The organism is Thermogymnomonas acidicola JCM 13583, from assembly GCF_001316105.1.
Lineage (GTDB): Archaea > Thermoplasmatota > Thermoplasmata > Thermoplasmatales > Thermoplasmataceae > Thermogymnomonas > Thermogymnomonas acidicola.
The window spans coordinates 112,218-166,222 of record NZ_BBCP01000003.1; the positions used below are offsets into that span (position 1 = coordinate 112,218).

Sequence of the window (54,005 nt, forward strand, 5' to 3'; positions counted from 1 at the left end):
CAACGGCTTCAGGGTGCTGCGCCTCCCGCCCCCCCACGTGGCGCCGTACCACGCAGCTGTCTTCCCCCCCTCCAGAAGAAGGGGGCTTGAGGAGAGGTCGAGGCAGCTTTTCGAATCACTGCAGGCGAAGGACCCTTACATATACTACGACGAGAGCGGCTCCATTGGGAAGAGGTACGCCAGGCAGGACGAGATAGGTACGCCTTTCTGCATAACTGTGGACTACCAGACGCTGGAGGACGACAGCGTGACTGTGAGGTTCAGGGACACCGCGGAGCAGGTGAGGGTGCAGGCAAAGGACTTGCTTGAGAGCAGCGACCTCCTATCTTTCCTTGAAGGGCTTTGGAAGAGCAGGGAGGCAGTCTAGGCCTGCCCCCCCTCCCTCTCGACACTTATGATGCCCGCCGGGCAGGACTTGCTGGCTTCCATGACACAGCCCAGTTCGCTCTCCTGCACGACTTCCCTGCTCACCGCCGCCTTGCCCTCGTCGTCCATGTAGAAGAACTGCGGGCATATCGCGGTGCATATGGCATCAGACATGCACTTCTCCCTGTCGATCCTTATCCTGTACTTGACCATTCAGCCTTTCCTCCTCCTGATTATCTTCTGGAGGGCATTGTAGGCCAGGAGGGCACACTTCTCCCTGTTTGGCCCAAGGGAAACGCCGAGGTTTCTTAAAATATCTTCCTCAGTGATCCTTGATATTTCTGACACTGTCTTCCCCCCCTTCACTGTATCCGTGAGTATGGACGCGGAGGCCTGGCTTATGGAACAGCCGCGGCCCACGAACTTTATATCTGAGAGAACGTCACCCTGGAACCTGACCGTCAGCCTCACCGCATCTCCGCACACCGGGTTGTACTCAAGTATCTGGTCATCCGGGCTCTCGATCTCCCCCCCGTAGTTGTGCGGGGAGCGGTAGTGGTCCAGTATTATCTCGATGGCCTCATCCTCATCCCTCATCCGTACACCTCCATTGCCCTCTCTATGGCCTCGAAGAGGGCATCCACGTCACTCCTGTCATTGTATATATAGAATGACGCCCTTGATGCCGCCACAAGACCAAGGCGGTGTATCAGGGGGCATCGCGCAGTGGTGGCCCGACCTGACCGCGACGTTATGCCTGTCCAGGGATGACGCGACGTCATGGGGGTGTATCGCCTTTCCCAACGCTATCTCCTTGCCTGAGTCCAGAGGCGGGATCTCCCCCCCAAGGTTGAATGTGTAAACCCCCCCTCCCCCCTGCGCTCCACATCCCTCGGGCCGTAGGAAACCAGCGACGCCAGGCCGAGGTCCCCCCCTTCCCTTTCCAGCACATACCTCATGAGGCCCCCCCTTTCGTGTTCCCTCACGTTAGCCATCCCTATCCTTTCAAGGTAGTCCACTGCGGCGCCCAGGCCTATTGCAGCCTCCACGTCGGGCGTGCCAGCCTCGAACCTCAGGGGAGGGTCAAGGAACGTTGATTGCTCAGTGCTGACGGTCTGTATCATCTCGCCTCCGCCCAGGAATGGAGGGAGAGACCTCAGCATCTCGTACTTCCCGTAAAGCACACCTGAACCGTTGGGCCCGAGCATCTTGTGGCCAGAGAAGGCCATGAAGTCGCAGTCGATCCTCGAGACGTCCACGGGCATGTGTGGCACACCCTGGCACCGTCCACTATGAATACTGAACCGTTCTCGTGCGCCATCTTTGATATCTCCTGAAGGTCGTTTATAGTGCCCAGGACGTTGGACACATGCGTGACGCTCACCACCTTTGTCCTCCTGTTCAGCTTGCTCTTGAGGTCCTCCATGTCCAGGAGGCCATGCCCGTCTATATCCACATACCTTATCCTGAACCTACCGCCGGATACGAGCTGCCACGGCACTATGTTGGAGTGGTGTTCCATCACAGTCAGGAGGATCTCGTCCCCGGGAGAGAGCGAGCGAGAAAGGGTATAGGCCAGGAGGTTCAGGGATTCCGTCGCGTTCCTCGTGAAGACGATCTCGTTCTCCTCAGCCCCTATGAAGCGGGCCACCTTTTCCCTTGCGCCCATGAACTCTTCCGTGGCCCTCTCACTGAGCCTGTATATGCCGCGGTGGACGTTACTGCAGTAGTTCTCGTAAAATTCCCTGACCGCATTTATTACCTGCCTTGGTTTCTGTGTGGTTGCTGCGCTGTCCAGGTATACGAGGTTCGGGTTGTTCTGAAAAATCGGGAAGTCCTGCTTGATCCTTGCGACATCAAGCATTTATATCCAGTTCCTTCACGAACCTCTCCACTGCGCTCCTGAACCTGGGGTGGCTTGCCCTGTCGGCCACTGAGGCTATGAAGCCCTCAGCCACCATGCTCTTGGCCTCCCCCCCCGCAGGTATGCCCCCCCTGGACCTCAGGTAGAAGACCTGCTCCTCGTCAAGGCTGCTGATGGCAGAGGCATGCTTGGACCTGGTGTCGTTGTTCTTTATCATGAGGCCTGGCTTGGAGTTTGCATAGCCCTCCTTGGAGAGGAGGAGTATCTTGGAGTCGTAGAAACCCGAGGACTTCTTTGCCACCTCCTCCAGGTCAACGTTCCCCCTGTGTATTGTCACGCTCTGCCCTGAAACTACGCCCCTCACCTGTATGTCAGATGTGGACCCTATACCGAGCTGGAAACTGCTGTCCCTGATGTCCATCTTCTGGGTGCCTGCGCTGAAGCTTATCCCGTTGACCCTGAAGTCGCTGTAGTCGCCTGCCTGCTGGGACTCGTTGCTGAAGAGCACCTTGGCTGAACCGTAGTTGATGTGGTAGATATTGAAGGCAGAGTACCTGTCCTGGAACGACTTCACGTATGTGATGTCCGTTGTCGTCTTCTCCTTCTCTTGGAGGTAGTTGAACTCCACCTTGGAGCCCTGCCCCCCCATTATGAAGTATATGGTCTTGCCGTGTACACCGTCGCCCTGGCCTGTGCTCATGTCATGCTCAAAGAGCCTCAGGTTCGCGTCCCTGCCCACTATGACCACATTCTTCAGTGCATACGAGATGCGTGAGTCCCATTCGACGTGTATGTCGACCTGCGCAGTGGCGCCGTCGGCCACCTCTATGAAGTAGCCGTTCTGCCAGGCAGAGTTGATCAGGAACTCGATCTTGTCGTCCCCCCCGAACTTGTCAAAGACCTTTGCCCTCAGCGTCTCCAGGTGCTCCTCCATGGCACCGCGCATGTCCGTTATGATGACCCCCCCGGGCTGCACCTTCCCCACTGAGAAGTTCAGGCCGTACAGGGCCGCGTCCTCACCGTCCTCACGGGTCGCAGTGGATAGCTGGGACGATGAGGCGTCCTGGTAGACCAGTGCCTCGACCTCCCTCTTCCCTATCTCAACGTAGTCCTTTACCGTCGGGCTCTCCTTGTAGTCCCTCACCGGGGGGGCCCTGAGGAAGGCCAGGAAGGCATCCCTCCTGTACTCATATGCACTGTCGTTGAGCCTTGTCTTCAGTGTGTCCAGGTAGTTATCCATGTCTCATCCCACTGCGCCCAGCTTGTTCATCTCCAGCTTTATGAGCCTGTTCATCTCCACAGCAAACTCCATGGGTATTTCCTTCATGACGTCGTCAAGGAAGCCCAGCACTATCATGGAGCTTGCCTCGTCCTCGCTGAGGCCCCCCCTGGACCTCAGGTAGGTGAGCTCCTCCGTGCCTATCCTGCCCACCGTGGCCTCGTGCGCAAATGTAGCCGTTGGCTCGTAGATCTCATCGTGCGGGAAGGTGTAGGAAGTGCTCTCGTCGTTTATCAGGAGCGCATCGCACTGCACGTGTGCCTTGGAGTAGACAGCACCCTTGTTCATCCTCAGCAGGCCCCTGTATATGGCCTTACCGTCCTCTATGCTTATGCTCTTGGCCACTATCCTCGAACTGGTGTATGGGGCCAGGTGGAGGGCCTTCGCGCCCGTGTCCTTCACGGTGCCAGGGCCTGCAAGGGAGATGTTGAGGTTGTGCGTGCTTGAGTACGGGCCCCCTCAGGTACGATGACGGGTATATCATTGTGACTTTGGAGCCAAGGGAGCCGCCGACCCACTCCATCTGTGCGCCCTCGTCGACCCATGCCCTCTTCGTAGGCATGTTGTAGACGCTCTTGGACCAGTTCTGGACGCTCGTGTACCTCACCTTCGAGTACTTCTTTGCGTATATCTCAACTATGGCGCTGTGTAGCGAGTTCCTCTCGTACCTGGGTGCAGTGCACCCCTCTATGTAGTGAGCGGAGGCGCCCTCGTCCACGATAACAATCGTGTGCTCGAACTGGCCCGTGGACTCGCCGTTCATCCTGAAGTAAGTCTGGAGTGGCAGGTCTATGTGCACACCCTTGGGAACGTAGAGGAATGAGCCACCGGACCAGACTGCACCGTTCAGTGCGGCGAACTTGTTGTCCGTGAACGGGACAGCCTTGCAGAAGTAGTCCTTCACAAGGTCAGGGTACTTCTTCACGGCCGAGTCTAGGTCCATGAAGACGACGCCCTTCTCCTCCCAGGTCTTCTTCAGGTGGTGGTAGACGCCCTCACTGTCGTACTGTGCCACTGAGCCCGCCAGGTACTTCTGCTCCATCTCCGGTATACCGAGCTTCCTGAACGTCTCCTTTATCTGCTCTGGCACCTCGTCCCAGTTGTTCACCTTCCTGTCATCCGGCTTCGAATAGTACTCTATGTTGTCCCAGTCGATGCCCGAGAGGTCTGGACCCCCCCAGGTGGGCACGGGCTTGGACTGGAAGATTTCAAAGGCCTTCAGCCTGAGCCTCCTCATCCAGTCCGGCTCCTTCTTTATCTCCGATATCTCCTCTACCACCTTCCTTGTCAGGCCCCCCCTGCCCGTAGAGTAAACAGGCTTCACGGGATCGCTGAACTCCCAGTCAGCGCCCTTTATGCTCTTCAGTTCCTCCAGCAGCCTCTCGATCTGCTCCTCCTTTGACACTTCAACTTCCATTTACGCCACACTCCTCAACCAGTCATAACCCTCTTCCTCGATCTTGAGGGAGAGCTCTTTATCGCCATCCTTCACGATCCTTCCATCTATAAGCACGTGAACGAACTCAGGTTCGATGTTCTTCAGTATCCTCTGGTAGTGAGTGATGATCAGGAAGCCCACGTCCTGGCTGTAGTACTCCCTTATCTCATCGGCCACCAGCTTGAGGGCATCAACGTCCAGGCCCGAGTCGATCTCGTCAAGCACCACTATCTTGGGCCTCAGTATTATCATCTGCAATATCTCGAACCTCTTCCTCTCGCCTCCGGAGAAGCCGTCGTTCACGGCCCTTGAGAGGAAGCTCTCGTCTAGGCCGACCTTCTTCAGGTGTTTCTTCACGTTGTCAAAGAACTCGTTCACACCGGTCTTGTCCTCTGGGTGCAGCTGCTTGAATGCGGTCCTAAGGAACGTTGATATCTTGACGCCCGGAATCGATATGGGGTTCTGGAATGCCAGGAAGAGGCCTGCCCTTGCCCTCTCCTCGGGCGTTGCGTAAGTTATGTCCTTCCCGTCCAGCAGTATCTGCCCCCCCCAGTCACCTGGTAGCTCGGGTGACCGATCAGCACGCTGCCGAGGGTGGTCTTGCCGGCCCCCCCGTTGGCCCCCCCATGAGTGCGTGTATCTCGCCACCCCCCCTCACTGTCAGGTTAACTCCCTTGAGGATCTCTTTGTTTTCCACGGTCGCCCTGAGATCCCTGATGATCAGTTCGCTCATCTTGATAGCACCAAATAGAGCATCAGTTAACATATTTAAACACTTTGAAATGTCTAAAGTGACCAAAGTATAAATACAAAGTTTGTATACATTCCATGTAAATGGACAACCAGGGATTCGAGGATTCGCTAACTACGCTGTTCGGCCTGTGAAGGCCGAGATACTGAGGGAGCTGAGCACCTCAGAGAGGAGCGCAGGCTCCCTATCGGAACTCCTGGGAATAAACAAGACAGCAGTGAAGGAACACCTGGAGACGCTTGAGAAGAAAGGCTACATAAGGTCCTACTTCAAACACCAGAGCTCCGGAAGGCCAGGCAAGTTCTATGAATTAACAGAGAAGGGAATGGAGCTCTTCCCCAAGAGGTATGCTGAGTTTTCTGCGCTCCTGCTCCAGGAGGTCGAGAGGGAGCTGGGGGGGCAGGAAAGGCTCAACGCCATACTCTCAAGGATGGCGGACAGGCTTGTTGAGAGCGTCGGGTGGAGCGGCAACCTGGATGAGGGGGGGACGACCAGGGAGGGCAAGATCAGAAAACTCGGAGAGTTCGTCTCGATGCTCAACAGGCTTGGCTACTACGCCAGGCTGGAGATAGGCGAGGACTGCGTCAGGATAGTGAGGCACAACTGCATCTTTTACGAACTGGCGAAGGCGAGCAACAGGTTCATATGCAGTTCCCTAGAGAGGGAGGTAATATCCAAGGGCCTGAGCAGCAAGGCGAGGATAAGCGAGACCTTCTCTGACGGCGGAAAGAGGTGCGTTGTCGAGATCGACCTATGAGCAGCCCATTACTTCAGGACCTGTAAGAGTATAAGCGCATCTATCATGTACTGTATGGCGAAACCCGCCACAAGGAGTCCGAATATCCTGGTTATCGCCTTAATGAGCCTCGGGCCCATCATGGTGGCTATCCGCACAGAGTAGTGGAAAAACAGGTAGACGAGTGCGAACAGTATGACGATGGAAACCAGGGTGAAGGCCTTGGTCACCACAGAGCCCTTCATGAGGATTATGACGAGGGAGATGGCACCAGGGCCAGCAAGCATGGGCGTGGCCAGTGGTACTATACCGACGTCCTCCACTGAGCTGCCGCCAGCCGATGGCGGTTTGTCTCCCTCCCTCACCATCTCTATCCCCATTATCAGTAGTATCAGGCCGCCAGAGATCTCAAGTGCTGCTATTGATATGCCGAAGAAGTAGATTATGTACACCCACAAGCGCGAAGAACACGAGGATGGCGGCACCGTAGAGTGAGGCCTCACGGCTCACGCTCTCCTTCTTTTCCGCGCTCAGTGTACCTGTCACGGCTACAAATATGACGAGACTCCCGAACGTCGATAACGACGAACAGCGGTATGAACACCTTCAGGAACTCTATGGTGGGGGATGCCATGTCCGGGAGTTATCGCTGGTTAGGATTAAATGTTCCCAGATAATCGCAAAAACTTATGTACCTAAAGGTTTAGAGATAAAACATTTTAAATTAGTAATGAATGGAGTTTCATCATGAACGTCCTGATACTCGGTGTTGACGGTTACATAGGCTGGCCCCCCCTCGCACTGAGGCTCCTGAAAAGGGGGGCACATGGTATACGGTGTGGACAGTTTCTTTACCAGGAGGCGTGTGAAGGAGGTACATTCAGATTCCGTGCTGCCGATTGAGCCTTCAGCATAAGGAACAAGAAGCTGCACGCCAGGATGCAGAAGCAGGTCACATTCTTCAGGGGGGGTGACGTGAGCGATGCCAAGTTCATGTACGACGTTGTTGAGGCCAGCAGGCCAGATGTCATCGTGCACCTTGCGGAGCAGAGGTCTGCACCGTACTCCATGATTGGCCTCAAGCAGGCGACCGAGACCATGGTGAAGAACATCGTGAGCACCCTGAACCTGATATACGCGGTGAAGGACATCGTGCCTGAGGCCCACATACTGAAGATGGGGGGGACAATGGGTGAATACGGCACCCCCAACATAGACATACCTGAGGGTTTCTTCGAGGTTGAATACAATGGAAGGAGGGACTACCTGCCGTTCCCCAAGTTCGCCAGTTCCTGGTACCACTGGACAAAAGTGCACGACTCTAACAACCTCATGTTCGCGAGCAAGGTGTGGAACCTCTCAGTGACCGATGTGATGCAGGGGGGGTCGTATACGGCACGAGGACGCCAGAGATTGTCGAAACTGGCCTCTACACAAGGTTTGATGTGGACGAGGTGTTCGGCACCGCCCTCAACAGGTTCTGCGCGCAGGCAATTGCAAACCTGCCTATAACGCCCTACGGCAAAGGCGGGCAGACCAGAGGGTTCATATCCCTTGAAGACAGCGTGCAGTGCCTGACCCTCCTAGCGGAGAACCCCCCCCGGACAGGGGGGGAGAGTACAGGGTGTTCAACCAGTTTGACGAGCACTACTCCGTCCTCAAGCTCGCCACAATCGTGAAGGAAGTTTATGAGGAGGAGTTCGGAGGCATTGCGGAAATAAAGCACGTCGAGAACCCCAGGGTGGAGAAGGAGGAGCACTACTACAACCCTATCCATGAGAACCTGAAGAAGCTGGGCTTCAGGAGGACGAAGGAGCTGAGGGATGAGGTTGAGCTCATGCTCCAGGACCTATCACAGTTCAGGGACAAGATACTCTCGATGAGGGAGGTCATAGAGCCCAGGACGTTCTGGAAGGAGAGCAGGGGGGGCCTGGTTCAGGGGGGGGAGAAGGTGGTGGAGGAATCGTAGCTCCTCCTGAGCACATCAAGGTAGCTCTCCTTTGTGCCAACACTTGCCCAGTCCTCCCTTTCCACTCTGACGTATGTGCAAGCCAGGCCCCCGCGTATGGCCTCGTCAATTGCAGGGGGGGTGAGCTCCTGCCTTCCCGCAAGCTTCGACCTTATTGATGTGGGCAGGACATAGACAGCGCACATGGCCAGTTTGCTCTTTGGGGGGGTGTGCGGCTTTTCCTCCACACCCGTCACCCTTTCGCCATCCACAACCGCAACCCCGTACCTCCTCGGGTCGTCCACCTCCATGAGGCACAGGGCCATGTCAGCCCTTGAGCCTGCCTCCATCAGTGATGCCAGGGATCTAGTTTTCAGGAGGATGCCGTCGCCCGCGTTCAGGAGGAACTTGCTTCCCTTCACCCTGGAGAGGCCTATCCTGACAGCCTCCCCGTAACCTGTCTTTTCCCTCTGGAACACTATTTCGCACTCGGGGGGGAAGTTCCTGCTCACGTAGCTCTCTGTGCACGTATCGTTGGGATCGAGGACGCAGACAACGTGCTCACAACCCACCTGGAGCATCCTCGTTATGACGCAGTCGATCATGGGCCTGAGGACGAGCCTGCCATCCCTCCTGTCGTACACCGGGAGGAGTTCCTTCCTGAGCTTACCGTCAAGGCCAGAGCGTGTCCCGAGGCCAGCCGCGGTCACCAGGCCGTACATGCTTCCCGTCATGGGGGGGCACGACCTAAAAATAGCATGTGCCTGGCGGCATTGGAGAAGCACTTTCCCTGGCACCAAGTGGATGGGAGGTTTTGCGGAGGCCATTTCACTATGATAGGTGGTGCCCCATGTGGCTATCTTTATAATCGAACCGTGAGATCAAGGTAGCATGGAAGGTTACGATGGCCAGTTCCTCACCATGGACGACTACGAGTTCGATGGCAGGCGGGTATACGTCAGGCTGGACATTAACTCACCCATCAACCCCCATAACCGGCGAGATCATAGGTTCCTCGAGGTTCCGCTCCCATGTGGAGACTGTAAACCTCCTAAGGCACTCCAAGGTTGTCCTTGTAGGCACCAGAGCAGACCTGGGAAGGAGGACTTCACCTCGCTGAGGCAGCATGCCATGGAGATGCAGAGGGTTCTCGGCCGGAGGGTACAGTTCATCGACGAGCTATTCGGAGAGAGGGTGAGCAGGGAAGTCCTCTCTATGTCCGACGGAGACATAATCATGCTCGAGAACACCAGGTTCTATTCGGAGGAGGCCAACCTTGATACAGAGGATATCGAGGTCATGGAGAGGACCCATATCGTGCAGAACCTCTCGAAGCTCTTCGACTATTATGTGATAGACGCCTTTCCGGCCATACACAGGGCACAGACCTCGCTTGTTGGCTTCAGGAGGATCAGGCCAAACGTTGCGGGGAGGCTGATCCAGAGGGAGGTGTCCATGCTCGACAGGTTCCTGAGGAGCAGGGACAGGCCAAAGTACGCCATACTGGCAGGCGCGAAGATCGACGATTCCATAAAGGTGGCGAGGTCGTTCCTCAGGTCAGGCCTCGTTGACAGGGTCATCACCGGCGGCGTGGTCGCAAACGCTTTCCTCTGGGCGGCCGGCAGGCACATAGGGAAGAAGAACATGGAGTTCATAAAGAAAAACAACAAGAACTATGAGGAGCTCCTCGAGACCTGCCGCTCGCTCCTTAGGGACTACGGCGACAGGATCGTGATGCCCGTGGACGGTGTCCTGAGCCCCTCAGGGAAGAGGCACATACTGACGGAACCGGTGCCCGATGACCAGATCCTGGCAGACATAGGCGTGGATACAATAGTGCAGTACTCCGAGATGGTTGCATCCGCAAGGGGGGGCATCTTCATGAACGGCCCCCATGGGAATGTACGAGATAGAGGAGTACTCCGCCGGCACCTTCGAGGTCTTCAGGGCTGTTGCCTCCAGCGACGGCATAACCGTGGCAGGTGGTGGGCACACACTGAGCGCTCTGGAAAAGCTGGGCGCAATCAACAGGATAACACATGCGTCCACGGGTGGTGGCGCACTGATAAGCTATTTATCCGGTGAGAAAATGCCAGTACTGGAAGCGCTCAAGGAGAGCCGTGCAATTTTCAAGGGTAGGTGAACATGGCCGGGGAAGAGCAAGTCGATGTGGCAGAGCAGATACAGTACATCAAGGGCCTCATAGACACAACGGAGGCACAGATACAGGTACTCAGCAGGGCGCTGGAAGACATGATCAGGGCAAGGTCGATCCTTGAGGATGCCAGCCTCAGGTCATCGAAGAGCCTGCGCGTATCCATAGGTGCCGGGATATATGTGGACGCTAAGCTCAACCTTGAGGAAAAGGTCATGGTGCCCATAGGCTCTGACACGTACATACAGGAGAGCGCAGAGGACGCCGTGAAGAGGCTGAAAAGCAACGAGGAGGAGGTAAAGGACAGCCTGGGCAGCTTTACGCCCAGAGGGATGAGCTCACGATAAGGTACAACAACCTCCTGGCCCTTGTGCAGGCATCCGCTCAGGGTAGATAGAGATGTTTGATGGCCTCAGGAAGAAGTTTGCAGCACTCTTCGGCCGGGGCGGTGGCAGCGAGGAGGTAGTCAAGAGGGCAGAGGTGGAGGAGAAGATCCTGGAGATCCTCCTCGAGGCAGACGTCTCTCTGGAGACGGCGGAGAAGATCGTGAAGAGGATGGAGGAAAGGGTCAGGGCCATGGGCCGCAAGGTCGGCATGAACGACCTCAGGGAGGCCCTGCGTTCCGTCGTTGTCGAGATGCTCCAGGGCGCCAGGCCACCGGTGGACATAATGGAGCAGGCCAAGAAGCCATACGTGATCCTCTTCCTAGGCATAAACGGCACAGGGAAGACAACGACCATAGGCAAGATGGCGCACCTCATCAAGAAGAGCGGCAGGAGGGTCGTGATAGCCGCAGGGGACACGTTCAGGGCAGGTGCCATAGAGCAGATAGCGATACTGGGGGGGAGCAGGTGGGCGTCAGCGTCATAAAGCACAGCTCTGGCGGTGACCCGGCTGCGGTGGCCTACGACGCAATAGAGCACGCTGCTTCCAGGGGGCATAGACTTCGTGCTCATAGATTCTGCAGGGAGGATGCAGACCAACAGGAACCTGATGGACGAGATGAAGAAGATAAAGAGGGTGGCAAAGCCAGACCTCACCCTCCTGGTCATAGACGCCGTCGTTGGCCAGGACGCAGTGAACCAGGCCAGGGCCTTCGCAGAGGCTGTGGGATTCGACGGCGTGATACTGACCAAGCTGGATACAGACGCACGCGGCGGTGCTGTCATAACGGTCGCAGAGGAGGTCGGCAAGCCCATATACTATCTAGGCGTGGGACAGGGCATGGACGACCTCATGCCCTTTGACCCTGTGTGGTACGCGAACAGGATAGTGCCGTCACCTGAGTGACGACATTATCTGCGACACTGTCTTGACGTCCAGGTCTGTGTTGAGAAGGGGGGGTATGTTCTCTATGTTGGCCAGCTTTATTGCCAGTTCGTCCACCCTGTCAGGCTGGATGTAGACAACCGCTGCGGCTTGAGTGGGTGCACCCTTATGGCAATCATTGGGCTCCTCCCCCCCATCTTGACGCCTGTGAAGAATATGATCCTCTGGCTTGACCAGCCGTATATTTTTGAGTATTCCGAGTATGAGAAGGAGAGTATGGCCTTGACCCCCCCGTCCAGGATCGTGTATCCCCCCCTGATGTACCTGTTGAGGCCCACGGAGGAGCAGTTGGTTCCGCTTATGAGCCTCATGACCCTCTCCAGGCTTATGTCATGGTTGTAGTCCTTTATGTCTATCAGGGCGTCGGAGGGCACTCCTGTGCTGTACCGCCTTATCACCGGGCCTCCCCCCCTGGCCTTGTCTATCTCTATGAGGGCGTTAACTATCTTCCTGATGGATGCGACACCCGGCGACTTCCTCCTGCCCTTCTCATAGTCGCTTATCACCGATGGCGTGATCTTGAGGTATTCCGAAAGCTCCAGCTGCGAGATCCTGAACTCTTCCCTCCACTTCTTTATGGTCTTGCCCGGGTTGTCGGACATCGTTATTTCTCCGGCTATTTTCTCCTCGAGCTCCACGGATCGCTAAGAGCTTTATTATTTAAAAATTTGCCGTATGCAGAATCGTCTTTTGACGATTCCAACACGCAGGCCATGGAAATGGCTGGACCCAACTGGAGGTCTATGGGAGGCCGCACCTCAGTGTGTCGGCTTCCTGCGGCCCGTTTATCGCAATGCCTGACGGTATCTTGGGGTAGAAGTAGGTGGACTTCTGCGGGAGCAGGTGGCCTGACGATACGACGGCCATGAACTGCTCCTTGTTCCATGGTGGCATTATGATTGAGAAGGAGGCCCTCTTGCTGTCCACGCTTGATATTGCTGCCGAGAGGTCATGGGTGTAGCGCACAGCCCCCCCGGGCTGCCTTTCCTCATCTATGGAGAGCACCCTCTTCATTATCACCTGGCTCAGCAGCTCAATGGGAGTTGCCTGCTCCCCCCCAGGGATTCGATTATCTGCAGGGCTGCCGGTGTAGGCTCAAGTGAGTGGAACTGGCCGTCATAAACGTACATTATGTCCTGCCTCTGCACGCTACCCTCCGTGCCCATCCTGAAGAAGTCCGACATCCTCTTCCTGTACTGCGAAAACGGCCCTGCGTCAACTATGACCCTGTGTATGCCCGATATGAGGAGGCCCCCCCTGTCATATATTGTGGTCACGTAGGCCATCACCCTTGACCAGAAAGACCCGCAGCCTGTGCCGGCCCTGGCCGCGAGCCTGCGTGTGGCCTCCAGCCTGTGGTGCCCGTCTGCGACCACAGCCCTGTCATGTTTCAGCGTCTCCTGGATCTCCCTGATCATGTCAGCATCGGTCACGAAGTGGACTGAATTCATAACCCCCCCAATGGGTTCCTCGAACTCCCTTGGGTCAGACGCCTGCATTGCCCTGCGCAGCACCCTCTCAAGGTTCCTGTTCTGGACGGTGAGGAATATGGGTTCCAGATGGCTCCCAGTGGCCTCCATTACCCTGAGCCTCTCCTGTACTGCCCATTCGAATGTCCTCTCATGCGGTATTATGTCGCCCCTGTCCGGGAAGACCTCAACGTTGCATATCACGCCCGTCCTGGATATCCTTTCGTGGCCCATCCTGAAGGACTGCTGCAGCACAATGACGGCATCGCTGGCCATCCTTACAAGTACGCCCTCCCTTATCCACTCCCTCAGGAGCCTCGCAGACTCCCCGGGCCGTCAGGGCCAGGAAGCGTGAGGTGAGATATGTTGTGGGGGGGATTTGATTTCAGCTGCCTCTCCTGCTCCGGAGAGATCGTGTCGAATGGTGGCGATGTGACCGCACTGCCGATGTCCCTGAAGACCAGGGGGGGCCTGAAAGGCTCAATCCTCATTCCGGATCACTGAGCACGCCCTGTATGGCCTCAATATCCATCCCGTATCCTTCCTCCCCCCCAGTGGCGTCTCCAGGATCATGGGTATGTCGGAGAACCTCCTGTCGTTCACGAAGTTCGATATCCCCCCCTCGAGGCCAAGTGTTCCCTGGCCTATCTGCTCATGCCTATCGACCCTGCTCCCGCGCCCCCCCTGCTTCGAGTCGTTCAGGTGGAAGCCCATGAGCCTCTGGAGGCCCACTTCGCTCTTGAACTGGTCCATGGTCTCCATGTAGCCCTCCCTGCTCCTTATATCGTAACCTGCTGCCCACACGTGGCAGGTGTCGAAGCATATGCCCAGTACCTCCTTCCTGGAGGAACTGTCGATTATCTGGGCCAGCTGCTCAAACGTGTGGCCCACTGAATTTCCCTGGCCTGCAGATGTCTCTATGAGGATGTGGGCACTGAAGCCCTCTGGCACGCTGGCGTCGATGGCCTCCGCGATGAGGCCTATGGCCTTCTCCACAGACGTGCCCCCCCTGGATGAGCCCGGATGGAATGTAAGGAACTCCGCACCTATCTGGGCCACCCGCCTGCACTCATCTGCAAATGAATCCAGGACCTTGGCCCTGAGGTCCGGATCTGGGGGGGAGCCAAGGTTCAGGAGGTAGGAAGCGTGGACCATGACGCCCTTCATGCCCATGCTCCTCACGCCCTCTCTGAAGGCAGAGACGTCGCTATCTTCAAGGGGGGCTTGCTCTTCCACTGCCTCTGGTTCTTCGAGAAGATCTGGAAAGTCCTGAACGAGAACCTCGAGGCCCTCTCCGGGGGGGCAGTGCTTAGCCCCCCTGCCGTGGAGACGTGCCCGCCGAGGAGGATCGAATCGGTCACACTGCGAGCCACGTCAATCTGAATGCGGTGTTTTATAAAAAGTTGAGCAGGGGGGCACACCTCAGGATACACCGTCCCGCATCATCATCGTTATGAACTGGTAGACGTGCAGGGCCAGGGCTGGGTTGTCGGTGTAGCCACAGGCATCGAGGTCCGCCCCGGCCAGGAGCGCCCTGGTCTTGTCACTCACTATATCTGTGGCTATGAGCCCTTCCTTCCTGTATACTGTTATGTTCGGGGGGCACCCTCTTGTTCGGAGGGGTAACAAATATCAGCTTTACCCCCCCCTCTTGATGGCATTCTCTATCTCCTTCCTCATCTCAGTCCTTATCTCCTTCACCTTAGGTGTGCATATGAATATCTCCGATTCTGTGAGGTTTATCATCTCCCCCCCTATCTTCATCATGACGTTCTGCCTTCCGTAGATCGTGTAGACCAGCTGCGGCTGGCCCTTGGAAGGCTGCAGCGCCCTCACCTGCCTGAGGTCCTCGAACAGTGACCTGACCTTGCTGGAGATCTCGTCCTCGAGCTTGTTCAGGTCCTCTGGCTTGAACATCTTGGGCCTCCCCCCCTCTGTCTCCCTGACAAAGCCCTTCTTCACCAGGGATTCCATGACCTTGTAGGCGGAGGTGCGCGGGATCTGGGCAGTGTCCGCCACAGTGTCCGCGTTGGCCACACCGTGGTAGACCAGTGCTATGAACCCCCCCTGGGCTTCATAGGCGGACAACCCTAACATCTTGAGGTTTTCCTGGATCCTGGACACCTGTTCCGGGTCAAGGGGGGGCATGTTTGGAAAGATAGTGTATGTGCTTAAATCATTTTTCCAGGGCAGTGGGGGGGAAAACCTGCACCGTTTAACGGGCCCTCCACCGCATGAGGGGCCATCAACAGCATCTGGCAGTTGGCCCGGTGCAACCTGGCAGCCACCATCTGAACAGGAATGCCTGTGACTTGGTGGGCGGCCTGCCATTCATGATTGCATGGCTGTGCTAAAGTTAAGTGCACGAAGCCATGTCCCATAACATATGATCGATGTGGAAATGGCGCAGGCCATAGTGGATAATGACGCTTACCTTTCCAGGTTCGGCATAAGCGTTACCGCGCTGGAGAAGGGGGGGTACGTCTCCCTCAAAGTCGAACTTGGCGATGGCCTGAAGAGGTTCGGTGGCATGATGAACGGCGGGGGGGCCGTGTGCTCCCTGATGGACGCTGCGGGCGGAATATCCGCAATGTGTGATGATGGCGTGGTCAATGAGTTCACCGTCAACCTGAACGTTAACTTTCTGAGGCCGGTTTCCACTGGCCCGGTTTCCGTTGAATCGAGAGTGCTGAGGAGCGGGAAGAACGTGGCCTTCTGCGACATCAGGCTGGTAGACGGCGATGGGAAACTCTGCGCAACTGGAACCGGTGTCTGGTTCCTGGTGAGGGAAGATGGGGGGGGTAGATGAGCCGGCCCCCGAGGAGAGGCATCAACACAGGGTGCCTGGAGGGCAGGAGGATTCTCGTTGCCACCGGGGGGGGTAGCATATCCATATACCGCGTCCCCGACATAATAAGGGAGATGAGGAGGGAGGGGGGGGCCAAAGTGAAGGTAGCCATGGGGGGGAAGGCGTCGCAGGCCCTCATCTCCCACGAGGTCTTCAGGTGGGCATCTGGAAACGATGTGATAACCGAGGTTTCTGGGAGGCTTGAACACATCTCTGATGTGGAGGGCTCTGACGCCCTGGTGCTCATGCCAGCCTCCTTTGACACCATAGGGAAGTGTGCCAACGGGATAGCGGACGAGGTGCAGCCACTCATGTTCAGTAACGCAGTGGGGAGTGGTGTGCCCGTGCTGTTCGTCCCGGCAATGCACCAGGGCATGTTCAGGTCTCCGGCACTGCGCAGGAACACAGACATACTCCGCTCGATGGGTGCACTGTTCGTTGAGCCTGTGGTTGAGGAGGGCAAGGCCAAGCTGGCCGGGCCTGCAGAGGTCATAGACGCTGTCGCCAGGGCGCTGGCGGGCCAGAGGGGGGGCGGGAGGTACCTCGTTGTGTCCGGCAGGGGGGGAGAGGAAGTCATCGACCAGTGAGGGTTGTTACCAACAGGTCAACTGGTCTCATGGGGGTACTGGATATCCAGGTGGCTCTACAGGCTCGGTGCTGGTGCGATCGAATACGTTGGCAACTGCTCCAGGCAGCTGCATCATACGTGAATTTCAGGCCAGCCCACACGGCCGAGGAGTTTGAGGAGGGGGTGTCAGAGGCGATGAGATCGGCCCAGTTCGACGGCGTGTTCCTGTGCGCGGCCCTGCCCGATTTCACACTGGACAGGCACCATTCAAAGATACCGAGCTCTTCAGAGGTAACACTGAAACTCACCCCCCCAGGAGGAAGATGGTCGAGGCCCTGAGGCCCTTGCAGGCCAGGAACCTTGTAGCCTTCAGGCTGACAGATTCAGGCGACAGCGACGTCTGGGGGCCATTTCGCAGGGTACGAGCCGGATGTTGTCGTGTCCAACTACTATGACGCACAGGACGGTGCCTTCGGTGATGTCAGTAACAGGTACGTGATACACACAAGGCATGGTTCCTTCGACCTGGGCGTCATGCCAAAGGAGCTGGCAGCCAGGCGGATAGTCGAGCATGTCATGGGTGTGATTCCATGAGGGCCAGCATTGTCCAGGCACCTCTCATGGACATGGAGAGGGCCATGGGGGGGTTCCTTGAGGAGAACGAAGAGAGGATATTCAGCGGTGCTGACCTGGTGGTCTTCCCGGAGAAGTGGATAACTGACAGGATGGACCAGGATGGCCCGGAGATGTCCTCACTCCTCAGGTTCTATGGGGGGGATATGAGCGCAAGGCACAGGGTACTGCTCTGCCCCGGCAGCCTGAGTGTCTACAGGGATGGGAGGCTCTTCAACAGCTCACCGCTGATCGATATGGGCAAGCTCATAGGATGGCAGGACAAGGTCTCACTGTTCAGGTCCGAGAAGAAGAGCTACACGCCGGGGAGCGAAGTGAAGGTCTTCGACACGCACCTGTGCAGGATAGGTGTGTGCATATGCTATGATGTGGACTTCCCGTACTACTGCAAGATGCAGGCCGGAATGGGTGCCAGGCTGATACTGAATCCGTCCCTCATAGATAGGGACTTCAGGGACATGTGGCACATATACGTCAGGGCCAGGTCGCTGGAGAACAGGCTGCCCTTCATATCGGTCAACTCCAGCTCTGAGATGTTCGGCTCCGGGTCCATGGTTACATGGATGGAGAGGGCAGGGAAAGGGGGGGTGCTGCTAAGGGAACTGCAGGCAGGCGATGTGTTCACTCTGGTTGAGCTGAGCACGGATGTGGCCGACCTGGTGGACACCAGGGCGGAGGAGGACCCGGGCCACTACTCCCTGAGGACGAAGTGATTCACAAGGGCCGCAACCACCTGGGGGGGAGACGAGTGGTGCGGCGTGTGGCCGGCACCATGTATTTCCGAGAACTGTGCCCTGGGCAGGCAGGAAGCCATCCTCCTCCCGTAGTCTATTGGAATCACATCGTCCTCGGTGCCCCCCCATATAACGAGCACTGGCACACCTATTCTCCCAAGGTCCTCGCATGTGAGCTTCCTCTCCCTGGTGGCGTTCCAGAAGACGTACTTCCTCATGGTCTCCTCGTCGTTCCTCCTGTCGATCGAGACGAGTCTCCTGACAAACCTCTCCCCCCCCTCCTCCCTGCCGAGTTCTGCCACAGTTGGTTCGTCCCAGCACTGTCCTCGAGCACCATCTTTTCGGGGGAGCACATAGCCGAGGGCCAGGCGCAGCGCAACCCAGCCACCGTACGAGTTGCCCATGATGGAAAAGTGATCGATGCCGACCCCCCCTGGATGAACTCCTGCAGTATCCTGCACTGGACATCGATTGATGGTTCGGGGACATCCCTTGTGGAGTAACCGTGCCCGGCCATATCTACCATGTAAAGAGCCAGGTCCGTGTCCAGGAACGGTTCCATCCGCATCCAGTTGTTCCCCCCCGACCCGCCGAGGCCGTGAAGCAGGATGAGCGGGTGCCTGCCAGCCCTGTAGAGGTATGATACGGTCCCATAGGAACTGCTGAAAGAGCGCCTCTCCATAATGGGTGATGGCAATGGCCGTGATATCGCTTGTGCAGCATGTGGTTAGATAGGGCCTTGGGCCCAGGCCTGCAGGTCGATGGGCAGGCAAAATCCCAAGGCAGACTTCACAAAAAACGATAACCTGCATCGCATTAGAGGTCGCATGGTGTTTGAGGACCTCCGTGAGTTCGTGGAGTACGCAGAGCGGTCATCCAGGCTGGCCAGAATCAGGGAGCAGGTTGACCCGGACCTGGAGCTCACCCACATAATGAGCGAGGAGCTCAGGATAGGGAAGAGGAGGACGCTGCTCTTCGAGAACGTGAAGGCTCGGAGGTGCCTGCCCTTGGAAACATATTCACCTCACCGGATGTCATGAGGGAGATCCTCGGTGGAGACCCAATGGATATAGGCATGCACCTGCGCTCCATAGTGAAGCCTCCGGATGACACTGAGAGCCTCATCGGTAGGGGCCTGTCCATGCTCAGGGAGCTGGGCGGCCTGAGGCCGAAGGTCGTTGATGGCTTCGGTTCATCCCACAGGGTGCTGGAGGAGGTCGACCTATACAGGTACCCGATATGCAGGACGTGGCCACAGGACGCGGGGCCATTCATAACCTTACCTCTCGTGATAACCAGGAACCCGGAGACGGGCCAGAGGAACGTCGGCATGTACAGGATGCAGGTCTACGATTCAGAGACCACGGGCATGCACTGGCACATCCACAAGGGGGGGGCGCAGAGAACATGGGTGCCACAAGGAAGGAGATGGATGTGGCAGTGGTCATAGGGAGCGACCCGCTGACCATATTCAGCGCAGTGGCACCTTTGCCAAACGGCATAGATGAGTTCTCCTTCAGGGGGCCTCCTGGCCAGGAGGCGCTTCGAGCTCGTGAGGGGGGGCAGACAGTCGCTCTTGAGTACCCTAGGAACGCAGAGATAGTACTTGAAGGCTATGTGGACCCATCAGAGACCAGGGTCGAGGGCCCGTTCGGCGACCACACTGGCTACTATTCACTGGAAGACCAGTTCCCGGTGTTCCACGTGAGGAGGGTCATTGAGAGGAAGAACCTGTATATCCAACCACCATCGTTGGAAAACCTTGGCACGAGGACGTGGTGATCGGGAAGGCCATAGAGCGCATGTTCCTGCCGATCATACAGGTGCAGGTGCCGGAGATAGTGGACATGAACACCATGGAAGAGGGGGGGGCCTTCCACAACATGGTCGTTGTGTCCATCAGGAAGCGCTACCCGGGGGGGCAGGCCAAGAAGGTGATGTTTGCGCTCTGGTCCATGGGCCAGCTCATGTTCTCGAAGATAGTGGTTGTTGTGGATGCGGACGTGGACGTGCACGACAGGTTCCAGGTCCTCTGGGCAATGTCAACGAGGATCGACCCGCAGAGGGATGTGGTGATAATACCGGGCACAGTAACCGATACGCTTGACCACGCTTCAGTCCTGCCGAACTACGGTTCAAAGATGGGCATTGATGCCACCAGGAAGGGGGGGCCTGAGGAGGGGGGGTACCAGAGGAGGTGGCCTGACGTGCTTGAGATGAGGAGGGACATAGAGGAGAAAGTTAGAGAAAAGTGGAAGTCATACGGGCTGTAGGGCATGAAAGCCAAGGACATAGTGGACTACATAAAGCTGGAGCACACAGTCTTCGACCTGCCGTTCGTCTTTGCTGGCACCGTCATAGCATCTGGCCCCCATGTCTACCCAGTCAAGATACTCCTTGTACTTGTGGCGACCACGTTCGCCAGGGCCACAGGAATGTCAGTGAACAGGATACTGGGGAGGCGCTACGATGCGATCAACCCCCCCAGGAAGAGGGACTGGGCCCTGGTCTCAGGGAAGATAAGCATGCGCGGGGGGGCAATAGCTCTCACCGTGGCGTTCGCCCTGATCTTCGAGCTGGCCACCCTGGCGCTCAACCGCCTCGTGCTCCTCCTCTCCCCTGCAGTCCTGGCGCTGTTCATAGCGGACCCAATAATGAAGAGGATCACGGCCTGGAGGCACTACTTCATGGGCTCCACCATAGGCGTTGGTGTCCTGGGCGGATACCTGGCAGTGAGGCCTGTATTTCCAGCGGACCCAGTGCTGTACCTCACCTTCATAGCGTCCTCTCTCTGGATAGCCGGGTTCGACATAATCTACGTGATCCCTGACAGGGAGTTTGACATAAGGAACGGCCTGAAGACACTGGTCACAAAGTACGGTGTGCGAAAGGCGCTGAGGATCTCCGAGATCACGCACGCTGTGACCTTCCTGGACCTTGTGGCAATAGCCTTCTACTACCCTACATGGGCATACGTTGCAGTCCTCGTGCCAATACTCTTCCTTATAGTGTTCCAGCACGTGAGCCTTGACCCAGGGGGGGACCCAAGGAGCGTCAGGCGCTCCTTCCTCGGTGCGAACTCGTTCATAGGCATACTCTTCTTCATCGGGCTGGTAGTATCGACATGGCTACTGAACCTTGTAGCCATATGATGGGCTTGATAAACGGTCCCTCCTGAGCAGCATTGCCCGGAAGGCCGTGAAGAGTAGCACGGATGTTAGGGCGAAGATGTCCACGCCCACCCACACCAGTGGCCTCTCGAAGGAGAAGATGAAGAGGAGGAAGGAGCCGACGGATGGCCCGAGGGCCCTGCCTGTGGAGTTCATCATGCCCAGGAAGCCCATGTACCTCCCGACCCTGTCCGGTGGCGCTATCCTTGATACTATTGTGTTCATGATGGGCGATGTCATGTCCTCGCCAACGGTGATTATGGCCATATCGAGCATGAGCTGGTAGAATGAGCCCGAGAACCCCCCCACAAGCAGATAGCCCAAGGCGTAGGCAGCTGCCCCTGCCATCATGGTGGTTACGTCATCGAACCTCTTCATCAGCGAGGTGATGGGCATCTGCCCAGGACAACAACCGTGCCGTTGACCGCATAGACCAGCCCCCCCAGCCTGAGGCCAGTGATGCCTCATAAACAGACGAGTAGACAGGCAGTGTCACGGAAAACTGTGAAGTCACGATGGTCAGGAAGAACGTCCCGAGGGAGAAGGTGAGGAGGTACCTGTCAAACACGAGATATCCGGACCGCTTCTTGGCCGTGTTCTGCCTCGCCTTCACATTCCTCACGAAGAACACGATTGTGAGGAACTGCATGAGCGAGGTCACCGAGACCATCATGAATATGAGGGAGAAGTGGTACTCGTACAGGACTCCGCCGGCTATGGGGGGGCCGATGGCCCAGCCCAGGTTGGACATGATCCTGTATATGACGTAACCGTCCGTCCTCTCGTCCTCTGTGGTCACGTCTGCCACCAGTGCTGATGCAGAGGGAAAGACGAGCGCCCCCCCTGAGATGGCGGAGAGTATGAAGAGGGCAACAATGGAGGCTGCCTGCCTGGGCCCGATCAGGTCAGCGAATATGGCAGCATATATGAGGACGCCTGATAAGGAGCCTGTGAGCAGTGTCCCCCCCTTCCTGCCTATCCTGTCCGAGAGGGCGCCGCCGACGATGCTGAACACTATGGAAGTCGCCGAGTTCAGGGTGAAGATTATACCCACCAGGTAAACCGGGATGTGCAGGCCTTCCTCGAAGAATATGGCCGCGAATGGCCAGGTGGCGCCGAAGCCAATGGACCTGAATGCAGATGCAAGGCTGACTGCCCAGAGGTTCCTGTTATGCAGCAGGAAGCGAGAACCTATCCGCGTAATGGATCACACCTTCACAGGGTCATATGCCTGAAACCCTGATTTTCCCTGTGATGCTCCTCTTTATGATAACGTTTCTCCTCCCTTTCCTTATCTCCTCCGCCACCTCAGGCGTCAGGCTGAGTTGCACCCCCCCATCCACTTCGAGGTTGACGAGCCCCCTGGCCCCGGCTGTGGAGGCGGTGCACACCGCCCTCCTAATAGGCTGGCATGTACCGTCCCTGCACGGGCCTGGAGAATAGGCGAATCTCAGTACCATGGGCGTTCCTGACAGTGACCTGTCAACCAGGATGCTGCCAGGGCTAAGGGAGAGAACGGCGTACCTGCCTTCACTCATCCTCTCCGAACTTCTCCTTATACATCTTTATCGATCTCTCGATCTCTGCCAGGGCCCTGTCCCTGTCCTCCCAGCCCTTCACCTCGGTCTTCTTGTTTTCCAGGATCTTGTAAGTTTCGAAGAAGTTTGCAATCTCCTTCAGCCTGTGTTCGTTGACCTCCCTGTAGGACCTGAGGTTCCTGTGCACCGGGTCGCCCTTGGCCACAGCGAGCACCTTGTCGTCAACGTCGCCCTGGTCCACCATCTTCATCAGGCCTATGGGCCTGGCCTCAACGATTGTACCGGGAAACAGCGGTTCGCTTGTGAGGAGCAGCACATCAATGGGGGGGTCACCGTCAAGGTAGTAGGTCTGCGGTATCATGCCGTAGTCCACGGGATACATGACAGAGGAGTGCAGGACCCTGTCCAGTACTATGCCAGCATGGTCCTTTGCCACCTCGTACTTGTTCTTGCTCCCCCCCCGTGGCGTCTCTATGACCACATAGATCTCCTCAGGAGGCTTAGGTCCAGGTGGTAGCATGTGCCAGTAGCTGCCGTTCTTCACCATACCTGCTTATCCCATACAGTTTATTTAGAATTGTGCATCTATGAGTGATAATGTTTTGCACTGTTTCTATTACTGTAGATAATATTTTCTCAACGCCAGGCATTTATGGGGGGGACCTGCTAAGAAGGTTTAATATTTAACCTCCAATAGTCGCTGGAAAGCTATGGAGAGAAACATCACGGTTGAAAAGATAAACCAGACAAAGACATCTGCAAGGGAAGTCGAGATCGTTGAGAGGAAGGGCATCGGGCATCCTGACAGTGTAGCCGATGGAATTGCTGAGGCCGTCAGCAGGGCGCTCAGCAAGTACTACATCGAGCACTATGGGAGGATACTGCACCACAACACCGACCAGGTGGAGGTGGTTGGTGGCCAGGCAGCACCCAAGTTCGGAGGCGGAATGGTGCTTGAGCCACATACATCCTGCTCTCAGGCAGGGCAACAACAAAGGTCAATGAGGACAGGATACCGTACAAGTCCATAGCAACGAAGGCCACGAAGGAGTACTTGAGGAGCAACTTCAAGCACCTCGACATGGACGCCGACGTGATGATAGACTGCAGGATCGGGCAGGGCTCTGTGGACCTGAGGGCCGTCTACGACACACAGAGGCTTAAGGCCAACGACACCTCCTTCGGTGTGGGATTCGCGCCCTTCACGGATACCGAAAACCTTGTGCTCGCCACTGAGAAGTTCATAAACGGCCCGGCTGTGAAGAGCAAGCTGCCAGCAATAGGCTACGACGTGAAAGTCATGGGCTTCAGGCAGAGGGACGTCATAAACCTGACCATAGCGGCGGCCTTTGTGGACAAGTATGTGAGGGACAGCAGCGAGTACTTCTCGATAAAGGAAGAACTGAAGACCATGGTGGAGGACAACGCGTCAAAGATAACTGACAAGGAGGTCAGGGTGTATATCAATACAGCGGACAAGGACGAGACTGGAATTGTGAGCCACTACCTCACCGTGACAGGCCTATCCATGGAGAACGGTGACGACGGCTCCGTGGGAAGGGGCAACAGGGTCACGGGCCTGATCACGCCTTACAGGCCCATGAGCATGGAGGCGGCAGCGGGCAAGAACCCTGTCACGCATGTTGGCAAGCTCTACAATGTCCTCGCGAACCTCATCGCCCAGGACATAATCAAGGAACACGGTGGGGACGTTGAGGAAGTGCTGGTCAGGATCGTGTCGCAGATAGGCAGGAGGGTGGATGACCCGCACGTGGCTAACATACAGGTCATATACGACGACAACGTAGATCCGTCCAAGCACAAGAACGACATAAGGAACATAGCGGACCAGAGGCTTGAGAGGATTGGCGACCTCACGCAGATGTTCGTTGAGGGCAAGATAAGTGTCTTCTGAGGGTGTACTGGCCCTCTCTTTTTCACTCAAGTATTTTCCACATCACGTACGCATCTGATGCGTCGCTGTAGTAGGACTTCAGGGTTGATGTTATCGAAAAGCCATAGCGCCTGTAGAATGAAATCGCCTTCTCGTTGTCCGTCCTGACCTCGAGCCTCACGCTCCTGATGCCGCAATCCCTGCAGAGCCTGAGGAAAGAGTCCATGAGCGCTGACCCGCACCCCCCCTGGTTCCTGTAGCGCGCATCCACGGCGAGGAGGAGTATCCTTGCGTCAATGTCTGACTGCCTTGAGCCGACAATGAAACCCACAATCTCGGAGCCCACACAGTAAACCATGAAGGATTCTGGCCATGACCTGTAGAGGTCCATTATCAGGCTTGGTGTGTAATACTCCGTGAGGGAGGAGTTCCCTATATCTACGACCCTGTCCAGATCCTGCTTCCTGAAGTTCCTCACGTACCTCACAGGTACAGTGTGAAGCGCCATTTAACGCTCATATTGAGGTTCTGCGTATTACCGTTTCGGTTCCGGCAGGCATGTTGCATAACTTCCCTGTACAGTGATACCAAGTAGTGCCTTTAACTGTCAATGATTGCGCTTGCAATTCATCTAAAGTGCTGTATCTCTGGTGTTCTAGACTCCTTTATATCCCACTTCAAGGCCCATGGTGCCACTCTTTCCTTCAAGCATGGAGAGCTTGGTAGGATGTGTTGGGCCTGCGGGTTCAGGTAGATCACACCTCCTGAATTCATGAGGACGGGCACGGGCGGCAAGGGGGCTTCCACATTTTCCCGGATCAGTCAGGCCGACAGTGTCACGGGTTCAGTGTAAGGCGTTCGTGCAGTGGCCATAGGGTTGGCCATGCGGCGCCACCGGGAGACCAGGATGGCCAGGAACCCTGGGTGTGTCAGGCCAGAGCGCTTGTGAATGGATGTGGGTGCATGACATCAGTAGCAGATGGGGGGGTCGCTTGGCCCCCAGGGAGGTGTGATTTCTTGGGAAGATAAGGAAAGATGGCAGACGACACAGCGGGCGAGGCTAACAACAGATCCTATGGACAGATAGTTCAGGTGGCCCTGGCCGGACAGAACCTGTTCTTGAATGGCGGTGCGCCTGGTCACATGGTTCTGGATGCACTCAGGGTGCGGCATCACAGCACTCTGAGGGAGGGCACATGCCCCCCCGTTGGATAGTGCAAGGCACTCCCTGCACTGTATCAGGCCTCTAACCCTCGCCCTGCATCAGTTCATGCTTGATGCGCCTTATCTCCCTGTTGTACGCCTCTGCAATGTCTGGGAGCCCGATGATGCCCTTTACCGTTGTGTTGTCCTCATCGATCACCGCCAGGATGCCACGGTCTGAACGTATAAGCCTGTCAAGGGCCTCGTGAATATTCGCATCGTACCTTATGGTGGGTACATCTGTGCTCATCACGTCAGATACCTTGAGTGAGTTCACATCCATGCCAGACTTTATCATGTCCAGTGAAAGTATCCCCCCCTTAAGGCTGTGGCCATTCATAACGAGGAGATTCTTGGTCCTTGTTTCCCTCAACTTCGGGAGCGCACTGCGCAGGTCGTCATCCGGGGTGACGTAGTTGAACTCCGTCCTCATCGCCTTGTAAACCGGGACCTGGTCCATTATTGGCCTCTCGTACTCCGCAGCATGCGCTGGTGAATGTGCCTGTCCAGCACCTGGGCCCTGTAGATTGAGGTGTTCACTCCTGACGCGAAGTATGAGAGCGTCGTGCTGAGCATGAGGGGGGGCAGGAAGAGTGCGAAGCTGCCGGTCATTTCCGTCCCCCATTATGAGAACCGAAATCGGTGCCTTCGACACCCCCGCCGAAGAAGGAGATCATGCCCACTATGGTGAACTCCACAATGTTTAGGTAGGGGGGGAACAGGGGGGGTGCAGTATGATGCCCATGGCTGCGCCGAAGAAGGAGCCTATCACTATTCCTGGCGCGAACACTCCACCTGAGCCGCCTGAGCCTATTGTCAGCGACGTGGCCACGATCTTCACGAAGATCAGGATGATTAGGATGTAGAGTGGCATCAGGTAGAGGTTCTCGTTGAGGAGTAGCTGCACCCAGCCGTACCCCCCCAGGCCGAGAACCTGGGGGAACTTTATGGCTATCAGGCCCACAAGAAGGCCGCCGATGGCCGGCTTTGCAAACCTAGTTATGTTCCACTTCCTGAACAGGCCCTGGATGCCGTAGAACACATTTACATAGACCTTGCCAAGCAGGCCTGCCAGGATGCCCACAAGGGCGTACGCGAGCAAAGATTCCGGCCTCTCGAAGAAGAGGAATGAGGGGTCAGTGTAGAAGATTGGCCTGTACTGAAAGAGGTAACCGAAGATGGAGTAGCCGACCACTGACGCTATTATTGAAGGTATGAGGGCCTCCACCTCGAAGTCGCGCCTGTAGAGTATCTCGGTGCTGAGAAGGCCCCCCCACCCAGGGGTGCCATGAATATGCTGCCTATGCCCGCGCCGATCCCAGCTGCCTCTGCGATCCTCCTGTCGTGGTCGTTGAGACTGAAGACATCTGCTACGAATGAGCCGAAGCCAGCCGCTATCTGTGCTGTCGGGCCCTCCCTGCCGGCGCTGCCACCTGAGCCTATGGTTATTGCAGAGGCCACCAGCTTTACTATTGGCACCCGCTCCTTATCTTTCCGTTATTGTTATGGAAAGCGCTTATTGCCGCATCCGTGCCGTGCCCCTCGGCCTCAGGAGCCAGGTTGTAGACTATCAGCCCGCTCAGGATGCCTCCTGCGGCCAGTGAAATTGGAAGCAGGTACCACCTGTAGTGGCCAAGGGTGTATGCCAGGCTCCCACCTTCGCCCAGGGGGGGCTCCGGTGGCACGAACCCCCCCGTTATGCCGGTCAGCATGAGTCCAGTCATCAGCTTGATCAGGAAGTAAAAGGCTATAGAGCCCACGCCGGCAACGATCCCTATCAGGATACCCAGAAAGACCCACTTTGTCACATCGTTCCTGAGTATCCACTGCAGGCCTTTACGGGATGCAGCTCGTGCCGGCTCAACCATACGTTATGCACTTTCCAGCGTTTAAGCATATCGATTGATCATTCTTAAATCTCTGCTCGCCAGGAATGCTCCTGTGCTGCGGGGCCATGGCCACCGTCCATATGAAAAATGCACCTGCGACGTTTCTGGGATCATTGATCCCAGGGAATGGCATTACCAGCAGATGCGCCTCCGGTGCCTGACCATGGGCTGCGCTGCATAACCATCATGGGAAAGCAGGTGGATCCTGGCAACCTTTCAGCAACCGGTTCCCTGACTGTACATTGGCCGCAGGCCCTCGGCAAGGCAGGCGAGGGGGGGCCGCGTGCACCAGTCACCCTTCATGCGAAAAGCCAGGGACGGGCTGGGTGGTGAATGCGCCTGCATTCTACAGATTGCCTAGTTCCTGGACATCGTGAAGAAGGCCTCTGCATCCCTCACTGGGTCCAGGCTCTCCCTCATGTCAGGTATGTACTTCCTGAACATGCTCGCCCTCCTGTCCAGTATCACGGCCATCCCAACGTCGTCCTCCCTCCTTATGAGCCTGCCTATCTCCTGCTTCAGCTTGATCACCGTCGGGAAGACGACTGCGTATTCCCACCCGCGACCGTACTTGCGCTCATAGTACTCCTGGAGTGCCCTCTGCTGTGCCGTGGGCTTTGGAAAAGGAAGGCCTGCTATGATGACCATCTCCAATTCGGAACCGGGGAAGTCCATCCCCCCCTCTGCGATCCTACCCCCCCTGTGACCGCGAAGAGTGGCAGCCCCCCCCTTTTCTGAACCTGTTCACCAGGTCCATGACCTCGATCTGGCTCATATCCCTCTCCTCGTTCAGGTAGCGCATACCATCGAGGTATCCGCAGACCTTCTGCTTGACGTTGTATGAGGGGGGAAGAAGACAAGCGTGTTCCTTGCCACCGTCGATATGAGGTCCCTTATCATCCGGGCCATCCTCTCTGCAGTCTCCTCGTTGAACTCACTGAACCTCGTGCTCAGGCCGCTATAGTACACGATCGACCTGTTCTCGCGCGGGAACATGTATGGTACTGAGAGGAAATTCATATCCTCGAAGCCTGTTAGATCCCGGTAGACATCAAATGGGGGGCCAGAGTGCCCGACATGTGTATTGTCTTCGATACCTTCAGCGGCGTGAGGAGCGAGGAGGGGGGGTCAAGGCACGCCGCTATCAGCTTTCCGCCCCCTTCAGAGGAGGCAACAGCAACGTACCTATCCTCATCCACGTTTTCCCATGCGGACAGGACGTTGTAGAGGTGCAGTATCCTGCTCCTCGGCACCTTCCCCCCCGACTTTTCCTTCTGCTCGGCCACGAACTCGCCCATTATCTCCAGGTAGCGGAGCAGGTCATCGTATGTCTCGCCTGAGATGTGGTTGCCCACCATGATGTACTCCCTGAGGTCTGAAAACGGTATCCTGACCTCCTCGCTCTCTCCGACCTTGTCCCTGACTATGTCGTATATGGCGTTCCTCACCATCTCGCACAGATCGGAGGTCCTGTAGCCAGGCATGAGCTCGAAGTCGCCGTACTCCTGGGCCTCGCGCTCTGAGGCGTTCACTGAACCGACAGCAATCTCGAATGAGGCCAGCTCTCTTGCTATTGTGGGAATGTTGTGCGCCTCATCCAGCACAACCACAAGGTCCTCCCTCTCCACACCCCCCCAGCTGTACAGGAGCCTCTGCGCCGTCACGGGGTTCAAGTAGAGTGCATAGGGCACTATGACGATTTCAGCGTCCCTCAGTGCCCACTTGAGGGCCTCGTACGGGCACACCACGTTGTCCAGGCCGTAGTTGTAAATGGAGTCCACATCCGGGACTGTGCTGTATATGTACGAGGAGACCTCGGGCGAACTGACCTTCTCGTTGTAGTAAATGCACGCGCTCTGGTCACCGTTCAGCACCTTTTTCTTCCTGAGGGAGCAGAACCTTGAGAGGGATTCCGAGGTGAAGTCCCTGGACTCCTCGATCTCGCCGTAAAGCAGGCAAAGGTTGGCCCGTCCCTGGAATGGCACTGCCTGATCTCCTCGCCCCCCCTTTTCAGGAGGCGGAGCTCCTTTATCACCTGCTCCTGCTGGCTGTTTGTCCTGGTTACATAGAGGACCTTCTTCCCCCCCTTCCTCCTTGCGAACTCGATGGCGGCGACCAGTGCAGTTATCGTCTTGCCGGTGCCGGTTGGGGACTCAAAGGCAACGCTGCTGCCACCCTCAAGCTTCGCGTGTATGAAGCGTATGATCTCTTCCTGATAGGTTCTGAGCGTGTATGGCAGGTTCAAACTGTCTACACCTGCTTCTCCGATAAGCTCTCGTATTTATCCCTGAGTTCCTTTGAGTCCGGGTATGCCCTGATGCCTTCCTCTAGCACCTCTATGGCACTCTCCCTCATACCTGCCTTTATGAAGAGGTCCGCAGCGTCCACGTAGTATGCAGGCACCCCCCGGGCGTCAGCTTTATGATCTCCAGCATGTCGCGGGCCGCTTCCCCGTACTTTCCCATGTATGCGAGGAGCTCGTGCCTGCGGTAGAGAAATATTGGGTCCTGTGAGTTGAGCTGCACTGCCTTCGTGTAGTCGGCCAGAGCGTCCTGGAACCTCTGCATCTTCCAGTAGACGTTTCCCCTGTTGTAATAGTAGTCTGGCACGTCGCCCTCCAGTTCAATTGCCCTGTTGAATGCCTTCAGTGCTTCCTCAAGGTTCCCCCCCATGTCCTCGTAAACGGAGCCAAGTGCATTGTGGTAGTCCGCGTGCTCCGGGTATAACTCTATAGCCTTCTTGTAGTCCTTGACGGCCTGTTCCAGCATCTTCATCGAGTAATATGCCAGGCCCCCCCTGTTGTAGTAAAAGTCCGGCTCGTTGTCCAGGATCTTTATGGCCTTCGTGAATTCCTTTATTGCCTCAGGGTACTTCTGTATGTTGAAGTATGATATCCCCCCCTCTCATTGTAATCGTCCGCAAGTTCGGATCGGTCCAGAGGTTTGAAGTTGCTTGACACGATATCCACATGTCTAGCTAGTGTTAAACGTTTCCCCCCCACCTTCTCCAGATCCATAGGGGGGGTGGTCGTTTGGCCACGAAAAATGGTGAGGGTTACCTGTCACCCTAAGAGATCAGATGGAGGCCTTGATGGCCCTCTCCAGGGCCTCAACACCCATGTCTGCCTGCTCCTCCGTTATTATGAGTGGAGGTATTATCCTTATGGCGCTCTGGCCTGTGGAGAGGAGTATCAGGCCGTTCTCGAATGCCTTGTATTCCACCCTGTCCCTCAGCTCCCTGGCCGGCTCCTTTGTCTTCCTGTCCCTCACGAAGTCTATGGCCAGCATCAGGCCGATGCCCCCCCTCACATCGCCTATGCACTCGTACCTCTCTGACAGCTCCTGGAGCCTCTTCTTCAGGTATGGCCCCCCCACCCTGTTCACATTGTCAAGGACCTTCTCCTCCTTCATGACCCTGATGGTCTCTATGCAGGCGACAGAGGCCAGCACGTTGCCACCGAACGTGTTGGAGTGCAACCCCGACTCTGGGAAGTCCAGCCTCTCGTGCACTATTGCGGCTCCCATGGGTATGCCCGATGCGATTGCCTTGGCCACTGTAAGCACCTCAGGCTCTATGCCAAAGTGCTCTGATGCGAAGAACTTCCCTGTCCTCCCGAACCCGGTCTGGACCTCGTCCACCATGAGGAGGATCCCGTTTTCGTCCGCCAGCTTCTTCAGTGACCTTAGGAAGCCCTTCGGCGGAACAACGTATCCCCCCTCTCCCTGTATGGGCTCCACCAGGAACCCCGCCACGTTTTCCGGCGGCAGGTAGGTCTTGAGGACGAAGCGGTCGATGTAATCGATCGTCCTGTTCACCAGCTCTTCTGGCTCCTCGTACCCGTCTATGCCGAACGGGTTCCTGTATGGGTCAGGGAAAGGCACGTGCTCCACTCCAGGCATGGAGGGGGGGAAGAAGCCCTTCTTCTGGATGGGCTTCGATGCAGTGAACGACAGCGAGCCCTGGGTCCTGCCATGGAACCCGCCTATGAAGCCTATAAACTGCTGCTTCCCTGTGGCGGCCTTGGCGATCTTGATGGCAGCCTCATTGCTCTCCGTCCCGCTGTTGGTGAAGAAGACCTTCTTCCTGAAGCTCCCTGGCGTCACTGACACCAGTTCCTCTGCGGCCAGTACCTGTTCCTCGTAGTAGAAGTCCGTGCCGGCAAAATGCCATAGCTTCCTGAGCTGCTCCTCCACCCTTGCGGTGACCCTGGGGGGGTGCACGTGGCCCAGGTTGGTGACGCTGATCCCGCTCGCCATGTCAAGGTAAACGTTTCCGTCGACATCCTCCACAAAGACGCCCCCCCTTGCCCTCCTCGCGACTATTGGGAGTGACTTTGTGCTCTTTGCCAGCACATCATGGTCTCTCTTCACTATCTTCTTGGCCTCCGGCCCTGGCGGAGTTACCCTGATCTGTATCCTGTTGAGCTCGGCGGATGCCTTTGATTCCTTCATCATGTGTATCGGAAAAATTATACAAACTAATAATATATATTTTATTCAAACATAATCGTATGGTTATTACGAGATTCGTAATGCCAGGGGGGGTAAGGGTGGCTTTACAGGAATGATAAACTTTGAGGAAAGTTTTAACCACAGCACAGGCATAGTAAAGGGATGAAGGGTCAGGCCACCGCCGCTTACGAGGAGTTCTACAGAGACGAGATAACGGACATGGAGTTCTACAGGAAACTCTCTGGAACCATGAAGGGCACCGACCTTGGAGACAGCCTCGCCAGGCTCTCCGATGTCGAGAGGGAACACTCCGACTTCTGGAGGAAGGCAATAGAGAGTAGCGGGGGGGAGAGCGTATCGCACATAAGGCCCAGGTATGGCAAGATCTCGCTCCTACTCTTTCTGAGGCGAATACTGGGAACGGTGCTTACGGTTAGGATGCTGGAGCACGGGAGATATCAACTGTGAAGATGTACAGGGAATACGCTGACAGCCTGCCGGACGGTGACCCGATGAGGCAGGGCCTGGAGAAGATAATAAGGGAAGAGGTGAGCCACGAGGAGATATTCCAGAACAGTATAGAGAGGACGAGGAAGGATGTCCAGAGGAGCAGGGACATAATCTACGGCATGAGCGACGGCCTTGTGGAGGTCCTGGCCGCACTGGCCGGGCTCTCCGCCATAATAGTCGATCACTTCATAATCGCTCTGGGTGGACTGGTGGTTGGAATAGGTGGCACGATAAGCATGACTGTGGGCGCGTACCTGTCACAGAGCACAGAGAGCCAGTACAGGATAAACGAGGAGATGAAGAAGAGCCTGTTCAGGATGGACGGCAGGGCCGAGAGTAAGATAGCGAGCATAGAGGGTGAGAGTGCAGAGTCGGCCCTAACCGTGGCCTACTCCTATATCATAGGCGCACTGGTGCCAATAGTTCCATTCCTTTTGCTGCCCAGGATACCTGCCCTCGCAGTGTCAGTGGTACTGGTTGCGGTGGCAGAGGCTCTCTCAAACTCAATAGTCTCGCTCTCTATGGGGGGGCTGAGCATAGGCAGGAATGCCATAAAGGCCACAGCGCTCTCGCTCATAGCCTCAGCTGCCACATACACGGTTGGTGAACTCTTTCATATCTTCCTGCACATTACTGTCCTATGACTGAAGACAGGCACCTTCCGCCCTTCATACTCTCGAACCCGCTCCGGTACTGGAGCCATCACCGCTGAGGATCGTTGCACAGTACCTCCCTGAGTCCGGCGTGATCTGCGACTTGGGCTCTGGCCCTGGCTACTTCACGGAAAAGATCGCGAAGATGAGGCCAAAAGCCAAGGTCATTGCAATCGACCCTGACAGCAGGGCGGTTGACGTGCTCAGGCGGAAGGTGGAGGCCAGAGGTTGAAGAACGTGGAGGCCCATCTCTCAAGGGCCTCGGAGCTGGGCTTCATTCCCGACGGTTCTGTGGACTTCATATTCTCTCACCTCATGCTCTGCTGCGCGGTCGACCACAGGGGGGGAGCGGTGGCTGAGGCCCTCAGGATACTCAGGGGGGGTGGTGGCATGATCTTCATGAGTGTCACTGGCAGCGGGAGGAAGAGCCGGGACGTCAGGGACGTGGATAGTGAGGAGTGGGAGGGCATAATGCACCTCTTCAATGCCTTTGCCTCCGGCAGGTCGGTGGCCTACAGGTGGTTCCTGGGCAGGAAGGGTGCTGGAAAGGATTATTGACCTTTCACCCATGCCTGGATATGGAGGGCCAGCACAAGTTCGACTACGCCAGGATATCGGAGATGCGCTCAAGGTACGTCCCGGACGCTGCCGTCCTCTCCGCTGTGCTGCCAGGGCCATCAGACACGATAATAGATGTGGGGGGGTCAGGTGACGGTTACTACTCGATCCTGTTCTCAAGGTTTGCGTCCAAGGTATACGCTGTCGAGAGGGACAGGGACGCAGCCAGGTACATTGAGGACAGAGTGAAGGGAGGTGGCGTGAAGAACGTGGATGTGTGGAACACGGACATATGCGAGGTCTTTCCCGAGGTGCAGTTCAACAAGGTGTTCTTCAGCAACAGCTTCCACGACCTCAGGTGCCGTGAGGGCCTGATCGATGTCCTCCTGAACAGGTCACGCCCGGGCCTCCAGGTCACCTTTGTAGAGTTCAAGAAGGTGGAGAGCATAGGGCCGCCCCCCCTTGAGGTCAGGATAGCGGATAACGAACTGGCAACGCTCATGACCGGTAGGGGGGGATTCAGGCTTGTCAGGAAGGCTTACCTGGAGATACACTACATCCACACATATGAATTGCAGGGCCACGGAGACAACAAGAAAACATTATAAGACCCGTTTAAATAAACCCACCGATTGTGATGGTCCATGACTGATCCAAGGAAAGTGCCGCCAGACGCATTACTATCTGCATTGGCAGAGAAGCTGAAGCTTGATGACAGGATAAAGGAACCAGAGTGGACAAAGTACCTGAAGGCAGGGATACACAGGGAGAGGCCTTGGCAGAACGATGACTGGTATTATGTGAGGCTCGCCTCCACGCTCAGGAAGGTTTACCTGAACGGGCCTGTGGGCATATCCAGACTCAGCGAGGAGTATGGGGGGGAAGGTGGACAGGGGGGGGTCGAAGAGGTACCACCCGGCAAAGGGGGGGAGCAGGTTCATAGTCAGGCACATGCTCCAGACCCTTGAATCGCTGGGGTATGTGAGGAAAGACGGTACAAAGGGAAGGGTGATATCACCACAGGGCCAGTCCCTGATAGACAAGGTGTCAAGGGAGGTGCTGCAGAAGCTCGCTGAAAAGGAGCCATCGCTTGCCAAGTACATCTGAAGTGGTAGAGATGGATGATGATGAGGAACTGGAGGCGCTGAGGCGCCGTAAGCTTGAGGAGATGCAGAGGAGCCTGGCCGAGCAGCAGATAGTGCAGGAAAGGCAGAGGCAGATAGAGGCTGAGAGGGCCAGGAGACAGCAGATCCTCCGCCAGATCCTTGATCCTGAAGCCAGGGAGAGACTGGCAAACGTGAGGCTCGTGAGGCCGGACCTGGCAGACAGCGTTGAGAACCAGCTGATCCAGCTTGCGTCAATGGGCAGGATCAACAGGGTCCTGACTGATGCAGACATAAGGCAGCTGCTCGAGAGGCTGAGCGAGAACAAGAGGGAAACGCACATTGAGAGGAGGAGTAAGTAATGAGCAGGAATAAGGGACTCGGAAGAAAGATCAGGCTTCTGAAGAAGGTGAAGCAGAACAGCAGGGTACCAGCCTGGGTAATGATGAGGACGAACAGGAAGGTAATACAGAACACCAAGAGGAGGAACTGGAGGAGGTCCTCGCTGAAGCTGTGAGGTGGATGGCATGGTGGAGACACAGCAGGCCACTGACGAGATTGTGCTGAACGTCCCCCTTAGGGATGCCAGGGTCGTTTCAAGGACGAGAAAGGCTGATACCGCAATAGAGGAACTCAGGCGCTTCATAGCAAGGCACACTAGGACCGAGAGGGGTAAGATCTGGATCGACAACAAGGTGAACGAGAAGGTCTGGGAGAGGGGCAAAAAGAAGGTCCCTGGGAAGCTCACGGTGAAGGTCGTGAAGCTCCAGGACGGCACAGTCGAGGTAATAATGCCTTGAGCATGATAAAGAAGATATCCATTCTCAAGAACAATTTTATAGGCCTCTACGCAGGGTGTGGGAGGACATTGCATTCTTGCCTTTGGGCGTTGAGCAGGAGACTGTAAGGGAGTTCGAGGAGAGCATGGGTGTCAGGGTCGAAAGGGTTCTGATCAACCAGAGCTACCTCATAGGATCGCTAATGGTCATGAACTCCAACGGCATAATTGTGGCCAGGAACGGAACAGACGAGAGGCTTCCAGAGGACCTCAACGGCAGGAACGTCCTCTTCCTGAAGGACAAGATCAACGCCGTCGGCAACGACATCATAGCCAATGACCGAGGGGGGGCCATAATACACAGGGGGGGTTTCAGCGCGTCCTCAAAGAAGAAGATAGAGGACACGCTCGGCGTTGAGGTGATCAAGGGCACCATAGGGAAGATAAAGACCGTGGGAAGCGCTGCCGTGATCTCCAAGAGAGGGATGCTCGTGACGCCCGAGGCGGATGAAGATGAGATGAAGTTCCTGTCAGAGTTCTTTGGTGTGCCAGTGAAGTCGGGCACAGCGAACTTCGGTAACATATACGTCGGTTCCTCCGTGCTGGCCAACAGCAGGGCAGTCTTTGTGGGGGAAGGAGACCACACCGATAGAGATAGGAAGGATAGACGACGTCCTCTCGTGACAGTGGCGCCATGATTAAGTATTTATAAGGAACACAATGGCAGTCATGTGAGTGGCATCGGTGCTCCTGCTGTCCAGATCCCACCATCTTTTCTCCCAATAGTCCTCATTCTGGTAGTCTGGCTTGTTTACAGGCTCTACAGGGGGGCTCCACGGCTCAAGGTTCAGTGTATCGAGAATCGTCGTCAGGACGGTGATATACGTCCTGCTATTCCTTACCGTTGTCGATGCCGGGATATTGAGTGTACCTTTCCTGATAGTTGCCCTGATCGCCGGCCTTGTTGCGGGCCTTGTCTACGGAAGGGGCGTTTCCTTCAGCCTTGTGGAGGGGAGGCAGTACTACAGGCGTTCCACCGTGGTCATGGCTATCTGGCTGGTGGGCTACATCTTCAGGCTTATGGCCCTGTTGCTCTACCCCCCCACCTCCAGGGTCGCACTACTGGCCTCTGACCTCACGCTCACCGCAGTGACCGGTCTTGTCATAGGTGAAGCGATGGCCATAATTGCCAGGTACAGGGAATCAAAGGGGCTTCCCGAGGATATCTGAGCTACCCTTTGCCCCCCCCAGGAAGTCCCTGGCCTTTACAAGGCTTATGAGCTCCACGCCGTTGTTGCACAGGAGCTGGCTGCCACCCTCTTCCCTGTCCACCACGCACACTACCCTCCTTACCGTTGCCCCCCTCCTCTCTGAGCATGTTGACGGCGCGCATGACAGAGTTACCGGTTGTCACAACATCCTCCAGGACTGTGACCTCTGCGCCCCGCTCCACGTTGCCAACTATGAGCTTCTTCGTTCCGTGGTTCCTCTCCTTCCTTATTATTATGTACCTGAGGCCCAGGGAAAGGGATGTGGATACGACGAGGGGGGGACTGCGCCAAGCTCAACGCCGGCCACAGCGACCCCCCCTCTAACGTGCGGCTTCATCCCCTCAGTTATCTCCCTGAGCACGGAAGGGTCTGTGCAGGCGTCCTTTATGTCAACGTAGTAATTTGATCTCTTCCCAGAGGTGAGGACAAAGTCCCCCGAACTTTATGGCACCGGCCTGATGAGAACGTCTGAGAGCATCCATGAGGTATAGGCAGACAGTATAATACAGTTCCCGGTGGCTGTTGCAGACTGTGCGCGCATGACTCAATACAAGGCTTTCGCCGATCTGCCTGAGGCTGATGCCACACGCCATGCATGCGATCCCTTGGCAGTGTAAATGCACCTGGATCCCTTTATCTCTACCTCACCGATCAGAAGGCGTGAAGCTGGTAGGAGTAACTGCCCCCCCGACGACAGGATCAGGAAAGACCACGGTAACCCTGGCACTGCTGCACGGCCTTGGAAGGGCGCTCCCGGTGAAGATCGGGCCAGACTACATAGACCCCCCCATGCTCCACACGGAAATCTCCGGCATCAGGGCGGTCAACATGGACCGGTGGCTTCAGGGAAGGGCATACAGGAAAGCCATATGCAGGCAGGGAGAGGTTGCGGACTATGCGGTGCTCGAAGGCGTCATGGGCCTTTATGATTCCGGCTCCCCCCCGATCAACGCGAGCACAGATTTCTACTTTCGGGCCCTCGGCGTTAAGTACCTTCTTGTTGTGGACGTCTCAAGGGTGGCCGAATCTGCATATTACATATCCAGAGGCTTCATGGGAAAGAGGTGCCTGGGTGTCATAATAAACAACTACAGGTCCCAGAAACACCTGGAGATGGTTGAAAGGCCTTTCAGGGAGCATTCCATCAGGATCTGGGGGGAGATACCGTACAGCGAGAGCCTGAAGATCCCGGAGAGGCACCTGGCCTCTACACGCCCTCGGAAATCAGCAGGCTCCACGAGATAGCCAGGGAGGCTTCAAGGTACATAGACTTCTCGTTCACCGACCTGCTTGAGGATAGCCGCTGCACCGGCGTGGAATCAAGGCCAGCGGGCGGTGGCAGGAAGGTATACGTTGCAATGGACGAGGCGTTCTCGTTCTACTACGCCTCAAGCCTAGACTTCCTCTCCACGCTGGGCACAGTTGCCTACTTCTCCCCCCCCTGAGGAACGAGGCGCCGGATGACGCCTCAATGGTGTACATCGGCGGCGGGTATCCCGAGCTGCACTACGCCGAGCTCTCCAGCAGATAGGACCAGGAGGTGCCTCAGGGACCTTTCTGAGGCCGGCGTGCCCATAATGGCCGAGTGCGGGGGGGGACTGATGTACCTTGAGGATCACGCCTGGGACGGGAAGACGAAGTACGGCCTTGTTGGCATCTTCGGGGGGGGAGGTCACCTTCAGCAACAGGCTGACACTGGCCTACACCGAGCTCCTGTGCACAAGGGACAACTTCCTCTTCAGGAAGGGTGAGAGAGTGAGGGGGGGCACGAGTTCCATTACAGCTCGGTCTCGGATGCAGGGGGGGAGAAGGTGTTCAGGAACCTCATCGGAAAGGGCATAGACGGCAGCGACGGCCTTGTCAAGGGTAACACCATAGCGTCCTACTCGCACATAGACCTATCGAGGTACGGTAGGAGGCTTGCCAGGGCGATCGGTCACTGATCCTGGCCGTCCGGGTCATACTTCACTTCCAGGGTGACAGGCTTCCTGGAGAGGAGGTCATCAATCGTTGCCGTCAGCCTGTACACAAACGTCGTCCTCCCACGCCCAGGCCTGGCCTTCACTGCCATCCTCTGCACCACAGCCAGGCGCATCAGGCCGTGCACTGCGCTCGTTGCCCTGGACTGGGTTATACCGAGGAGCCCGACTATCTCCGCCATTGAAGCGCTATTGACCTGCTCGAGAAGTGCAAGGATCTTTGCCTGGTTCTTCGTGTAGTTTGCACGCCTCAGCATCTCATAAACCGTGTTCGCCCTTCCCACGTCCACGCCTGTATAATTGAGTAAAAACTACTTAACCATGTCGTATATCTTTTACATATTATTTTTCCTCATGAACCTCCATCCATGCACAGCCATGCCCCACCCCCATGCGCACCCCTGGCCCGGGTATGATGGTATCGGAGTTCTGACCTCTTCACACCACGAAGGGCGAGGGCTCTCATTCTCCTGTCAGGCCCTGGTACCATGGTTTGCTGAGCGGTGCCCGCACGTCTCCCGGAAAACGTGTGCAGTAGTGGTGATTTATACCACCTGAACATAGGGAATCAATGAAGTTCGAGCACGTCAGGGGGGGTTTCCGCGACCAGTACCCGGAGGACTACGAGCCAAGGGAAGTGATATTTAGGACTGCATCCAAGGCTGCGAGGCTCTTCGGTTACAGGCATGTTGATGTCCCGAGCGTCGAGTACCTTGACCTATATAGGGTGAAGTCTGGTGATGAACTGGTATCGCAGACCTTCGCCTTCAAGGACAGGGGGGGAGGCAGGGAGGTAACGCTGATACCTGAGGTCACGCCATCCGTTGTAAGGATGATAGCATCGAGGAAGGATCTGCCAAGGCCTGTGAGGTGGTTCAGCTTCCCCAAGGTGTGGAGGTACGAGGAGCCCCAGTCGGGTAGGCTCAGGGAGCACTTCCAGTTCAACGCAGACCTTTTCGGGGGGCAAAGGGGGGGCCAGCGGCGGACGCTGAGGTCATAGGCCTGGCAGCACACATCCTTGACCGCCTCGGCCTTGAGGGTCAGTACGAGGTGAGGGTCAACAACAGGAAGCTCATGGACAGCTTCCTGACCGGTGTGGGCGTGAAGGACATTGCTGGAGCATTCTCGGTGATAGACCGGTTCAGGAAGACCAGCAGGGAGGAGTTCCTGGACGGCCTGGAGGCCACAGGTGTGGACAGGTCCACGGCAGTGTCCATTGCTGAGGTGCTCTCGCAGAGGATCAGCTTCGATGACGTGGAGGAGAGGGTCTCCTCAATCATGGGGGGGAGAAGCGAAACTGTGACGGAGATAGTGAGGGAACTGAGGGAAATGAGGAAGCTCATCTCATGCTTCACACGCAGCCCTGTTGTGATGGACCTCTCCATAGTGAGGGGGGCTTGTCTTACTACACAGGCACGGTATTCGAGGCCTTTGACACTGCTGGGGGGGAACTGAGGGCAATACTGGGCGGTGGCCGCTACGATTCGCTCGGGGGGGAACTCCTTGCCGGGATCGACCTGCCTGCGGTGGGATTCGGCATGGGCGATGTCGTCATAGAGATACTGATGAGGAGGGTAGGTGCCTGGCGGGTTGAGAAGAAGGAGCCAAAGTTCTATGTCTGCATTGCCTCGAGCATGTTCCAGGAAGAGGCATTCTCCGTCGCTGCGGAGATAAGGAAGAGCGGTGGCTCTGCTGTGTGTGAAGTGAGCGAGCGCTCGCTTTCCGCCCAGCTGAAGAGCGCCTCTTCTGAGGGCTGCGACTTTGCTGTGATCCTGGGAGAGAGGGAAATCGAGGCGGGAGGCGTAACCATTAGGGATCTGGCCTCAGGGGGGGAGCAGGTGTCAGTAATGAGGGTCGATCTCCCAAGGTACGTGGCTGAAAGGGCCGCATCTCTGCATGGCCGTGGGCAGGGCAAAATTTATTAATGCTCTGCTCTATTACTTGACGGGATAACTTTGTCCATAGCGTTTGTGCTGGTGAGTACTGCTCCCGGTAAGGAACACGAGGTATACAATAAGATATCCAAGATCAACTACGTTGTCGAGATACACCCGCTGTTCGGAGAGTACGACCTGATCGTGAAGATAGACGCGAAGGACTACAGTGAACTTGGCAAAATTGTAATTGAGCAAATTCGTACGATCGAAGGAGTTATAGATACTAAGACGCTCACCGGTATAAAGCTGTGAGGTGCATAAGTTCATGAGCGTCGTCAACCCGTGGGATCCGTGGAACTGGGATATTTTCCTGCTCGTGATCCTGGCCCTGCTGGCACTATCCCTGATCATCCTGGGGGGGATACTGACCACATACTTCGGCAGCGGGAAGAGCAGGACTGTGGGCGTAGTGTTGCTCGTGGTAGGCATAGTTGTCGGTGTTCTCGACATATACACCGCGCACCCGTACTTCGGTGTTTCCTGGGTCCAGGAGGTCCTCATAGGTACCGTCTACTACGTTGTAGCGGCGATCATAGGTGCCGTGATAGGCCTCCTGATATTCCTCGGTGCAATAATGAAGACCTAAATGCAACACTATTTTTTACAAGGTGCGCATAAACCTTTAAGTGTTTTTCATGATCTCACCACAGAAGTTCATAGAGGAAGCGGTAGAGAACATAAGGTCGAACCTGAGCGGCAGGGGGGGCATACTGGCGTGTTCCGGTGGGCAGGACAGTTCACTCCTTGCCGTCCTGGCGAACATGGCCGTCGGTGACAGGGTATTGAGCGTCTTCGTGGACACAGGCCTCATAAGGGAAGGGGGGGAGAAAGAGAGGGTTGAGGCGTTTTTCAGGGAGCACAGAATAAACTACAGGATCATCGATGCATCCCGCCTCTTCCTCGATAGGCTGAGGGGTGTGACAGACCCGGAGCAGAAGAGGAAGGTGATAGGGAAGACATTCATCGATGTCCTGGAGGGGGCTGCCAGGGAATTCGGCGCTGACACACTCCTGCAGGGCACCATCGCACCGGACTGGATCGAGAGCGGAGGGAGCGTCAGGGACACCATCAAGAGCCACCACAACGTGGGCGGCCTCCCGGAGAAGATGAACCTCAGGCTGCTTGAGCCGCTCCGTGACCTGTACAAGGACGAGGTGCGCTCCATGTCCAGGCACCTGGGGGGGCCTGCCCCCACCAGGTACAACCATTCCCCGGCCCGGGGGGGCTTGCTGTCAGGGTCATAGGGGGGGAGGTCACGGAGGAGAGGCTGTCCATCCTGAGAAAGGCCACACAGATAGTGGAGAGAGAGGTTGAGAGCAGGCTTCCCGAGGGGGGGCAGAGGCCATGGCAGTACTTTGCTGTCCTCCTGCCTGTCAGGACAACTGGCGTCAAGGGCGACCGCAGGACCTATGGGTACACGGTTGCGGTGAGGATGGTCGATTCCATAGACGCGATGACCGGGACCTTCTCCAGGGTGGAGTGGGATCTTCTAGCTTCCATAGCCAGGGAGATAACGAACAGCATCCCCCGAGGTCAACAGGGTAGTCTACGACATAACGGACAAGCCGCCTGCCACCATAGAATGGGAGTGACAACCTTTATTTATGGGCCGATAATTAGGTGCAAGAATTCCGGCGCTGCCCTGGGGGGGCAGTCGCTATCGCGTGTAAAGGTGGTCTTGGTTATGCCAGAAGAGGTCACAGAGGAGCTCCTGATACCGGAGGACGAGTACCAGAAGTCAGGGGGGGTGCATATAGGGACACAGGTCAAGTCAAAGGACATGCAGAGGTTCATATTCAAGATAAGGAACGACGGCCTGTACATACTGGACATAAGGAAGACGAACCATGCCCTGATAACTGCAGGCAAAATGCTCAGCAGGTACGAGCCACAGGAGATCATGGTTGTTGCACAGAGGCAGTACGCCTTCAGGCCCGTGAACAAGTTCTCCGAGGTGGTGGGGGGGGCAAGGGCGATAATCGGCCGGTTCATCCCTGGCACGCTGACGAACCCGCAGCTGCCCACGTACCAGGAGGCGAAGGTCATAGTGGTAACGGACCCCCCCCTGGCCGATACACAGGCCATGAATGAGGCCAGCAAGATAGGTATCCCTATAATAGCCCTGTGCGACGCAAACAACAAGACCGACTTCGTTGACCTTGTAATACCGACAAACAACAAGGGAAGGAGGTCGCTGGCAGTTATATACTGGCTCCTGGCCAGGGAGATACTGAAGAACAGGGGGGGCATGATAAGCAGCTATGAGGACTTTAAGTATACCATAGACGACTTCGAGGCCCAGATCTGATATCTCTCAGCATTTCTTCCCTATTGAATGGGGGCAGCCTTTCTAACTGTCCTCGGGCCTGCGGGCATCGCATGACCTGATTCCAGGAACCCCCCCCAGCATTTATGGCATTCTTCTCTTTATTGCACGCTCTCAGGGCCCTGCTGTGCTGAAGTAGCTGCCTATGTCCCTGAGCCTCATCAGCTTCATGTAACTTATCTTCCCTGGCCTCACGTAAGCGAAGAGCATCTCCTTCCTGACAGCGTGGGCCACGCGGACAGCCCTGCTGATCCTGTAGAACTCGTCCCTATCCCCCCCAGTCATGTGTATGAGGTAGTCCGCGTGCTCCTCTATGCTGCTCCTATATGCCCTGAAGCTGGCACCGTACTTGAAGCCGGACTTCACTATCATGCCCCCCCTCTCCACAAGGTCCCTGAAGACCAGGTCCTGATCCTTTGTGCACTTCCCTGAAACGAAGGCACTCTCCTCCTCGTTGAGGAGCTTGAGCCCACCCACGGGCTCGCCGAACCATGGGGGCACGCTCCCTGGATCACAGAGCAGGCGGCCATCAAAGAGCTCAGTGCAACCTCCGGCGTCGGTGCTGAAACTGTTCGAACCGGCCGGTTCCTCCACTGATGATGAGAAGAAGGTTATGTCCCCCCCATCACCGTCTATGGCAGCCACTATGCACGGCGAGTGCTCGATCAGGAAATGCATGTCAACGGTGGAGCTCTCCTTCTGGACGACCACCTCTGTGCTCCCGACCCTCAGGACAGGGCCGTCCCTCCTGACCCTCAGGCCACGTTCCTTGAGCTCCATGAAGACTAGGAACATGTCAAGGTCTGTGCCGCTCCCCAGCAGCCTGCGCATTAGCGTTGCTGTGTCCGAATAAGCGTCATTCTCAGGCCTGATCTTTCCCTTCAGGAACAGGTACATGGCCTCGAAAGGGTGGAGGTGGAGAGCCCCCCCGTTGAAGAAGGTGCCTACCCTGTACCTGTTCACTATGAAGCTGGGACCCTTATCGTCCAGGATGAGGAAAGAGAGGTCACCGCTTATTGCCCTATGCATTGGCCTTCCTCTTCTGTGCTATCCTCGACACCAGGCCGTCAAGCAGAGAATTTATCAGGTTCTGGATTCCTTCCCCGTTCTTTGCAGCGACAAAGCAGTACTCGACACCATATTTCTTCTGGAGGCTCTTCATCTCGTCCTCCCAGACCACGGCCTCGTACTTCCTGTCAAGCTTGTTGCCCACAATGATGGTGAGGGGTCGCCTCTCGAGGCCGCTCACATACCTCACGATTTCCACCGCCTCTTCGTATGACGGCTGTTCCGTTATGTCCACAACAACCATCACGGCGTTTGAGTTCAGGATCGCGCTCGCTGAAGATTCCGAGCTGTCAAGCTCCTGGAACAGGAGCTCAGCTATGATCCTCCTGCTCCCCCCCAGGCTTGCACTGAAACGCTTCCTGAAAAGTTCACGCTTCATGCCGATCGCCGCGTCTGAATCGTAGACTATCCTGGAAATCAGTGAAGTTTTTCCAGACCCCCCCTTAGCCCCCCCTGTGACCGAGACCTTCCACGTGACACGATCGGCATCCATTCCTGCTTCCATCAATAGGCTTATTTTATACTTTTTGCTGAAAATGCACGGCCCATCGAATATTTATTAGAGTATGTGGTATTACAGCACGGTAGTATGAAATTTAATTTCTCGTCCTACCTGGACTTCATGAGGCCCTCTGAGATCAGGGAACTGGCCAAGTATGCCACAAGCAAGGACATCATCTCCTTTGGGGGGGAGGTATGCCGAACCCCGCCACTTTTCCCAAGGATAGGCTGAAGGAGATCATGGTGGATGTCCTCGACCGTGACGGTGACGCTGCACTGCAGTACGGGAACACGGCCGGTCTCAACAGCCTTAGGGAGGAGCTGGTCGGGTTCCTGAAAAGGACTGAGGGCATAGACTGCGCGCCCGAGGACATAATAATAACCTCTGGCTCCCAGCAGGCTCTCTACGCCATCGGTAAGTTGCTCTGCAACCCGGGCGATGGCGTGATAACTGAGGACCCTACATATGTTGGGGCCATCTCCGCCTTCAACGCCAACGCCATCAGGATGCACGGTGTCCCCCCCATGGACGGTCAGGGGGTTGTGGTTGATGTACTCGAGGAAAAGGTCAGGTCCTTAGTCTCGAAGGGGAAGGCGCCCCCCCGGTTCATATACCTCATACCCAACTTCCAGAACCCGACGGGGGGGAGGACGCTGACGGAGAAAAGGAGGCAGGAAGTCATCAGGATAGCGAGCGAGTACGGGATACCTGTGGTCGAGGACAACCCATACGGGGAACTCAGGTACAGCGGTGAAAGGGTCAGGAGCATCAGGAGCCTGGACGGCTCCGTGATATACCTGGGCACGTTCTCGAAGGTCATGACGCCTGGCCTCAGGCTTGGGTACATAGTGGCGCCCAGGGAGGTGACGGAAAAGGTCAACCTGCTGAAACAGGCCCTGGACCTTGCCACAAACTCCTTCTCACAGTACGTGGCCACAGAATACATCAGGAGGGGGGGCATAATATACGAGCAGATCAGGTTCAACGTTGAGCTCTACAGGAAGAGGAGGGACGCCATGGTCAGGGCGCTCAGGGAGGAGATGGGCGACATGGCCGACTTCTCCGTCCCTGACGGTGGCATGTTCATATGGGTGACCCTTAACAACAGCGTAGACACCTCCAGGATGTTGATTGACGCCATCAAGGCGGGCGTAACGTATGTGAGCGGGCAGGCCTTTGCACCCAACGGTGGCCACGAGCACTCCATGAGGCTCAACTTCACCTTCCCGTCCGAGGAAAAGATATACGAGGGCGTGAGGAGACTCAGGTCGGTGATACTGAGCAGGGCACAGGAAGCGGTCAGCTGAGATGATAACGATAGTCGGGGGGGGCACCTTTGCGTACATGCACAGGGGGGGCCACAGGGCCATGCTCAGAGCCGCCGCGGAGTCCGGAAACGAAGTGATAGTGGGCCTCACCACCGATAGGTACCTGAGGGAACACAAGGCATACAGCGGCCCGAATTACGAAGAAAGGAAGAGAGGATAGAGGAGTTCCTATCAACGTTCGGGATCAGGTTCACGGTACAGCCACTGGACACGCAGACGGGCAACTCCGAGACCTCGGAGCAGTACAGTGCAATAGTCGTCTCTCCGGAGACCCAGGAGAGGGCCATGGCCATAAACAAGAACAGGGAGAGGGCGGGCCTGAGGCCCCCTCAGGATAATAAAGGTCCCGTACATTCTGGCCTCGGACCTGTTCCCAATATCCTCCACCAGGATATACATGGGGGGGGAGATAGACACGGAGGGGGGGCGGAGGGTATCCCCCGCTCAGGGTGGGCATATCCACTGGCAACGCACTGAAGGAGCAGGTCACGAAGGCGTTCTTCGAGAGGATGGCCGGGAACGTGCAGGTCTTCAGGAACACAGAGTATTCCACTGGGAGCCAGCAGCCCATGGGTGAGGACACCGTGGCCTTTGCAAGGGACCGGGCCTTCGCAGCGCTCAGGTCCCTGGACTATGGCATCGGGATAGAATCTGGCTGCTTCTGGTCCCCGCTGACGGGGGGGAAGGTGTTCGATGTGCACGTCTGTGCAGTTGTGGACCGATACGGTTACATTACCTACGGAATGAGCTCAGGCTTCGAGGTGCCGGAGCCCATCGTGGAAAGGATCAAGAGAGGCCAGACCACGTCCCAGGCATACTTCGAGCTGACAGGTGAGGAGAACATAGGTAACTCAGAGGGGGGGATAGTGGGAAGGCTGAGCAGGTCCAGTGTCACCAGGGCCAGCCTCATTGAAGAATCGCTGAGGAACGCATTGATACCCAGGATGGACCCTGAGTTCTATGGCAGGAGGAGGTTCGCCACCTGAAACGCCCGATGCAGCCACTCCTCCTAAAGTCCGGTCAGGGTCTTGCCCGAGCTGAGTATGCTGAGCACCTCCTCATCCGAGACCTGCTCAAACCTCTCGTAGTACTGGCTTATTGCTATCATGTCGTCATATGATTCCACGGTGAGCACCTCGTCAACGGACTGCGCAACCTCCCTTACCACAGACCTCTGTGCCACGGGTACAGCCACCACTATTGATCTCGGCGACTTCTTCTCCAGGTACCGGACGGCTGCCATGACGGTTGCCCCCCCCGTGGCCATACCGTCGTCAACTACGAAGACGTCCTTTCCGCTTACCTGCATCAGTTCCCTTCCTGACCTGTAGAGCCTCCTCCTTTCCTCCATCTCCCTCGCCTTTGCCCTTGCCAGGCCCTCTATGTACTTCTCATCTATGCCCAGTCCGTTTATGAGGCCCTGGTTCAGGTAAATATTCCTCGAGCTCTCGCAGATCGCGCCTACAGCAAGTTCAGGCTCCAGCGGAGCCCCCCCGAGCTTGCTGCATATGATCACGTCCATGGGACAGCCGAGTCTCGCACTGACCTCCGCGCCCACCACAACCCCCCCACCCCCCCTGGGGATGGCGAGGACAATCGGCGAGGTTGCCCCCCCGTACTTTATGACCACCTCTGCGAGCCTCTTTCCTGCCTCTGCCCTGTCCCGGAACACCTTTTACCGACCGTGTGTATGTACGGAAAAGGGGGTATTTATTCTTTCATTGCATCCATTGGGCCAGGATAGCCGGCGCAGCATGCAAGGGTATTCCGTGGGGCGTGCCTATAGAAAGGATAATATAGAGTGGCACTGTCATGTGCAGGTGGCCCAGGGAATGCAGAGTTCGCAGGCGCAACCCCCCCTAACCAGTCTCCTGATAATCCTCTCCCTCATAGGGGGCATCCTGATACTGATAAATGCCATCGTGTCGCTCATAGCGGCACTGGTCTACTTCAGGGTCTCGATCGGCGTGTTCACCGTGAACCCCCTTCAGTACGAGCAGGGCTGCCCTGGTCCTGCTCGGGGTCATCCTCAGCGTGATTGGCCTGGCAATAGGCTTCATGGTGATCAGGCAGACAAACCGCGTGGCCGCCGATCGCCTCAACGGGAGGCTCTGGCTAACAATCACGGTACTTGCAGTGCTGGCGTTCATATTTGACAACGGATACGTGGTAGGTGCCATCCTGGCCCTGATCGCAGGCATAGTGGGGGGGTACGTGATCAGCGCCGGCAACTTCAACCTCGGCTGGTTCTCGCCGGAGAGGAGGGTGTGCCTGAAGTGCGGTGCAATCGTCCCCCTCCGACGCGAAGTTCTGCCCGCAGTGCGGCTCAGAGCTCCAAGGAAAGGGGGGGGTAACTGAGCGGATTCTGACCAGCAACGGTTAAGTACTGATGCTACATTAATACATGATAGGTATGGTAACCAAGGAACAGATCCTTGAAGCCCTCAAGGAGGTCTCTGATCCGGAGATAGGGATGGATGTTGTGAACCTCGGCCTGATATACGATATACAGATCAACGGGGGGGACAGGGTATACATAAAGATGACAATGACTGCGCCAACATGCCCGGTCACGCCCTGGATACTGGCGGAGGCGCAGAAGGTGATTGAGAACCTTGAAGGAGTGGAGGCTGCGGACATAGAGCTGGTGTGGGACCCACCGTGGAACCCGAGCATGATGTCCCCCAGAGGCAAGGGCAGAGCTGAACCTCTGAACGGGGGGCACCCGTGTTTTCCCTTTATCTGTGTGGTTACTGCTGATGCGGGTTTTCCTGCTTGATTTGGCCTCTTATTCGTTAGGTCGGTTGGGCTGCGATGGCTCCATGGGATGACGGGCCCACGCATGCGCTCTGATCGCCAGCCCATGCTGACCGTAAGAGATCGCGGGTTTACTGGTCTGGCAGTTACTCCAGGGAATCGTCCATACTGCCTGGAGCATTCCGGGCAGTGCGGCCTGCCTTTCGCATGTAACCGCAGGTTGTCCTTTCGCGTCCAGATGTACGGACTGCTGAGAACATATGTGCCTGCCGTGGCTCTCGACCAATCCTTAAATAGCCTTTATATAGTCAGTCAATATAAAGAACGAAAGGGTTATTTATGAGCGAGAGAGAAAAGATTACCATTGAGAATATTGTGGCCTCCACTTCTCTTGCGGAGCACCTTGACCTGAGCAGGATCGCGCTTGCACTGGACGGTTCTGAGTACGAGCCAGAGCAATTCCCCGGACTCATATACAGGCTCCAGGAGCCCAAGACTGCAGTGCTCATATTCAGGAGCGGGAAGGTGAACTGCACTGGGGGGGCGAAGAACCTGGCAAACGTGAAGCTCACCATAGACACGATAATCCAGAAGCTGAAGAAGGCTGGCATAGAGGTCTACGACAACCCGGAGATCATCGTGCAGAACATCGTTGCAGTATACGACCTGGAGGCAAAGCTGAACCTCACCGACATAGCGATGTCGCTTGGGCTTGAAAACGTTGAGTACGAGCCAGAGCAGTTCCCCCGGCCTGGTATACAGGGTTGAGGAGCCGAAGGTCGTGCTCCTCCTCTTCGGGTCAGGGAAGGTGGTGTGCACAGGCGCAAAGGAGGAGAGCGAGATCGAGCAGGCAGTTGTGAAGGTTAAGAAGGAGCTCCAGAAGGTGGGGCTCATCTAGCGACAGCCCTTGATTATTTCCCTGATCAGGGACGTGGCGTATATGCCACGCCCCCAGTGCGAATTCCAACGTGTTGTCCCCCGGAGAAAGAGAAGCCCACCGGGCTGGCTATCACAGGCCTCCTGCTCCCTGATGACGAGAGCTCCGGATAGCCCTTCACCCTGAAGTCGCCGGGTGACACACCCTCTGAATCGAGGATGTGCGCTTCCAGTTCCCCCTGGTACCCTCCTGCAGCCTCGTAAGAGTAGCCTGGCAGGAAGGCGGTTATCCTCACCCTGCCCTCGCCGCAGAGCCTGCCTATCTTCTCAATGTTGTACCTGTCCACCCTTATGAAGTTGCCAGATGGGTTCGAGTACCGGTCCACGGGCACGCAGATGTCACCTATCAATGGTTCTGTGAGGCTGCCCAGATCGCTCAGCCTCCTGGAGACTGCCAGGTTGAACAGGTATGACTGGTACGCGTGTACAAACATCATGGCCAGGTTCCTGGGCAGTGCGTTGAAGGCGCCAAGAAGGGTGCCGTGCTCCAGGGCATAGCCTATGATGGCCCTCTCGAACTTTAGGCCCTGCGGGTACTCAGCCATGGCCCTCACCATGTCGCCAGTCTGCCCGAAGGAGATACGGAACTCATCCGTGTCAAGCTCAGGGTCGTAGAGGTACCTCCTGGCAGCCCCTTCGTAGTCCCCCCCGGCGACCAGGAGCTTTCCCACAGTGTGTGTATTGGTCCTGAGGGAGCCGAACCTCTGGAGGCCAAAGAAGTTTGGGAATCCCCCCCTTTCGAAAGCATCTCCCGCACGGTTTCTTCCACGTGGCCCCCCCTGAGGTCCGAGGCAGATGATATCCTAACCCTGAACCTGTTTCCCACAAGGTCACCGAGCCTGAGCATCCTGTCCGTCCTGAACCACTCCAGTATCTCCGCATCCCTTATCCTGATCGAGCCAGGGTCTACGGGTGCATTGATGCAGAAGTACTGTGTTGTGATCCCGTGCTTGTCCTTCGTCCCGGCGTAGGTGATCCTCTTCCTGCTTATCCTGAGCCTGTCAGCCAGCTCGATGAGGAAGGCGTTGGTATCCCACGACCTCAGCCTCACCTTGAGCACCCAGTACCTGCCGGCCTCCGATGGCTCCAGGCCCAAAGGTATTTCCTCAACCACAAAGTCCTCTGGGCTCTCCTTTATCGATGCCACCACAGGGGGCGTGGACGTGATGTACCCGTATATGCCACAGGCCCTTTCGGCCCAGCACTCGTCCCTCAGGTGTATTCCCTTATCACCTCGTACCTGTTGTTCCTTTCCACAGGCACCATGCCTATCTGCTTTATTCCGGATATTATCGTCTCCTTCCTGAGGTTGCCCACCTGTTTTCCCGTGGCCGGTATCACCCTCTCGTCGTAAATTGTTCCTCCCCCCCAGTCGTTGGCGCCGTAGAGTATGGCCATCTGCCCCCCCATCTGGACACCGTTCGTGAGCCAGGAGCTCTGTATGGTATCCAGGTGGCCGCTGAAAACAATCCTTGAGATCGCAATGTTCCTCAGCACTTCCTGCCCACCGGCCCTGTAGGTGACCTTCCCCCCCTCTTTCTGTAGCCTTGTGCCACCAGGCTCGAAGTTCCAGGGGGTGAATGAAAGGAAGCCGTGGTATTTCTTCTGCAGCTCCAGGATCGACAGGAGGTGGCGTGCCCTGTCCCTGCTCGTCTCCAGGTGGCCGAACATCATGGTTGCGGATGTCTTTATGCCCATGGAGTGTGCAGTCTCCATGACGCTGAGCCACTCCTTCCCGCTCATGGGCGGCCTCCCTATTTTCTTCCTCACCTCAGGGTCAAATATCTCCGCCCCCCCTGCCCCCCCCGGGATCGTTTCCAGGCCAGCCTCGCGGAGCGGGATATGACCTCCCTTACACTCATCTTCTCTTTCCTCGATATGAATGAAATCTCAGATGTGGAGAGGCCGTGAATGCCAAGCTCCGGGAACCTCTCCCTTATAGCCCTGAAGAGGTCCTCATAGTACTCTATCCCGAGGCTGGGGGTTCACGCCCCCCCCTGAATGAGGAGCTGCCTTATGCCGTACCTATCATAGAAGAGTGATATCCTCTCCAGGACCTGCTCCCTAGTCATCGTGTATGCATCGCTCTCCGTGCCTGTCCTGTAGAAGGCGCAGAAATGGCACCTGACGTTGCACACATTCGTGTAGTTCAGTATCATGTTCGACACAAACGAAATCCTGTTCCCGGTGGCCTGTCTGCCAGCTCTCTGGCAAGGGCACCCAGGCTGTGCAGATCCGCCTCCTCATACATGTAGATGATGTCGTCCTCGGTGAGCGTATCTCCGGATCTGACACTCTCGCTGAGCCAGGCCAGGTCTTCCATCACCAGCCTATTTTAGATTCGCATTTAACCTTTGTTCAAGGAGTAAGTTACACATTGCCCCCCTGATAAACGGTTATAACCGATAAAGCACTGCGGAAAGCATGCCCAGGCAGAGCACATACTCCATCGACTACTGGTTTGACACCATAACCTCGGGCCACAGGCTGAGCTATGAGGAGGCCCTCTCCCTGATGGACGAGCTCTCCCTCTACGACATGATGAGCTCGCCAACCGCCTGACGTCGGTTCAGGTGGGTGACACCGTGACCTATGCCGTGTCCTACAACATAAACTACTCAAACTACTGCGCAGCAAGCTGCCCCATATGCGCCTTCTACGTGCCAGCGAAGCTGAAGGGCAAGACCCAGAGGGGGGGGTATGAACTAACCGTCGATGACGTGAAGAGGGAGCTGGAAAAGGCCAGGGGGGGCCTGGGGGGGGCAACTGAAATACACATAGTGGGTGGCTTCAATCCCTACCTCCCCCTGGAGTACTACGAGGAGGTCTTCAGGACAGTGAAGAAGTACATGCCGGATGCCACCCTGAAGGCACTGACAATACCGGAGATAGACTTCATAGCGAGGACAACAGGCAACAGCCTGAAGGAGACTGTGCTTAGGCTAAAGGAGGCGGGGGGGATGGAGGCTCACACCGGCGGTGGCGCTGAGATCTTCGACCCTGAGGTGAGGAAGCAGATAACAACAAAGGAGAAGATAAGCGGCGAGAAGTGGCTTGAGGACGCTAAGGTTATACACTCCCTAGGAGTGCCCGGGAACTCCACGATGACCTACGGGCATGTGGAGGAGTGGAAGCACATAGTGGACCACATAATCAAGATAAGGGAGAACCAGAGGGAGGTGCCCGGGTTCCTGTCGTTCATACCCCCTCAAGTTCAGCCCCGAGAACACACCACTTAAAAAAATGGGAAAGGTGACCATGCCTGCCAGCGGTGACAAGGACCTGAAGGTGATAGCGCTGGCGAGGATACTTGCTGGCGAGGACCTGAGGAACATAAGCGTCTACTGGGTCTCAATTGGCAAGGAGATAGCGCAGGTGGCCCTGAACGGTGGAGGGAGCGACCTGGTTGGCACCGCATACAGCGAGAAGATATTCGGGGGGGCAACTGACAGGCACGAGGCCACCACTGTGGAGGAGATGAACGAGATCGTGTGGCAGGCAGGCAAGATACCTGCGCAGAGAGACACGTTCTACAGGATCAGGGCCTACGCCTGAGGTGTATGTAATCCCCCCTGGCGCAGGCCCTGCAGTTCACGTTCCTCTCAACCCTCACCTTCTGCACTGACAGCTCTCTGGCGTCAACGAAGTAGAGTGCCCCGTCATCGCGCCTCCTCAGAACGTTTAGGAGCACTGAGAAGGCCATGGCGGATACCAGTGAGGGCACAGAGGCCAGGACACCGATCTGGGAGCATGTGGGGAGTTCGGGCAGGCTCTCTGGCATGAAGCAGGCAAGGCACGAGGTCAGGCCAGGGGGGGTGTAGGCCTTTATCTGGCCGTACTCCTCTATGGCACTCATGTGCACCAGAGGTTTTCCGAGCTTCACGCATGCATCGTTTGCGACCATTGCAGCCTCCAGGCTGTCGGTGCATTCCACAACCAAGTCTGCACCCGACACGAGTGTCGTGGCGTTCTCCGGTGAGAACTCTTCAGGAATGCATGTGAGCTTAGTGCCTGAGCCTATGGCACTCAGCTTCCT

The 54,005-nt window shown here is 56.5% G+C and carries 59 protein-coding genes and 23 pseudogenes (2 of these 82 cut by a window edge); 41 read left to right on the forward strand and 41 right to left on the reverse strand.

Annotation, left to right across the window (positions count from 1 at the left end; genetic code table 11):
- Positions 1-367 (forward strand): annotated as a pseudogene (locus tag JCM13583_RS03720) (glycine--tRNA ligase) (it extends 1,115 nt beyond the left edge of the window).
- Here the strand turns inward: JCM13583_RS03720 and JCM13583_RS03725 are convergent.
- The 6 genes and pseudogenes from JCM13583_RS03725 to sufC form a co-directional block, all read right to left on the reverse strand.
- The gene (locus tag JCM13583_RS03725; RefSeq protein WP_075056744.1) at positions 364-579 is read right to left on the reverse strand and encodes a ferredoxin; all 216 of its coding nucleotides are present in this window, start codon (positions 577-579) and stop codon (positions 364-366) included. The pseudogene JCM13583_RS03720 and the gene JCM13583_RS03725 overlap by 4 nt on opposite strands.
- Positions 580-963: an iron-sulfur cluster assembly scaffold protein gene (locus JCM13583_RS03730; RefSeq protein ID WP_075056745.1), complete on the reverse strand. Its 384-nt coding sequence runs from the start codon at positions 961-963 to the stop codon at positions 580-582. It lies immediately after the preceding gene.
- Positions 960-2,230, reverse strand: a pseudogene (sufS, locus tag JCM13583_RS13790) (SufS family cysteine desulfurase). Before sufS ends, JCM13583_RS03730 begins: the two are co-directional and overlap by 4 nt.
- Positions 2,223-3,470: a SufD family Fe-S cluster assembly protein gene (locus JCM13583_RS03740; RefSeq protein ID WP_075056746.1), complete on the reverse strand. Its 1,248-nt coding sequence runs from the start codon at positions 3,468-3,470 to the stop codon at positions 2,223-2,225. The pseudogene sufS and the gene JCM13583_RS03740 overlap by 8 nt, the downstream one beginning before the upstream one ends.
- Positions 3,471-3,473: 3 nt before the next feature.
- Positions 3,474-4,926, reverse strand: a pseudogene (gene sufB / locus JCM13583_RS03745) (Fe-S cluster assembly protein SufB).
- Positions 4,927-5,680 (reverse strand): annotated as a pseudogene (sufC, locus tag JCM13583_RS03750) (Fe-S cluster assembly ATPase SufC).
- A 148-nt stretch (positions 5,681-5,828) separates the two neighbouring features.
- Here sufC and JCM13583_RS03755 point away from each other — a divergent pair.
- Positions 5,829-6,455, forward strand: a complete 627-nt coding sequence (locus JCM13583_RS03755; RefSeq protein ID WP_075056747.1) for an ArsR family transcriptional regulator — start codon at positions 5,829-5,831, stop codon at positions 6,453-6,455.
- Positions 6,456-6,463: 8 nt separating this feature from the next.
- Here JCM13583_RS03755 and JCM13583_RS03760 read toward each other — a convergent pair.
- Positions 6,464-7,068 (reverse strand): annotated as a pseudogene (locus JCM13583_RS03760) (MarC family protein).
- Between the two features lie 113 nt (positions 7,069-7,181).
- Here JCM13583_RS03760 and JCM13583_RS03765 point away from each other — a divergent pair.
- Positions 7,182-8,403: pseudogene (locus JCM13583_RS03765) on the forward strand (GDP-mannose 4,6-dehydratase).
- On the opposite strand, the gene JCM13583_RS03770 reads toward JCM13583_RS03765, so the two are convergent.
- Positions 8,370-9,104, reverse strand: a complete 735-nt coding sequence (locus tag JCM13583_RS03770; RefSeq protein WP_075056790.1) for an NTP transferase domain-containing protein — start codon at positions 9,102-9,104, stop codon at positions 8,370-8,372. The pseudogene JCM13583_RS03765 and the gene JCM13583_RS03770 overlap by 34 nt on opposite strands.
- A 169-nt stretch (positions 9,105-9,273) precedes the next feature.
- Here JCM13583_RS03770 and pgk point away from each other — a divergent pair.
- From pgk to ftsY, 3 genes and pseudogenes are all read left to right on the forward strand, one after another.
- Positions 9,274-10,525 (forward strand): annotated as a pseudogene (gene pgk, locus JCM13583_RS03775) (phosphoglycerate kinase).
- 2 nt (positions 10,526-10,527) lie between these two features.
- On the forward strand, positions 10,528-10,884 hold the full coding sequence (gene pfdA, locus JCM13583_RS03780) for a prefoldin subunit alpha (RefSeq protein WP_162509336.1): 357 nt from the start codon (positions 10,528-10,530) through the stop codon (positions 10,882-10,884).
- Positions 10,885-10,936: 52 nt separating this feature from the next.
- Positions 10,937-11,827: pseudogene (ftsY, locus tag JCM13583_RS03785) on the forward strand (signal recognition particle-docking protein FtsY).
- Here ftsY and JCM13583_RS03790 read toward each other — a convergent pair.
- From JCM13583_RS03790 to JCM13583_RS03815, 7 genes and pseudogenes are all read right to left on the reverse strand, one after another.
- Positions 11,816-12,468 (reverse strand): annotated as a pseudogene (locus JCM13583_RS03790) (helix-turn-helix domain-containing protein). The pseudogenes ftsY and JCM13583_RS03790 overlap by 12 nt on opposite strands.
- A gap of 139 nt (positions 12,469-12,607) precedes the next feature.
- On the reverse strand, positions 12,608-12,886 hold the full coding sequence (locus JCM13583_RS03795) for a DUF1015 family protein (protein ID WP_075056749.1): 279 nt from the start codon (positions 12,884-12,886) through the stop codon (positions 12,608-12,610).
- A 5-nt stretch (positions 12,887-12,891) separates the two neighbouring features.
- Positions 12,892-13,647 (reverse strand): DUF1015 domain-containing protein, encoded by a 756-nt coding sequence (locus tag JCM13583_RS03800; RefSeq protein WP_162509337.1) that lies wholly within the window; start codon positions 13,645-13,647, stop codon positions 12,892-12,894.
- Positions 13,644-13,826 carry a DUF1015 family protein gene (locus tag JCM13583_RS03805; RefSeq protein WP_075056751.1) on the reverse strand — a complete coding sequence of 61 codons (183 nt, stop codon included), beginning with the start codon at positions 13,824-13,826 and terminating at the stop codon, positions 13,644-13,646. The genes JCM13583_RS03800 and JCM13583_RS03805 overlap by 4 nt, the downstream gene beginning before the upstream one ends.
- Positions 13,816-14,571, reverse strand: a complete 756-nt coding sequence (locus tag JCM13583_RS03810; protein ID WP_162509338.1) for a deoxyribonuclease IV — start codon at positions 14,569-14,571, stop codon at positions 13,816-13,818. Before JCM13583_RS03810 ends, JCM13583_RS03805 begins: the two co-directional genes overlap by 11 nt.
- Positions 14,514-14,708 (reverse strand): hypothetical protein, encoded by a 195-nt coding sequence (locus JCM13583_RS13795; protein ID WP_171823414.1) that lies wholly within the window; start codon positions 14,706-14,708, stop codon positions 14,514-14,516. The genes JCM13583_RS03810 and JCM13583_RS13795 overlap by 58 nt, the downstream gene beginning before the upstream one ends.
- 49 nt (positions 14,709-14,757) lie before the next feature.
- A pseudogene (locus tag JCM13583_RS03815) lies at positions 14,758-15,483 on the reverse strand (TrmB family transcriptional regulator).
- 238 nt (positions 15,484-15,721) lie between these two features.
- Between JCM13583_RS03815 and JCM13583_RS03820 the strand changes: the two are divergent.
- From JCM13583_RS03820 to JCM13583_RS03835, 5 genes are all read left to right on the forward strand, one after another.
- The gene (locus JCM13583_RS03820) at positions 15,722-16,144 is read left to right on the forward strand and encodes a PaaI family thioesterase (RefSeq protein WP_075056752.1); all 423 of its coding nucleotides are present in this window, start codon (positions 15,722-15,724) and stop codon (positions 16,142-16,144) included.
- A complete protein-coding gene (locus JCM13583_RS03825; RefSeq protein ID WP_075056753.1) occupies positions 16,141-16,770 on the forward strand; it encodes a hypothetical protein in 630 nt (209 codons plus the stop codon). Before JCM13583_RS03820 ends, JCM13583_RS03825 begins: the two co-directional genes overlap by 4 nt.
- Positions 16,767-17,090: a hypothetical protein gene (locus tag JCM13583_RS03830; protein ID WP_075056754.1), complete on the forward strand. Its 324-nt coding sequence runs from the start codon at positions 16,767-16,769 to the stop codon at positions 17,088-17,090. Before JCM13583_RS03825 ends, JCM13583_RS03830 begins: the two co-directional genes overlap by 4 nt.
- Positions 17,091-17,189: 99 nt before the next feature.
- Positions 17,190-17,345 (forward strand): hypothetical protein, encoded by a 156-nt coding sequence (locus JCM13583_RS13800; protein WP_171823415.1) that lies wholly within the window; start codon positions 17,190-17,192, stop codon positions 17,343-17,345.
- On the forward strand, positions 17,342-18,097 hold the full coding sequence (locus JCM13583_RS03835) for a carbon-nitrogen hydrolase family protein (protein ID WP_075056755.1): 756 nt from the start codon (positions 17,342-17,344) through the stop codon (positions 18,095-18,097). The genes JCM13583_RS13800 and JCM13583_RS03835 overlap by 4 nt, the downstream gene beginning before the upstream one ends.
- On the opposite strand, the gene JCM13583_RS03840 is transcribed toward JCM13583_RS03835, so the two are convergent.
- A complete protein-coding gene (locus tag JCM13583_RS03840; protein WP_171823416.1) occupies positions 18,076-18,891 on the reverse strand; it encodes an alpha/beta hydrolase in 816 nt (271 codons plus the stop codon). The genes JCM13583_RS03835 and JCM13583_RS03840 overlap by 22 nt on opposite strands.
- 54 nt (positions 18,892-18,945) lie before the next feature.
- Between JCM13583_RS03840 and JCM13583_RS03845 the strand changes: the two are divergent.
- Positions 18,946-20,391: pseudogene (locus tag JCM13583_RS03845) on the forward strand (UbiD family decarboxylase).
- Between the two features lie 3 nt (positions 20,392-20,394).
- The gene (locus JCM13583_RS03850) at positions 20,395-21,270 is read left to right on the forward strand and encodes a putative 4-hydroxybenzoate polyprenyltransferase (RefSeq protein ID WP_075056757.1); all 876 of its coding nucleotides are present in this window, start codon (positions 20,395-20,397) and stop codon (positions 21,268-21,270) included.
- On the opposite strand, the gene JCM13583_RS03855 is transcribed toward JCM13583_RS03850, so the two are convergent.
- The 4 genes from JCM13583_RS03855 to JCM13583_RS03870 are packed head-to-tail and all read right to left on the reverse strand — an operon-like array spanning position 21,247 to position 23,373.
- Positions 21,247-21,684, reverse strand: coding sequence for an MFS transporter (locus JCM13583_RS03855; RefSeq protein WP_075056758.1), 438 nt, complete (start codon positions 21,682-21,684; stop codon positions 21,247-21,249). The two genes, JCM13583_RS03850 and JCM13583_RS03855, sit on opposite strands and share 24 nt — an antisense overlap.
- A complete protein-coding gene (locus JCM13583_RS03860; RefSeq protein ID WP_162509340.1) occupies positions 21,650-22,492 on the reverse strand; it encodes an MFS transporter in 843 nt (280 codons plus the stop codon). The genes JCM13583_RS03855 and JCM13583_RS03860 overlap by 35 nt, the downstream gene beginning before the upstream one ends.
- A 19-nt stretch (positions 22,493-22,511) precedes the next feature.
- A complete protein-coding gene (locus JCM13583_RS03865) occupies positions 22,512-22,826 on the reverse strand; it encodes a hypothetical protein (protein WP_075056760.1) in 315 nt (104 codons plus the stop codon).
- Entirely contained in the window at positions 22,819-23,373 is a 555-nt protein-coding gene (locus JCM13583_RS03870) for an inorganic diphosphatase (protein ID WP_075056761.1), read from the reverse strand. Before JCM13583_RS03870 ends, JCM13583_RS03865 begins: the two co-directional genes overlap by 8 nt.
- Positions 23,374-23,536: 163 nt before the next feature.
- Between JCM13583_RS03870 and JCM13583_RS03875 the strand changes: the two are divergent.
- A pseudogene (locus JCM13583_RS03875) lies at positions 23,537-24,741 on the forward strand (methionine adenosyltransferase).
- Positions 24,742-24,763: 22 nt separating this feature from the next.
- On the opposite strand, the gene JCM13583_RS03880 reads toward JCM13583_RS03875, so the two are convergent.
- Positions 24,764-25,228: a GNAT family N-acetyltransferase gene (locus JCM13583_RS03880; protein WP_171823417.1), complete on the reverse strand. Its 465-nt coding sequence runs from the start codon at positions 25,226-25,228 to the stop codon at positions 24,764-24,766.
- A 527-nt stretch (positions 25,229-25,755) separates the two neighbouring features.
- Between JCM13583_RS03880 and JCM13583_RS03885 the strand changes: the two genes are divergently transcribed.
- Positions 25,756-25,935, forward strand: coding sequence for a hypothetical protein (locus tag JCM13583_RS03885; protein WP_075056762.1), 180 nt, complete (start codon positions 25,756-25,758; stop codon positions 25,933-25,935).
- Positions 25,936-25,966: 31 nt separating this feature from the next.
- Here the strand turns inward: JCM13583_RS03885 and JCM13583_RS12040 are convergent, their stop codons facing one another.
- The 12 genes and pseudogenes from JCM13583_RS12040 to JCM13583_RS03920 all read right to left on the reverse strand — a co-directional run bounded on the left by JCM13583_RS12040 (position 25,967) and on the right by JCM13583_RS03920 (position 32,266).
- Positions 25,967-26,383: a CBS domain-containing protein gene (locus JCM13583_RS12040; RefSeq protein ID WP_171823418.1), complete on the reverse strand. Its 417-nt coding sequence runs from the start codon at positions 26,381-26,383 to the stop codon at positions 25,967-25,969.
- Positions 26,383-26,535 (reverse strand): hypothetical protein, encoded by a 153-nt coding sequence (locus tag JCM13583_RS13805; protein ID WP_171823419.1) that lies wholly within the window; start codon positions 26,533-26,535, stop codon positions 26,383-26,385. The genes JCM13583_RS12040 and JCM13583_RS13805 overlap by 1 nt, the downstream gene beginning before the upstream one ends.
- 91 nt (positions 26,536-26,626) lie before the next feature.
- Positions 26,627-27,301 carry a chloride channel protein gene (locus JCM13583_RS12045; protein WP_162509342.1) on the reverse strand — a complete coding sequence of 225 codons (675 nt, stop codon included), beginning with the start codon at positions 27,299-27,301 and terminating at the stop codon, positions 26,627-26,629.
- Between the two features lie 91 nt (positions 27,302-27,392).
- Positions 27,393-27,791: a hypothetical protein gene (locus tag JCM13583_RS12055; protein WP_162509344.1), complete on the reverse strand. Its 399-nt coding sequence runs from the start codon at positions 27,789-27,791 to the stop codon at positions 27,393-27,395.
- 378 nt (positions 27,792-28,169) lie between these two features.
- Positions 28,170-28,502, reverse strand: coding sequence for a hypothetical protein (locus JCM13583_RS03895; protein ID WP_162509345.1), 333 nt, complete (start codon positions 28,500-28,502; stop codon positions 28,170-28,172).
- A gap of 99 nt (positions 28,503-28,601) precedes the next feature.
- On the reverse strand, positions 28,602-28,808 hold the full coding sequence (locus JCM13583_RS03900) for a hypothetical protein (RefSeq protein ID WP_162509346.1): 207 nt from the start codon (positions 28,806-28,808) through the stop codon (positions 28,602-28,604).
- Positions 28,809-28,846: 38 nt separating this feature from the next.
- Positions 28,847-29,797 (reverse strand): hypothetical protein, encoded by a 951-nt coding sequence (locus tag JCM13583_RS03905; RefSeq protein ID WP_075056765.1) that lies wholly within the window; start codon positions 29,795-29,797, stop codon positions 28,847-28,849.
- Positions 29,680-30,057, reverse strand: a complete 378-nt coding sequence (locus tag JCM13583_RS03910; protein WP_075056766.1) for a DEAD/DEAH box helicase family protein — start codon at positions 30,055-30,057, stop codon at positions 29,680-29,682. Before JCM13583_RS03910 ends, JCM13583_RS03905 begins: the two co-directional genes overlap by 118 nt.
- A gap of 5 nt (positions 30,058-30,062) precedes the next feature.
- Complete coding sequence (locus tag JCM13583_RS13810) at positions 30,063-30,200, reverse strand: hypothetical protein (RefSeq protein ID WP_171823421.1); 138 nt, start codon at positions 30,198-30,200, stop codon at positions 30,063-30,065.
- Positions 30,176-30,580 carry a tetratricopeptide repeat protein gene (locus tag JCM13583_RS03915; protein WP_171823422.1) on the reverse strand — a complete coding sequence of 135 codons (405 nt, stop codon included), beginning with the start codon at positions 30,578-30,580 and terminating at the stop codon, positions 30,176-30,178. Before JCM13583_RS03915 ends, JCM13583_RS13810 begins: the two co-directional genes overlap by 25 nt.
- A pseudogene (locus JCM13583_RS14330) lies at positions 30,566-30,706 on the reverse strand (tetratricopeptide repeat protein); the annotation flags it as partial. The pseudogene JCM13583_RS14330 and the gene JCM13583_RS03915, both read right to left, overlap by 15 nt.
- 180 nt (positions 30,707-30,886) lie before the next feature.
- The gene (locus JCM13583_RS03920; protein ID WP_162509348.1) at positions 30,887-32,266 is read right to left on the reverse strand and encodes an acetyl ornithine aminotransferase family protein; all 1,380 of its coding nucleotides are present in this window, start codon (positions 32,264-32,266) and stop codon (positions 30,887-30,889) included.
- Positions 32,267-32,425: 159 nt separating this feature from the next.
- Here JCM13583_RS03920 and JCM13583_RS03925 point away from each other — a divergent pair, with 159 nt between their 5' ends.
- The 11 genes and pseudogenes from JCM13583_RS03925 to JCM13583_RS03970 all read left to right on the forward strand — a co-directional run bounded on the left by JCM13583_RS03925 (position 32,426) and on the right by JCM13583_RS03970 (position 37,095).
- Positions 32,426-32,731, forward strand: coding sequence for a hypothetical protein (locus JCM13583_RS03925; RefSeq protein WP_075056768.1), 306 nt, complete (start codon positions 32,426-32,428; stop codon positions 32,729-32,731).
- Positions 32,728-33,417, forward strand: coding sequence for a VIT1/CCC1 transporter family protein (locus tag JCM13583_RS03930; protein ID WP_075056769.1), 690 nt, complete (start codon positions 32,728-32,730; stop codon positions 33,415-33,417). Before JCM13583_RS03925 ends, JCM13583_RS03930 begins: the two co-directional genes overlap by 4 nt.
- 100 nt (positions 33,418-33,517) lie before the next feature.
- Positions 33,518-33,658, forward strand: coding sequence for a class I SAM-dependent methyltransferase (locus JCM13583_RS12060; RefSeq protein WP_171823423.1), 141 nt, complete (start codon positions 33,518-33,520; stop codon positions 33,656-33,658).
- Positions 33,655-33,984, forward strand: a complete 330-nt coding sequence (locus JCM13583_RS12065; protein WP_162509351.1) for a methyltransferase domain-containing protein — start codon at positions 33,655-33,657, stop codon at positions 33,982-33,984. Before JCM13583_RS12060 ends, JCM13583_RS12065 begins: the two co-directional genes overlap by 4 nt.
- Positions 33,985-34,004: 20 nt before the next feature.
- Positions 34,005-34,592: a hypothetical protein gene (locus JCM13583_RS03940; protein ID WP_075056770.1), complete on the forward strand. Its 588-nt coding sequence runs from the start codon at positions 34,005-34,007 to the stop codon at positions 34,590-34,592.
- A gap of 36 nt (positions 34,593-34,628) precedes the next feature.
- Positions 34,629-35,091 (forward strand): annotated as a pseudogene (locus JCM13583_RS03945) (30S ribosomal protein S19e).
- A 10-nt stretch (positions 35,092-35,101) separates the two neighbouring features.
- Positions 35,102-35,449, forward strand: a complete 348-nt coding sequence (locus JCM13583_RS03950; RefSeq protein ID WP_075056793.1) for a DNA-binding protein — start codon at positions 35,102-35,104, stop codon at positions 35,447-35,449.
- Positions 35,449-35,604 carry a 50S ribosomal protein L39e gene (locus tag JCM13583_RS03955; RefSeq protein WP_075056771.1) on the forward strand — a complete coding sequence of 52 codons (156 nt, stop codon included), beginning with the start codon at positions 35,449-35,451 and terminating at the stop codon, positions 35,602-35,604. The genes JCM13583_RS03950 and JCM13583_RS03955 overlap by 1 nt, the downstream gene beginning before the upstream one ends.
- 10 nt (positions 35,605-35,614) lie before the next feature.
- Positions 35,615-35,887 carry a 50S ribosomal protein L31e gene (locus JCM13583_RS03960; protein ID WP_075056794.1) on the forward strand — a complete coding sequence of 91 codons (273 nt, stop codon included), beginning with the start codon at positions 35,615-35,617 and terminating at the stop codon, positions 35,885-35,887.
- A 2-nt stretch (positions 35,888-35,889) separates the two neighbouring features.
- Positions 35,890-36,549 (forward strand): annotated as a pseudogene (locus tag JCM13583_RS03965) (translation initiation factor IF-6).
- Positions 36,550-36,672: 123 nt separating this feature from the next.
- A complete protein-coding gene (locus JCM13583_RS03970; RefSeq protein WP_162509352.1) occupies positions 36,673-37,095 on the forward strand; it encodes a hypothetical protein in 423 nt (140 codons plus the stop codon).
- On the opposite strand, the pseudogene JCM13583_RS03975 reads toward JCM13583_RS03970, so the two are convergent.
- Positions 37,069-37,618, reverse strand: a pseudogene (locus tag JCM13583_RS03975) (orotate phosphoribosyltransferase). The gene JCM13583_RS03970 and the pseudogene JCM13583_RS03975 sit on opposite strands and share 27 nt — an antisense overlap.
- A gap of 178 nt (positions 37,619-37,796) precedes the next feature.
- Between JCM13583_RS03975 and JCM13583_RS03980 the strand changes: the two are divergent.
- From JCM13583_RS03980 to JCM13583_RS12070, 3 genes and pseudogenes are all read left to right on the forward strand, one after another.
- On the forward strand, positions 37,797-38,381 hold the full coding sequence (locus tag JCM13583_RS03980; protein ID WP_075056773.1) for a hypothetical protein: 585 nt from the start codon (positions 37,797-37,799) through the stop codon (positions 38,379-38,381).
- Positions 38,382-38,713: 332 nt separating this feature from the next.
- Entirely contained in the window at positions 38,714-38,887 is a 174-nt protein-coding gene (locus JCM13583_RS13815; RefSeq protein ID WP_171823424.1) for a hypothetical protein, read from the forward strand.
- A 12-nt stretch (positions 38,888-38,899) separates the two neighbouring features.
- Positions 38,900-39,079, forward strand: a pseudogene (locus JCM13583_RS12070) (hypothetical protein); the annotation flags it as partial.
- Here the strand turns inward: JCM13583_RS12070 and JCM13583_RS03990 are convergent.
- The gene (locus JCM13583_RS03990) at positions 39,073-39,405 is read right to left on the reverse strand and encodes a hypothetical protein (protein WP_075056774.1); all 333 of its coding nucleotides are present in this window, start codon (positions 39,403-39,405) and stop codon (positions 39,073-39,075) included. The pseudogene JCM13583_RS12070 and the gene JCM13583_RS03990 overlap by 7 nt on opposite strands.
- A 281-nt stretch (positions 39,406-39,686) precedes the next feature.
- Here JCM13583_RS03990 and JCM13583_RS03995 point away from each other — a divergent pair.
- The 5 genes and pseudogenes from JCM13583_RS03995 (at position 39,687) to JCM13583_RS04015 (ending at position 43,360) form a co-directional block, all read left to right on the forward strand.
- Positions 39,687-41,040: pseudogene (locus JCM13583_RS03995) on the forward strand (histidine--tRNA ligase).
- 30 nt (positions 41,041-41,070) lie between these two features.
- Complete coding sequence (locus tag JCM13583_RS04000) at positions 41,071-41,304, forward strand: Lrp/AsnC ligand binding domain-containing protein (protein ID WP_075056775.1); 234 nt, start codon at positions 41,071-41,073, stop codon at positions 41,302-41,304.
- Between the two features lie 13 nt (positions 41,305-41,317).
- Positions 41,318-41,638: a hypothetical protein gene (locus JCM13583_RS04005; protein ID WP_075056795.1), complete on the forward strand. Its 321-nt coding sequence runs from the start codon at positions 41,318-41,320 to the stop codon at positions 41,636-41,638.
- A 49-nt stretch (positions 41,639-41,687) separates the two neighbouring features.
- Positions 41,688-42,644, forward strand: a pseudogene (gene guaA, locus JCM13583_RS04010) (glutamine-hydrolyzing GMP synthase subunit GuaA).
- 92 nt (positions 42,645-42,736) lie between these two features.
- Positions 42,737-43,360, forward strand: coding sequence for a 30S ribosomal protein S2 (locus tag JCM13583_RS04015; protein WP_075056776.1), 624 nt, complete (start codon positions 42,737-42,739; stop codon positions 43,358-43,360).
- A gap of 132 nt (positions 43,361-43,492) precedes the next feature.
- Here JCM13583_RS04015 and JCM13583_RS04020 read toward each other — a convergent pair whose 3' ends face one another.
- Both JCM13583_RS04020 and JCM13583_RS04025 read right to left on the reverse strand, forming a co-directional pair.
- Positions 43,493-44,407, reverse strand: coding sequence for a hypothetical protein (locus JCM13583_RS04020; protein ID WP_075056777.1), 915 nt, complete (start codon positions 44,405-44,407; stop codon positions 43,493-43,495).
- Positions 44,400-44,939: a GTPase domain-containing protein gene (locus JCM13583_RS04025; RefSeq protein ID WP_075056778.1), complete on the reverse strand. Its 540-nt coding sequence runs from the start codon at positions 44,937-44,939 to the stop codon at positions 44,400-44,402. The genes JCM13583_RS04020 and JCM13583_RS04025 overlap by 8 nt, the downstream gene beginning before the upstream one ends.
- 96 nt (positions 44,940-45,035) lie before the next feature.
- Here JCM13583_RS04025 and JCM13583_RS04030 point away from each other — a divergent pair.
- From JCM13583_RS04030 to JCM13583_RS12080, 3 genes and pseudogenes are all read left to right on the forward strand, one after another.
- Positions 45,036-46,255 (forward strand): annotated as a pseudogene (locus tag JCM13583_RS04030) (PLP-dependent aminotransferase family protein).
- A 1-nt stretch (position 46,256) separates the two neighbouring features.
- The gene (locus JCM13583_RS12075; protein ID WP_162509356.1) at positions 46,257-46,436 is read left to right on the forward strand and encodes an adenylyltransferase/cytidyltransferase family protein; all 180 of its coding nucleotides are present in this window, start codon (positions 46,257-46,259) and stop codon (positions 46,434-46,436) included.
- Between the two features lie 289 nt (positions 46,437-46,725).
- On the forward strand, positions 46,726-47,262 hold the full coding sequence (locus JCM13583_RS12080; protein WP_162509357.1) for a DUF84 family protein: 537 nt from the start codon (positions 46,726-46,728) through the stop codon (positions 47,260-47,262).
- A gap of 23 nt (positions 47,263-47,285) precedes the next feature.
- On the opposite strand, the gene JCM13583_RS04040 is transcribed toward JCM13583_RS12080, so the two are convergent.
- Positions 47,286-47,948: a hypothetical protein gene (locus JCM13583_RS04040; RefSeq protein ID WP_075056779.1), complete on the reverse strand. Its 663-nt coding sequence runs from the start codon at positions 47,946-47,948 to the stop codon at positions 47,286-47,288.
- A gap of 362 nt (positions 47,949-48,310) precedes the next feature.
- Here JCM13583_RS04040 and JCM13583_RS04045 point away from each other — a divergent pair, with 362 nt between their 5' ends.
- From JCM13583_RS04045 to JCM13583_RS04055, 3 genes and pseudogenes are all read left to right on the forward strand, one after another.
- Positions 48,311-48,634 carry a hypothetical protein gene (locus JCM13583_RS04045; RefSeq protein WP_075056780.1) on the forward strand — a complete coding sequence of 108 codons (324 nt, stop codon included), beginning with the start codon at positions 48,311-48,313 and terminating at the stop codon, positions 48,632-48,634.
- Positions 48,635-48,689: 55 nt separating this feature from the next.
- Positions 48,690-49,055: a metal-sulfur cluster assembly factor gene (locus JCM13583_RS04050; protein WP_162509361.1), complete on the forward strand. Its 366-nt coding sequence runs from the start codon at positions 48,690-48,692 to the stop codon at positions 49,053-49,055.
- Between the two features lie 317 nt (positions 49,056-49,372).
- Positions 49,373-49,931: pseudogene (locus JCM13583_RS04055) on the forward strand (TATA-box-binding protein).
- A 25-nt stretch (positions 49,932-49,956) separates the two neighbouring features.
- Here the strand turns inward: JCM13583_RS04055 and truD are convergent.
- Together truD and JCM13583_RS04070 are read right to left on the reverse strand one after the other, a co-directional pair.
- Entirely contained in the window at positions 49,957-50,769 is an 813-nt protein-coding gene (gene truD, locus JCM13583_RS04060; RefSeq protein WP_162509358.1) for a tRNA pseudouridine(13) synthase TruD, read from the reverse strand.
- A gap of 412 nt (positions 50,770-51,181) precedes the next feature.
- Positions 51,182-52,292 (reverse strand): annotated as a pseudogene (locus tag JCM13583_RS04070) (CofH family radical SAM protein).
- 101 nt (positions 52,293-52,393) lie between these two features.
- Here JCM13583_RS04070 and JCM13583_RS04075 point away from each other — a divergent pair.
- Positions 52,394-53,524 (forward strand): annotated as a pseudogene (locus JCM13583_RS04075) (radical SAM protein).
- Here the strand turns inward: JCM13583_RS04075 and JCM13583_RS04080 are convergent.
- Positions 53,508-54,005, reverse strand: the 3' portion of a protein-coding gene (locus JCM13583_RS04080; RefSeq protein WP_075056782.1) for a HesA/MoeB/ThiF family protein. Its footprint extends 138 nt past the window's final position; 498 of the gene's 636 nt are visible here — the last part of the coding sequence; its start codon lies beyond the right edge, outside the window — the gene reads right to left on this strand; the stop codon is at positions 53,508-53,510. The pseudogene JCM13583_RS04075 and the gene JCM13583_RS04080 sit on opposite strands and share 17 nt — an antisense overlap.

Coding starts and splice junctions, on each gene's coding strand:
- JCM13583_RS03870 (WP_075056761.1), bottom strand. CDS start 23,373: ATGGTGAAGAACGGCAGCTACTGGCACATGCTACCACCTGGACCTAAG.
- pfdA (WP_162509336.1), top strand. CDS start 10,528: ATGGCCGGGGAAGAGCAAGTCGATGTGGCAGAGCAGATACAGTACATC.
- JCM13583_RS03820 (WP_075056752.1), top strand. CDS start 15,722: ATGATCGATGTGGAAATGGCGCAGGCCATAGTGGATAATGACGCTTAC.
- JCM13583_RS13805 (WP_171823419.1), bottom strand. CDS start 26,535: ATGACCGGCAGCTTCGCACTCTTCCTGCCCCCCCTCATGCTCAGCACG.
- JCM13583_RS13815 (WP_171823424.1), top strand. CDS start 38,714: ATGGCCGAGTGCGGGGGGGGACTGATGTACCTTGAGGATCACGCCTGG.
- JCM13583_RS03730 (WP_075056745.1), bottom strand. CDS start 963: ATGAGGGATGAGGATGAGGCCATCGAGATAATACTGGACCACTACCGC.
- JCM13583_RS03940 (WP_075056770.1), top strand. CDS start 34,005: ATGGAGGGCCAGCACAAGTTCGACTACGCCAGGATATCGGAGATGCGC.
- JCM13583_RS04015 (WP_075056776.1), top strand. CDS start 42,737: ATGCCAGAAGAGGTCACAGAGGAGCTCCTGATACCGGAGGACGAGTAC.
- JCM13583_RS04020 (WP_075056777.1), bottom strand. CDS start 44,407: ATGCATAGGGCAATAAGCGGTGACCTCTCTTTCCTCATCCTGGACGAT.
- JCM13583_RS12075 (WP_162509356.1), top strand. CDS start 46,257: ATGATAACGATAGTCGGGGGGGGCACCTTTGCGTACATGCACAGGGGG.
- JCM13583_RS03955 (WP_075056771.1), top strand. CDS start 35,449: ATGAGCAGGAATAAGGGACTCGGAAGAAAGATCAGGCTTCTGAAGAAG.
- JCM13583_RS03915 (WP_171823422.1), bottom strand. CDS start 30,580: ATGCTGGAACAGGCCGTCAAGGACTACAAGAAGGCTATAGAGTTATAC.
- JCM13583_RS03825 (WP_075056753.1), top strand. CDS start 16,141: ATGAGCCGGCCCCCGAGGAGAGGCATCAACACAGGGTGCCTGGAGGGC.
- JCM13583_RS03805 (WP_075056751.1), bottom strand. CDS start 13,826: ATGAGGATTGAGCCTTTCAGGCCCCCCCTGGTCTTCAGGGACATCGGC.
- JCM13583_RS03880 (WP_171823417.1), bottom strand. CDS start 25,228: ATGGCGCTTCACACTGTACCTGTGAGGTACGTGAGGAACTTCAGGAAG.
- JCM13583_RS03950 (WP_075056793.1), top strand. CDS start 35,102: ATGGATGATGATGAGGAACTGGAGGCGCTGAGGCGCCGTAAGCTTGAG.
- JCM13583_RS03865 (WP_075056760.1), bottom strand. CDS start 22,826: ATGAGTGAAGGCAGGTACGCCGTTCTCTCCCTTAGCCCTGGCAGCATC.
- JCM13583_RS03925 (WP_075056768.1), top strand. CDS start 32,426: ATGAAGGGTCAGGCCACCGCCGCTTACGAGGAGTTCTACAGAGACGAG.
- JCM13583_RS03725 (WP_075056744.1), bottom strand. CDS start 579: ATGGTCAAGTACAGGATAAGGATCGACAGGGAGAAGTGCATGTCTGAT.
- JCM13583_RS03835 (WP_075056755.1), top strand. CDS start 17,342: ATGAGGGCCAGCATTGTCCAGGCACCTCTCATGGACATGGAGAGGGCC.
- JCM13583_RS12040 (WP_171823418.1), bottom strand. CDS start 26,383: ATGGACCAGGTCCCGGTTTACAAGGCGATGAGGACGGAGTTCAACTAC.
- JCM13583_RS03770 (WP_075056790.1), bottom strand. CDS start 9,104: ATGTACGGCCTGGTGACCGCGGCTGGCCTCGGGACACGCTCTGGCCTT.
- JCM13583_RS03850 (WP_075056757.1), top strand. CDS start 20,395: ATGAAAGCCAAGGACATAGTGGACTACATAAAGCTGGAGCACACAGTC.
- JCM13583_RS03920 (WP_162509348.1), bottom strand. CDS start 32,266: ATGATGAAGGAATCAAAGGCATCCGCCGAGCTCAACAGGATACAGATC.
- JCM13583_RS04025 (WP_075056778.1), bottom strand. CDS start 44,939: ATGGATGCCGATCGTGTCACGTGGAAGGTCTCGGTCACAGGGGGGGCT.
- JCM13583_RS04050 (WP_162509361.1), top strand. CDS start 48,690: ATGGTAACCAAGGAACAGATCCTTGAAGCCCTCAAGGAGGTCTCTGAT.
- JCM13583_RS04005 (WP_075056795.1), top strand. CDS start 41,318: ATGAGCGTCGTCAACCCGTGGGATCCGTGGAACTGGGATATTTTCCTG.
- JCM13583_RS03855 (WP_075056758.1), bottom strand. CDS start 21,684: ATGCCCATCACCTCGCTGATGAAGAGGTTCGATGACGTAACCACCATG.
- JCM13583_RS03885 (WP_075056762.1), top strand. CDS start 25,756: ATGGCAGACGACACAGCGGGCGAGGCTAACAACAGATCCTATGGACAG.
- JCM13583_RS03900 (WP_162509346.1), bottom strand. CDS start 28,808: ATGTTCCCGCGCGAGAACAGGTCGATCGTGTACTATAGCGGCCTGAGC.
- JCM13583_RS12055 (WP_162509344.1), bottom strand. CDS start 27,791: ATGGTTGAGCCGGCACGAGCTGCATCCCGTAAAGGCCTGCAGTGGATA.
- JCM13583_RS03960 (WP_075056794.1), top strand. CDS start 35,615: ATGGTGGAGACACAGCAGGCCACTGACGAGATTGTGCTGAACGTCCCC.
- JCM13583_RS03740 (WP_075056746.1), bottom strand. CDS start 3,470: ATGGATAACTACCTGGACACACTGAAGACAAGGCTCAACGACAGTGCA.